The organism is Streptomyces sp. NPDC046900 (assembly GCF_040644975.1).
GTDB lineage: Bacteria > Actinomycetota > Actinomycetes > Streptomycetales > Streptomycetaceae > Streptomyces.
Window position 1 is genome coordinate 1 of record NZ_JBEYXD010000016.1, and the last position, 56877, is coordinate 56877.

General features: G+C 71.2%; 49 protein-coding genes (1 of these 49 only partly in view). 22 read left to right on the top strand and 27 right to left on the bottom strand.

All coding sequences use genetic code 11. The annotated features are described in order from the left end of the window. Nucleotides 1-110: 110 nt before the first annotated feature. From ABZ904_RS18195 to ABZ904_RS18255, 13 genes are all read right to left on the bottom strand, one after another. Complete coding sequence (locus tag ABZ904_RS18195; protein WP_360994412.1) at nucleotides 111-1145, bottom strand: SDR family oxidoreductase; 1035 nt, start codon at nucleotides 1143-1145, stop codon at nucleotides 111-113. A 3-nt stretch (nucleotides 1146-1148) separates the two neighbouring features. After that, a complete protein-coding gene (locus ABZ904_RS18200; RefSeq protein ID WP_360994415.1) occupies nucleotides 1149-1622 on the bottom strand; it encodes a phage holin family protein in 474 nt (157 codons plus the stop codon). A 208-nt stretch (nucleotides 1623-1830) separates the two neighbouring features. Next, entirely contained in the window at nucleotides 1831-3804 is a 1974-nt protein-coding gene (locus ABZ904_RS18205; protein ID WP_361824282.1) for a DUF5107 domain-containing protein, read from the bottom strand. Between the two features lie 231 nt (nucleotides 3805-4035). Further along, a complete protein-coding gene (locus ABZ904_RS18210) occupies nucleotides 4036-4581 on the bottom strand; it encodes a GNAT family protein (protein ID WP_361824285.1) in 546 nt (181 codons plus the stop codon). A gap of 274 nt (nucleotides 4582-4855) precedes the next feature. Further along, nucleotides 4856-5779, bottom strand: a complete 924-nt coding sequence (locus tag ABZ904_RS18215) for an LD-carboxypeptidase (RefSeq protein ID WP_361824288.1) — start codon at nucleotides 5777-5779, stop codon at nucleotides 4856-4858. Continuing rightward, entirely contained in the window at nucleotides 5776-7740 is a 1965-nt protein-coding gene (locus ABZ904_RS18220; RefSeq protein ID WP_360994427.1) for a prolyl oligopeptidase family serine peptidase, read from the bottom strand. Before ABZ904_RS18220 ends, ABZ904_RS18215 begins: the two co-directional genes overlap by 4 nt. A gap of 15 nt (nucleotides 7741-7755) precedes the next feature. Continuing rightward, nucleotides 7756-9060 (bottom strand): M20/M25/M40 family metallo-hydrolase, encoded by a 1305-nt coding sequence (locus ABZ904_RS18225; RefSeq protein ID WP_360994430.1) that lies wholly within the window; start codon nucleotides 9058-9060, stop codon nucleotides 7756-7758. Then, complete coding sequence (locus tag ABZ904_RS18230) at nucleotides 9053-9886, bottom strand: M55 family metallopeptidase (RefSeq protein ID WP_360994433.1); 834 nt, start codon at nucleotides 9884-9886, stop codon at nucleotides 9053-9055. The genes ABZ904_RS18225 and ABZ904_RS18230 overlap by 8 nt, the downstream gene beginning before the upstream one ends. Nucleotides 9887-10149: 263 nt before the next feature. Continuing rightward, the gene (locus tag ABZ904_RS18235) at nucleotides 10150-11169 is read right to left on the bottom strand and encodes a Gfo/Idh/MocA family oxidoreductase (RefSeq protein WP_359398123.1); all 1020 of its coding nucleotides are present in this window, start codon (nucleotides 11167-11169) and stop codon (nucleotides 10150-10152) included. Between the two features lie 25 nt (nucleotides 11170-11194). Next, nucleotides 11195-12097 carry a sugar phosphate isomerase/epimerase gene (locus ABZ904_RS18240; protein WP_359398125.1) on the bottom strand — a complete coding sequence of 301 codons (903 nt, stop codon included), beginning with the start codon at nucleotides 12095-12097 and terminating at the stop codon, nucleotides 11195-11197. Between the two features lies 1 nt (nucleotide 12098). Further along, nucleotides 12099-13001 carry an ATP-binding cassette domain-containing protein gene (locus ABZ904_RS18245; protein WP_359398127.1) on the bottom strand — a complete coding sequence of 301 codons (903 nt, stop codon included), beginning with the start codon at nucleotides 12999-13001 and terminating at the stop codon, nucleotides 12099-12101. Nucleotides 13002-13008: 7 nt separating this feature from the next. Further along, a complete protein-coding gene (locus tag ABZ904_RS18250) occupies nucleotides 13009-14085 on the bottom strand; it encodes an ABC transporter permease (protein ID WP_359398239.1) in 1077 nt (358 codons plus the stop codon). After that, entirely contained in the window at nucleotides 14085-15107 is a 1023-nt protein-coding gene (locus tag ABZ904_RS18255; RefSeq protein ID WP_361824294.1) for a sugar ABC transporter substrate-binding protein, read from the bottom strand. Before ABZ904_RS18255 ends, ABZ904_RS18250 begins: the two co-directional genes overlap by 1 nt. Before the next feature lie 320 nt (nucleotides 15108-15427). On the opposite strand from ABZ904_RS18255, the gene iolC reads away from it, so the two are divergent. The 3 genes from iolC to iolD all read left to right on the top strand — a co-directional run bounded on the left by iolC (nucleotide 15428) and on the right by iolD (nucleotide 19440). Next, complete coding sequence (iolC, locus tag ABZ904_RS18260; protein WP_360994441.1) at nucleotides 15428-16384, top strand: 5-dehydro-2-deoxygluconokinase; 957 nt, start codon at nucleotides 15428-15430, stop codon at nucleotides 16382-16384. A gap of 89 nt (nucleotides 16385-16473) precedes the next feature. Continuing rightward, nucleotides 16474-17352 (top strand): deoxyribose-phosphate aldolase, encoded by an 879-nt coding sequence (locus tag ABZ904_RS18265; protein ID WP_360994444.1) that lies wholly within the window; start codon nucleotides 16474-16476, stop codon nucleotides 17350-17352. Nucleotides 17353-17553: 201 nt separating this feature from the next. Beyond that, entirely contained in the window at nucleotides 17554-19440 is a 1887-nt protein-coding gene (iolD, locus tag ABZ904_RS18270; protein WP_361824297.1) for a 3D-(3,5/4)-trihydroxycyclohexane-1,2-dione acylhydrolase (decyclizing), read from the top strand. Between the two features lie 114 nt (nucleotides 19441-19554). Here the strand turns inward: iolD and ABZ904_RS18275 are convergent, their stop codons facing one another. Both ABZ904_RS18275 and ABZ904_RS18280 read right to left on the bottom strand, forming a co-directional pair. Then, nucleotides 19555-20046, bottom strand: a complete 492-nt coding sequence (locus ABZ904_RS18275; protein ID WP_359398140.1) for a GNAT family N-acetyltransferase — start codon at nucleotides 20044-20046, stop codon at nucleotides 19555-19557. Nucleotides 20047-20154: 108 nt separating this feature from the next. After that, on the bottom strand, nucleotides 20155-21309 hold the full coding sequence (locus tag ABZ904_RS18280) for a Gfo/Idh/MocA family oxidoreductase (protein WP_359398142.1): 1155 nt from the start codon (nucleotides 21307-21309) through the stop codon (nucleotides 20155-20157). A gap of 111 nt (nucleotides 21310-21420) precedes the next feature. Between ABZ904_RS18280 and ABZ904_RS18285 the strand changes: the two genes are divergently transcribed. Further along, nucleotides 21421-22434 carry a LacI family DNA-binding transcriptional regulator gene (locus ABZ904_RS18285; protein ID WP_360994459.1) on the top strand — a complete coding sequence of 338 codons (1014 nt, stop codon included), beginning with the start codon at nucleotides 21421-21423 and terminating at the stop codon, nucleotides 22432-22434. Nucleotides 22435-22515: 81 nt separating this feature from the next. Here the strand turns inward: ABZ904_RS18285 and ABZ904_RS18290 are convergent, their stop codons facing one another. From ABZ904_RS18290 to ABZ904_RS18315, 6 genes are all read right to left on the bottom strand, one after another. After that, complete coding sequence (locus ABZ904_RS18290) at nucleotides 22516-23241, bottom strand: class I SAM-dependent methyltransferase (protein WP_359398146.1); 726 nt, start codon at nucleotides 23239-23241, stop codon at nucleotides 22516-22518. A gap of 194 nt (nucleotides 23242-23435) precedes the next feature. After that, nucleotides 23436-25922: a SpoIIE family protein phosphatase gene (locus ABZ904_RS18295; protein WP_361824302.1), complete on the bottom strand. Its 2487-nt coding sequence runs from the start codon at nucleotides 25920-25922 to the stop codon at nucleotides 23436-23438. A 202-nt stretch (nucleotides 25923-26124) separates the two neighbouring features. Then, nucleotides 26125-28470: an MFS transporter gene (locus ABZ904_RS18300; protein ID WP_361824473.1), complete on the bottom strand. Its 2346-nt coding sequence runs from the start codon at nucleotides 28468-28470 to the stop codon at nucleotides 26125-26127. A gap of 364 nt (nucleotides 28471-28834) precedes the next feature. Next, a complete protein-coding gene (locus ABZ904_RS18305) occupies nucleotides 28835-29278 on the bottom strand; it encodes an SRPBCC family protein (RefSeq protein WP_359398150.1) in 444 nt (147 codons plus the stop codon). Between the two features lie 112 nt (nucleotides 29279-29390). Further along, a complete protein-coding gene (locus tag ABZ904_RS18310; protein ID WP_359398152.1) occupies nucleotides 29391-30296 on the bottom strand; it encodes an alpha/beta fold hydrolase in 906 nt (301 codons plus the stop codon). 157 nt (nucleotides 30297-30453) lie between these two features. Beyond that, nucleotides 30454-31362: a phosphotransferase gene (locus tag ABZ904_RS18315; RefSeq protein WP_361824306.1), complete on the bottom strand. Its 909-nt coding sequence runs from the start codon at nucleotides 31360-31362 to the stop codon at nucleotides 30454-30456. 190 nt (nucleotides 31363-31552) lie between these two features. Here ABZ904_RS18315 and ABZ904_RS18320 point away from each other — a divergent pair, with 190 nt between their 5' ends. The 5 genes from ABZ904_RS18320 to ABZ904_RS18340 all read left to right on the top strand — a co-directional run bounded on the left by ABZ904_RS18320 (nucleotide 31553) and on the right by ABZ904_RS18340 (nucleotide 36592). Further along, nucleotides 31553-32593 (top strand): Rv2578c family radical SAM protein, encoded by a 1041-nt coding sequence (locus ABZ904_RS18320; RefSeq protein WP_359398156.1) that lies wholly within the window; start codon nucleotides 31553-31555, stop codon nucleotides 32591-32593. A 157-nt stretch (nucleotides 32594-32750) separates the two neighbouring features. Beyond that, nucleotides 32751-33581, top strand: coding sequence for a tetratricopeptide repeat protein (locus ABZ904_RS18325; protein WP_361824308.1), 831 nt, complete (start codon nucleotides 32751-32753; stop codon nucleotides 33579-33581). 405 nt (nucleotides 33582-33986) lie between these two features. Continuing rightward, a complete protein-coding gene (locus ABZ904_RS18330; protein WP_360994475.1) occupies nucleotides 33987-35564 on the top strand; it encodes an alpha/beta hydrolase in 1578 nt (525 codons plus the stop codon). 55 nt (nucleotides 35565-35619) lie between these two features. Continuing rightward, on the top strand, nucleotides 35620-36015 hold the full coding sequence (locus ABZ904_RS18335) for a RidA family protein (protein WP_359398162.1): 396 nt from the start codon (nucleotides 35620-35622) through the stop codon (nucleotides 36013-36015). 46 nt (nucleotides 36016-36061) lie between these two features. After that, nucleotides 36062-36592 (top strand): GNAT family N-acetyltransferase, encoded by a 531-nt coding sequence (locus ABZ904_RS18340; RefSeq protein ID WP_361824312.1) that lies wholly within the window; start codon nucleotides 36062-36064, stop codon nucleotides 36590-36592. A 43-nt stretch (nucleotides 36593-36635) separates the two neighbouring features. On the opposite strand, the gene ABZ904_RS18345 is transcribed toward ABZ904_RS18340, so the two are convergent. Together ABZ904_RS18345 and ABZ904_RS18350 are read right to left on the bottom strand one after the other, a co-directional pair. Continuing rightward, on the bottom strand, nucleotides 36636-37856 hold the full coding sequence (locus ABZ904_RS18345) for a transposase (protein ID WP_361824315.1): 1221 nt from the start codon (nucleotides 37854-37856) through the stop codon (nucleotides 36636-36638). A 202-nt stretch (nucleotides 37857-38058) separates the two neighbouring features. Next, entirely contained in the window at nucleotides 38059-38634 is a 576-nt protein-coding gene (locus tag ABZ904_RS18350) for an adenylosuccinate lyase (RefSeq protein WP_359398166.1), read from the bottom strand. 356 nt (nucleotides 38635-38990) lie between these two features. Between ABZ904_RS18350 and ABZ904_RS18355 the strand changes: the two genes are divergently transcribed. The 9 genes from ABZ904_RS18355 to pssA all read left to right on the top strand — a co-directional run bounded on the left by ABZ904_RS18355 (nucleotide 38991) and on the right by pssA (nucleotide 49970). After that, nucleotides 38991-40796: a 3-hydroxybutyryl-CoA dehydrogenase gene (locus tag ABZ904_RS18355; RefSeq protein WP_361824318.1), complete on the top strand. Its 1806-nt coding sequence runs from the start codon at nucleotides 38991-38993 to the stop codon at nucleotides 40794-40796. Between the two features lie 118 nt (nucleotides 40797-40914). Then, nucleotides 40915-41745 (top strand): TetR family transcriptional regulator, encoded by an 831-nt coding sequence (locus ABZ904_RS18360; RefSeq protein WP_360994483.1) that lies wholly within the window; start codon nucleotides 40915-40917, stop codon nucleotides 41743-41745. A gap of 428 nt (nucleotides 41746-42173) precedes the next feature. After that, entirely contained in the window at nucleotides 42174-43511 is a 1338-nt protein-coding gene (gene ccrA, locus ABZ904_RS18365) for a crotonyl-CoA carboxylase/reductase (protein WP_360994485.1), read from the top strand. An 18-nt stretch (nucleotides 43512-43529) separates the two neighbouring features. Then, entirely contained in the window at nucleotides 43530-45614 is a 2085-nt protein-coding gene (locus ABZ904_RS18370) for a protein meaA (protein ID WP_360994487.1), read from the top strand. Next, entirely contained in the window at nucleotides 45611-46576 is a 966-nt protein-coding gene (locus tag ABZ904_RS18375) for a CoA ester lyase (protein ID WP_359398176.1), read from the top strand. The genes ABZ904_RS18370 and ABZ904_RS18375 overlap by 4 nt, the downstream gene beginning before the upstream one ends. A gap of 5 nt (nucleotides 46577-46581) precedes the next feature. Then, nucleotides 46582-47094 carry a MaoC family dehydratase gene (locus ABZ904_RS18380; RefSeq protein WP_359398178.1) on the top strand — a complete coding sequence of 171 codons (513 nt, stop codon included), beginning with the start codon at nucleotides 46582-46584 and terminating at the stop codon, nucleotides 47092-47094. Further along, a complete protein-coding gene (locus ABZ904_RS18385; protein ID WP_359398179.1) occupies nucleotides 47094-48299 on the top strand; it encodes an acyl-CoA dehydrogenase family protein in 1206 nt (401 codons plus the stop codon). The genes ABZ904_RS18380 and ABZ904_RS18385 overlap by 1 nt, the downstream gene beginning before the upstream one ends. 170 nt (nucleotides 48300-48469) lie before the next feature. Continuing rightward, nucleotides 48470-49126, top strand: a complete 657-nt coding sequence (locus ABZ904_RS18390) for a phosphatidylserine decarboxylase (protein WP_360994734.1) — start codon at nucleotides 48470-48472, stop codon at nucleotides 49124-49126. Between the two features lie 22 nt (nucleotides 49127-49148). Then, complete coding sequence (pssA, locus tag ABZ904_RS18395) at nucleotides 49149-49970, top strand: CDP-diacylglycerol--serine O-phosphatidyltransferase (RefSeq protein ID WP_359398245.1); 822 nt, start codon at nucleotides 49149-49151, stop codon at nucleotides 49968-49970. A gap of 117 nt (nucleotides 49971-50087) precedes the next feature. Here pssA and ABZ904_RS18400 read toward each other — a convergent pair whose 3' ends face one another. After that, nucleotides 50088-51248 carry a glycerate kinase gene (locus tag ABZ904_RS18400; protein ID WP_359398181.1) on the bottom strand — a complete coding sequence of 387 codons (1161 nt, stop codon included), beginning with the start codon at nucleotides 51246-51248 and terminating at the stop codon, nucleotides 50088-50090. A gap of 146 nt (nucleotides 51249-51394) precedes the next feature. On the opposite strand from ABZ904_RS18400, the gene ABZ904_RS18405 reads away from it, so the two are divergent. The 3 genes from ABZ904_RS18405 (at nucleotide 51395) to ABZ904_RS18415 (ending at nucleotide 53821) form a co-directional block, all read left to right on the top strand. Further along, nucleotides 51395-52465, top strand: a complete 1071-nt coding sequence (locus ABZ904_RS18405) for an ADP-ribosylglycohydrolase family protein (protein ID WP_360994492.1) — start codon at nucleotides 51395-51397, stop codon at nucleotides 52463-52465. A 58-nt stretch (nucleotides 52466-52523) separates the two neighbouring features. After that, nucleotides 52524-53015, top strand: a complete 492-nt coding sequence (locus ABZ904_RS18410) for an NUDIX hydrolase (RefSeq protein ID WP_361824326.1) — start codon at nucleotides 52524-52526, stop codon at nucleotides 53013-53015. Nucleotides 53016-53080: 65 nt separating this feature from the next. After that, nucleotides 53081-53821, top strand: coding sequence for a Sir2 family NAD-dependent protein deacetylase (locus tag ABZ904_RS18415; RefSeq protein ID WP_359398187.1), 741 nt, complete (start codon nucleotides 53081-53083; stop codon nucleotides 53819-53821). Between the two features lie 170 nt (nucleotides 53822-53991). Here ABZ904_RS18415 and ABZ904_RS18420 read toward each other — a convergent pair whose 3' ends face one another. After that, nucleotides 53992-54945 (bottom strand): AraC family transcriptional regulator, encoded by a 954-nt coding sequence (locus ABZ904_RS18420; protein ID WP_361824329.1) that lies wholly within the window; start codon nucleotides 54943-54945, stop codon nucleotides 53992-53994. Nucleotides 54946-55061: 116 nt separating this feature from the next. Here ABZ904_RS18420 and ABZ904_RS18425 point away from each other — a divergent pair, with 116 nt between their 5' ends. Then, nucleotides 55062-56024, top strand: coding sequence for an SDR family NAD(P)-dependent oxidoreductase (locus ABZ904_RS18425; protein ID WP_361824333.1), 963 nt, complete (start codon nucleotides 55062-55064; stop codon nucleotides 56022-56024). A 67-nt stretch (nucleotides 56025-56091) separates the two neighbouring features. On the opposite strand, the gene ABZ904_RS18430 is transcribed toward ABZ904_RS18425, so the two are convergent. Beyond that, nucleotides 56092-56574: a methylated-DNA--[protein]-cysteine S-methyltransferase gene (locus ABZ904_RS18430; RefSeq protein ID WP_359398193.1), complete on the bottom strand. Its 483-nt coding sequence runs from the start codon at nucleotides 56572-56574 to the stop codon at nucleotides 56092-56094. Between the two features lie 9 nt (nucleotides 56575-56583). After that, nucleotides 56584-56877, bottom strand: the end of a protein-coding gene (locus ABZ904_RS18435) for an AlkA N-terminal domain-containing protein (RefSeq protein ID WP_361824478.1). The gene runs 1173 nt beyond the window's last position; 294 of the gene's 1467 nt are visible here — the last part of the coding sequence; its start codon lies off the right edge, out of view; its stop codon occupies nucleotides 56584-56586.

A 56877-nucleotide genomic window follows, 5' to 3' on the forward strand; every position in this document is an offset into this window, starting at 1 on the left:
AGCCGGGGCCGACGGCGCCGTCGGCCCCGGCTGACACCGGTCGCCTGCCGTTTTCGGCCTCCGCGGCCCGACGGCCGATCTGCGGTGGTCAGCCCTCCGGGACCGATACGTCAGCCACGGCGGCGGAGACCAGCGGTCACCACGGTGGCCAGGCCGCCCACGAGCAGCCCCGCGCCGATCCTGGCCCGGTTCCGGGACAGCCATTCCTCCGGGCTGCCGTACAGGGCCTGGCCGTCGAACCGGCCGTGCGCCCCGAAGTCCCGGCCGTGCGGACCGTCGGCGGGCGACCAGAGGTTTCCCGTGCTCTCGTGCTCACCCTTGTCCTGCTGCGCGTCGTACCCCGTGCGGGCGAGATAGCGGTCCAGCAGCCCCGGGGCCATGGCGTTGGCGATCAGTGTGGCCGCCGTCGAGCCACCCACCCAGTACTCCCGGCGCCGCGGGTGCCCGGCCGCGTGGACGATCGCGCGTGCGGCGACCTCGGGCTGGTAGACCGGCGCGACCGGTCGCGCCCGGCCGGGCATCCGGTTCAGCACCCAGTCGAACTGCGGGGTGTTGAGGGCGGGCAGCTGCACCATCGTCGTCCGCACCCGGGACCCGTCGTGCAGCAGCTCGCACCGCAGCGACTCGTTGAAGCCCTGGATCGCGTGCTTGGCACCGCAGTACGCCGACTGCAGCGGGATCCCCCGGTACGCCAGCGCCGACCCGACCTGGACGATCGTGCCGTGGTCCGCGGGCAGCATGTGCCGCAGCGCGGCCCGCGTACCGAACACACAGCCGAGGTACGTCACTTCGGTGACCCGACGGAACTCGTCCGGCGCTACCTGTGTGAACGGTGCGAAGACACCGGCGAAGGCGTTGTTGACCCAGACGTCGATGCGCCCGAACGCGTCCACGATCTGCTGCGCCGCGTCCTCGACCGCCCGCGCGTCGGCGACGTCGACGGGGACGACGAGCGCCTCACCGCCGGCGCCCCTCACCTCGTCCGCGGCCGCGGCGAGGCCCTCGCGGCCCCGGGCCAGCAGGGCTACCCGGTCGCCACGGGCGGCGAAGGCCAGAGCCGTGGCCCGGCCCACGCCTCCGCTGGCCCCGGTCACCACGACCGTTTTGCGGTGCCTCGGCAGGGCTCCCGACCACGCCCCGGTCATCGCTCACCGGGCCCGGTGGTGCGGGGCTTCGGGCTGCGGACCCGGCCCAGCCGTCCCCGGAGCACCGGGTGCGGAGGGCGGAACCGGCGGGTAGGGCAGGCCGGCCCCGCTCGACGGTGCGCCGGGCGCCGTGGCGCCGAGGGTCCTGCCGTCGGCACCCGTCGTGGCGGGCCCGTGGTGGTGACCGCCGGCGCGGGCCGCACCGCGCAGCAGATATGCCGCCACGCCCAGCACCGCCGCCGTGATCAGCGCCGCGGCCCACGCGGGCAGACCGAGGGAGAGCGCGAGGCCCACGGCGAGCGCCACCGCGGCGCCCGCGTACAGGCCGACGGCACCGGAGGCGGCGTACAGCGCTGCCGTGCGGCGCTGCTTGCGCGTCTGCTCGCGCAGCTCGTCGCGCACGGCCTCACGGGCCACCTGTGCCAGCTCGTCGACCAGGTCCTTGTCCAGATGTTCCAGATGATCCAAGCGGTTCATGCCCGCCGGGTACCCGGGCCGGGACATGCCTAACGCCTCGGAGGCGGGCTCACCCCGCCCCTCGCAGCCCGGGACACATCCGCGGCGATCTCCTGCCCGGGCCGTTCCAACCAGACTCGTGTGCAGGGAGATTCCCGAGCCACGCCGGGGGTGCCCCCGTCCGAACGGGATCGGAGTATCCGTGCGGGCGACCTGGCGGCCGGCCCTGTCACACCGGCCGGTCCCCCTCCTCGGGCCGCATCCGGAAGTCGTACCGTGCCGGCAGCGGGTCGTCCGTGACCCGGGCCCACAGCTCGCTGATCGTCTCCGCGCCCTCCCGCAGATCCGCCACCTCGAACCCGGCGTCGAAGACGGCCCGCGCGCCTTCTGGATCGCCCTCGGCGAGCAGCAGCACCGCGCCGGTCAGCCGGAAGCGGCCGCGCTCGCGCGTCGCGGGATGCAGACGGTGCCACACGGCGCGCGCGTCGGCCACCCGCCCCACGGCCAGCAGCGCCTCGATCGTCTCGCGGCCGAGCGCCGCCGTGGCGGCCGTCCAGCTCTCCCCGTCGTCGCGTCGCTCCTGGCACAGGTCGTCGAAAGCCTCCGCCCAGCGGTCGGCGGCCCGCTGCCGGTCGTCGGCCTCCTTGTCCGCGACGGCGAGGCAGCGCAGCAACGGCCACAGGGACGGCGCGAGTTCGAGCGCGCGCTCCCAACTGCGCACGGCCTGCGCCCGATCGCCCGCATGCCACTGCGCGACCCCCAGGTGGTACTCCGTCAGCGGCCGGGCGGGCGCGGTCTCCAGCATGTCCCGCCAGTGCGGCGCCACCAGTGTCTCCCCGGGCGGACCGACCCGTCGCGGCTCGGGGAAGGAACCCGTCCGCAGCAGCTCCCGCCACGGAGCCTGCGCGTCGCCGAGGGTCTGCTCATCGAACGGTGTGCCCGGCAGTTTGTCGCCGGTGCGCAGCACTTCCAGCGCGCCCCAGCCGGACCCGACCGCGAGCACCTCGCCGGGTTCGGCGTCGGCGCAGGGCCGCCACTGCTCGTACGCCGCCTCGACCGCGGCACGCGGCAACGCGGCCTCGAGCCCGGCCTCGGCCCCCTCCAGAACGGCGGCCCACTCCCCCTCCCGCGCCGTGCTCAACGGCCCGTACGCCTCCAGCCACGACACCTCGCTCCCGGCGTCGAGCCGTACGTGCTCCAGTTGGGTGCGGGCGAGACCGGCCTGGATCTCGCAGTAACCGCCGGTGCCCGGTTCGGTGAGCCATTCCTGCCAGCGACGCCCGCCGGTGCCCGTGCCCCACACGAACAGCTTCCGCCCGCGCAGCACGTCGGTGGACGTCTGCACCAGTCCGCTGCCGTCCTCGCCGAGCGCGGCGATCCAGCGGCGCCGTCCGTCGGGCACCTCGTAGAAGTAGTCGGCGGGGTGGACGCTGTTCGTGGGGTAGGTGCGGTCCACACCGTCGTACACGGGCATCGGGACCCGACTCAGCCGGCGGGTGTACCCGAAGTGCCACGCCTCGTCCGCCGGGGCCAGGACCCGGCACTCCTCCGGGACCGCGATGTTGGACCACCAGTACACGGGCGCGGGTTTGTCGTGCGGATTGCGGATGCGGACGCCGATGTACAGGAAGTCGGACCCCTCCGGCAGCCACAGGTCGACCTGGAAGGGCAGGTCGCGCAGGCGTTCCCACTCCCACAGGCGCAGCATGGGGCCGCCGTCCGGCGCGGTGACCCGGGCCGCGTGCAGGGGTGAGCAGGAGAGGGCCGTGTGCCCCGTGGCACCGATGTTCCACTCGATGCCGCCGGAGAACCAGGCGCCGTTGAGCGCGAAGCACGCGGGCTGGAACACCGGGTTGCGGTAGAGGAGTTCACGGCCGGTCGGCTTGTGGAACAGCGACGCGATCCGCCCGCCGAGACCAGGGAGGACGGTGACGCGCAACCGGTCGTTCTCGATCACGAGGGTGTCCAGGTCCTGGGACTCCCGCGCTCTGCCGTAACCGTCCCTGACCCGCACGGGCAGCAGGCTGTGCAGCGGCGCGTAGCCGATCTGCCGGGCCATGTCGCCGGGCAGGTCCTCTCTGTCGCGGTCCTCGATGCGGTGCATCTCGTCGAGCGGCCGCAGCGGGGGCAGCGGATTGTCCGGCCCCAGCGCCGCGGCGGGCAGCGTCATTGCGTCCCGTCGGATGGTCGTCACCGTCACCATGGAACCCGCCCGCCGCCGAGCCGACCAGGGTGCGTGCCGGTCAGGATTCCGCAAAGGAGGACACAGCTCCCTGCACGAGGAGCGTCCCGTCCGCGCTCTCCAGGCGCGGATCGGGGTCCTGGACGATGTTCTGGAGGCCGGCGCGCCATGGGAAGGCAGGCGGTGCGGGGGCCGGTGGACGCAGGTCCGGGTCGGTGGGAACGTCCGGGGCGACGCGCGTACGCGTCCGGCTCACCTGCCGACCATCTCGACGGTGATGGCCCAGCGCTCGTGGTCCCGCCAGGCCCCGTCGACGTAGATCATGTCCGGGGAGAAGCCCTCGAGGCGGAAGCCGCAGCGCCGGGCGAGGGCGATCGAGGCCGCGTTGCCCGGCTGCACATTGATCTCGAGGCGGTGCAGCCTCATGGGTCCGAAGGCGTACCGCACCACCAGGCCGAGCCCCTCCGCCATCAGCCCGCGCCCGGCGGCATGTGCGAAGGCGCCGTAGCCGAGGGCACCGCACATGAAGCCGCCCTCGACGATGTTGTTGATGTTGATGAACCCGGCGATGCCCCCGCTCTCCTTCTCGCACACCAGGAACCCCGCCCGCGTGGGGTCCTGGATCAGCCGTCCGGCGTAGCCGACGTAGGCCTCCGCGCTGGTCGGCGGGTACAGCCACGGGTGATGCAGATCCTTGCTCTCCCGCGCCCGGGCGGTGAACTCGGCCTCGTCCTCGTAGGTGAAGTGGCGTATGCCCACGCGGGGGCCTTCGGCGAGGTATCCACGGGTCTTCGGCACCTCGCCACAGTACGTGCAGGGCGTCACCCGTGCCGACCCGTCAGCAGCCCCGACCACACCGGTGCCCGGCGGCATGGTCACCAGGGGCACGAGCGGCATGATCCCGGTCTGCGGCGTGATCCCGGTCTTACGGGTGCCTCCGAAACGCTTTCGGCCACGCGGACCGGCCCCAGCCTGATCAGGGCCGGACGACGCCTCTGCGAGGGACGGGTGACGGGTCTCGCGGGCCGGCCGCCGGCCGGGGAGAACCCCCGGCCGCACAGCCGCGCACCGGCTAGGCCAGCGCCGGTGCGTCCAGCGTCAGCGTTCCCGCCTCGGCGTCCAGTTCGGCGCCGACTCCCAGCGGCAGCGTCAGGGCGCACTCTCCGTGGCCGAATCCGAACTCCTCCACGATCGGCACCCCGAGCCCGCCGAGCCGGTCCATGAGGACGGTGCGTAGCAGTTCGTAGGGCCCGCATCGCTCCCAGGACCCGAGCGCGATCCCCGCGACGCCGTCGAGCCATCCGGAACGCAGCAGCTGGGTGAGGATGCGGTCGATCCGGTACGCCTCCTCGCCGACGTCCTCGATCAGCAGCAGGCCGCCGCGCGCTCCCGGCCGGGAGCGCGGAGCGCCCAGTTCGGAGGCGAGCATGCTCAGACAGCCACCCAGGGTGACGCCTCGGGCTCGGCCGGGGACGAGCGCGGTGCCGGACGACGCGATGGTCCGTACGGACTCCGGCTCGAACAGCGTCGCGCGCAGATGCTCCTGGGACCGCGTGTTCTTCAGGAAGTCGACGGCCGACACCATCGGGCCGTGCAGCGTGACGAGTCCGAGACGCGCCGCGAACACCTCGTGCAGCGCCGTGATGTCGCTGTAGCCGGCCAGCACCTTCGGCCCGGCGGCGCGCAGGGCGTCCCAGTCCAGGAGGTCCACCATGCGCTGTGCCCCGTACCCGCCGCGGGCACAGAGCACCGCGGACACCTCCGGGTCGCACCACGCGGCCTGGAAGTCGGCGGCCCGGTCGGCGTCCGTGCCCGCGAGGTAGGGGAAGTCGGGGTGCCGGTCGAGGACGTGCGGGGCGACGACGGGGTCGAGGTCCCAGGCTCGCAGGATGTCGAGCCCGGCGGCGAGCCGCTCCTCCCGCACGGGTCCGCTGGGCGCGACGACGGCGACACGGGCACCCCGGACGAGTCGGGGCGGTCGTACGAGGGGTGTCACTTGCTGAGCTCCAGGGTGGGGATGCCGGGCGGGTTCAGCCCGAAGACCTGCGCGTACAGCGACAGCTCGGCCTCCAGGGCGCGCACCATCGTCTCAGCCCGCCGGAAGCCGTGCCCCTCGCCCTCGAAGGCGATGTAGGCGTGCGGTATCCGGCGCCCTTCGAGCCGGGCCAGGAACCGCTCGCACTGCGCGGGCGGGCAGATGACGTCGTCCAGGCCCTGCAGCAGCAGGAAGGGCACGGTGATGCGGTCCGCGTGCTCGACGGGCGACCGCTCGGTGTACCGGCCGGGCACTTCGGCGTAGGACCCGACGAGGGACTCCAGATACCGCGACTCGAAGTCATGGGTCTCCCCGGAGCCCCAGCTCACCAGGTCCAGGACGGGGTACAGGATCGTGCCGCAGGCGTACACGTCGGTCGTCGTCAAGGACACGGCCGTCGTCCAGCCCCCGGCGCTGCCGCCGCGCACGGCGAGCCGGCCGCGGTCGGCCGTGCCCTCCTCCGCCAGGGCGAGCGCGACACCGGCGCAGTCCTCGACGTCGACGACACCCCACTGCTCGCGCAGCCGGTCGCGGTACTCACGCCCGTAGCCGGTCGAGCCGCCGTAGTTCACCACGGCGACTCCGATGCCGCGCGAGGTGAAGTAGGCGATCTCCAGATCGAGGACCAGTGAGGCGCGGCCGGTGGGCCCGCCGTGCGCCCACACCACATACGGCGGCAGCTCATGGGCGGGCGCGATGTGGCCGGGGTGGTGCGGAGGGTAGATGTGGGCGTGGATGTCACGGCCCCCGGGGCCGGTGAAGGTGCGGATCTGCGGCTCGGGGTAGTACGCGGGGTCCACCGGGTCCTCGTGCGCGGCCCCGATGACCCGGGTGCGCCCGGTCCGGGAGTCCAGCTCGACGACCTCGCCGGCGCTGCGCGGGCTGGCGCCGACGGCGACGACCCGGCTGCCGTGCGCGGCGAGCGTCGCGGCGAACTCGGTCCAGGGCCCGGCCGCGTCGACCACCTCTCCACTGTCCGGGTCGAGGATGCCGAGCGCTGCGGCGCCTCTGCCGTGGACGACGGCGATCAGCCCGCCGTCCAGGGGCGCGAACCAGCGCTGCCCGACCTTCCACAACGGCCCCGCGAACTCCTCCTCGCGGGAACACAGCGGCTCACCGTCCCGGTACAGGTTCCACCAGCCGGTGCGGTCACTGGCGTAGAGCAGGGATCCGTCGGACGCCCACTCGGCCTGGGCGATGGACTCGTCCGGTCCGCCGGCGAGGGTGCGCGGCTCCAGGAACGCGCCGTCTTCGGTCACGTCCGCGACGATCAGCTCGGTGCCGTCCCAGGGCATGCGCGGATGGTCCCAGACGAGCCAGGCGGCGCGCCGCCCGTCCGGCGAGAGGCGGGGCCCGGTGACGAACCGGTGGCGCCCGTCGGTCAGTTCGCGCACGGCGTCCCGGTCCCGTGCCGCCGAACCGTCCAGCGGCACGGCGGCGGCCACCCGCCGTACGTCCCCGGCTCCGTCGCCGGTGAACTCCTCGAGCACGCACCAGACTTCACCGCGCTCGACGTGCACTGTCGGGTCGACCCAGCGCAGTCCGCCGCCCACCGGGGACAGCGGGGTCAGCGGGCGCGGTCCGGCACCGGGCGCCGCGGGCTCGTACGCGTACAGCCTCTGGTCCGCGAAGTTCACGAACACCACCAGGGGCCCTTCGGAGCGCATCACCCCGGTCCAGGGCCGGCCGCCGTACTCCATGACCCGGCTGCGCACGTTCCACGGCGGGGGCAGCACCGACTCCTCGGTGCCGTCCGTCGTGCGGCGCACGAGCGTGCGGCGGCCGCCCTCGGCGGGGCGCGGTTCGGTCCACCACGCCTCCTCGCCGACGAAGTCCACCGACTCCGGATGCCCGTCGTGCGCGGCGGCGAGCGCCGCGTCGATGGGCGAGGACCATTCCCCATACGGAAGTGTCTGCACCATCTCCCCCTCTCTCCCCTACGCCGCGCGCAGGAAGCGGTCGAGTACCCGGACTCCGAAATGCAGCGCCTCCACCGGGACCCGCTCGTCGACACCGTGGAACAGCGCCTGGTAGTCGAAGCCCTCCGGGAGCTTCAGGGGCGCGAAGCCGTAGCCGGTGATGCCGAGCCGGGAGAACTGCTTGGCGTCCGTACCGCCCGACATGCAGTACGGCACCACGTGGCCCTCCGGCGCGAACTCCTCGACGGCGGCACGCATCCGGGCGTAGGTCGGCGAGTCCACCGGCGCCTGGAGAGCGACCTCGTGGTGGTCGAACTCCCACTCCACGTCCGACCCGGTGAGCTCGTCCAGGGTGGTGCGGAACTCCTCCTCGCCGCCCGGCAGATAGCGTCCGTCGATGTACGCGACGGCCTCGCCCGGGATCACATTGATCTTGTAACCGGCGCTCAGCATCGTGGGGTTGGCGCTGTTGCGCACGGTCGGCCGGACGAGCGAGGCGGCCGGGCCGAGCTTGTCCAGCAGGCCGTCCACATCGTCGAGGCCGCCGTCGATGCCGTAGACCGCGGCGAGTTCGGTGAGCGCCGCGCGCACCGTCGGGGTCAGTCTGAGCGGCCACTCATGGGCGCCGATACGGGCGACGGCGGCGGCGAGCCGGGTGACCGCGTTGTCGGGGTTGACCTTGGAGCCATGGCCCGCCCGGCCGCGCGCGGTGAGCTTGAGCCAGCCGGTACCGCGCTCGCCCGCCGCGATCGGGTAGAGCTGCCGGCCGTCGCCGTCGTGGAACGTGAACGCCCCGGACTCGCTGATGCCCTCTGTGCACCCCTCGAAGAGTCCGGCATGCCGGTCGGCGAGGAAGCCGGAGCCGTCCTCGGCGGTCGCCTCCTCGTCGGCGGTGAACGCGAGGACGAGGTCGCGTCGCGGTCGTACCCCCGAGCGTGCCCACTCCCGCACCACCGCGAGGATCATCGCGTCCATGTTCTTCATGTCGACGGCGCCCCGGCCCCAGACGACTCCGTCGCGCACCTCACCGGAGAACGGGTGCACGCTCCAGTCGGCGGCCTCGGCCGGCACCACGTCGAGATGGCCGTGGACGAGCAGCGCACCGGCGGAGGGATCGGTGCCCTCTATGCGGGCGACGACGTTCGTCCGGCCCTCGGTGCGCTCCAGCAGGGCGGGTTCCAGGCCCGCCTCGGAAAGCAGCTCCGCCGCGTACTCGGCGGCGGGCCGCTCCCGGCAGTCGCCGCCGCCGCGGTTCGTCGTGTCGATGCGGATGAGGTCCGAGGTGAACCGGACCACCTCGTCGAGTGCCTGCTGGTCAGCCATACTGCTCCTCCACCGCGGCCGAGACGATCGTGGTGACCGCCTTGAAGGTACGGATCGCCTCATACATGCGCTCGCTCGTGTACGCCACCTTCCGCTCCCCGACGCGGTCCACGCCCGGCACCACGGTGGCGGACATCGCCAGGTGCTCGGCGTCGAACTCCAACGCGATCGTGAACGGCCCCCCGCTCACCGGCTCGTGACGGACCGCCAGGGACACCGCGTCCTTGGCCGCCGCGCGGATGTCGGCCGCGGTCCTGGCGGGTGTGCGGCACACCGCGGCGTACCGGGAGACGTGGTCCTTCACGGCGACCTTGAGCGCCTCGGGCGCGTACCCGAGCGCGTCCTCGCAGGCCACGTCGTCCCCGGTGACAAGGATGACGGGCACGCCGTACTCCGCGACCACGTGTGCGTTCAGCAGGCCCTCACTGGCGCGCGTGTCATTCAGCCACACTCCGGTGATCGAGTTGGCGAGGTAGGTGTGCGCGAGGACGCCCTCCATACCGGCGCCGGCGTGATAGCCCACGAACGCGACGCCGTCCACGTCCCCGTGCTGCACGCCTTCGACCATGGAGAGGGACTTGTGCCGGCCGGTGAGCATCTGCGCCCGCTCGTCCAGACGCTCGAGGAGGAGGTTCCGCATGGACCAGTGGGCCTCGTTGATCAGCACCTCGTCGGCGCCGCCGTCGAGGAGACCGAGCACCGCGGCGTTCACGTCCGAGGTGAACATCCCACGGCACCGCTCCCACTCCGGCGTCCCGGGCAGCACGTCGGCCGGCCAGGTCACACCCGTGGCGCCTTCCATGTCGGCGCTGATGAGGATCTTCATGGCAGGAAACCTACGCGCTCGTGACGTTGCGTGACCAGCCCTGTGGAAAAGTGTCCCGCCGTGGTGGCCGCCTTCGACGGCACACCCCCTGACCGCGTGACCGGTCAGGAGCGGTCACGCGGTCAGGGCGCCTGCGAGCGGCCGGCCTGCCGGCCGTGGAGCGCGGGCCGGCCGGGCCGATCGGCCCCGGACCTGACGCCCCGGCACCCGACGCTCCGGCACCCGGCACCCGGCACCCGGCACCCGGCACCCGGCACCCGGCGTCAGCGATACAGCGCAGGCCGCTCGACCAGCTCGACCTCGACGCGGCGGCCCTCCGACTGGGCGCGCACGCCCGCCTCGCAGACCGCTGCCGCGGCATAGCCGTCCCAGACGCTCGGCCCGGTGACCTCACCGCGCCGAGTGGCGTCGACCCAGGCCTGCACCTCGCGGTCGTACGCCTCCGCGAAGCGCTCCACGAAGTCCTGGGCGATGCCGCCGCCCCAGCGGCCCGCCTCCTGGGTGACCATGGCGTGCCCGTCGCCGATCCTGGCGCTTCCCTGTTCGCACACCACCTCGGCCTGTACCTGGTAGCCGAAGCCGCAGTTGACGAAGATCTCGACGTCGACGAGGGCGCCCCCATCGGTCTCGAAGACGACGAGCTGCGGGTCCGAAAGGCCTGTCGGGGCGTTGCCCGACGGTGCCGGGCGCAGCACCGTCACCGCCGTGATCTCCTGGCCGAGCAGCCAGCGCGTCACGTCCATCTCGTGCACGACCGAGTCGTTGATGAGCATGGCGTCGGTGAAGCCGGGCGGGCTGGCCGCGTTGCGGTGCCGGTTGTGCAGCATCAGCGGGCGGCCCAGCCGGCCGCCGTCCAGCAGCTCCTTGAGCCTGAGGTACTCGGCGTCGTAGCGCCGCATGAAACCGACCTGGACGCGCCGGTGACCCAGTTTCTGCTCGGCCTGCAGGATCCGGAGCGCGGAGGCCGCGTCGGGCGTGAGGGGCTTCTCGCACAGCACCGGCAGGTCGCGCTCGAAGGCCGCGAGCAGCGCCGCTTCGTGGGCGGGGCCGGGAGAGGCGATCAGTACCGCGTCGACGTCCGCGGCGGCCATCGCGGCGGCCGGTTCGGTGTAGGCGGTGCAGCCCTCGACACCGGCCGCGACGCTCTTGGCCCGCTCGGCGTCGACGTCCACGACGGCGGACACCCGCGCCCCGCTGATCACCTCGTCGATACGGCGCACATGGTCGGCGCCCATCCGTCCCGTCCCGATGACGGCGACTCGGAGCGTTCCGCGCTGAGTCATGGTGGTCGGTCGTCCCTTCGGATGGTCAGGCGCCGCAGGAGCGGAGGAACTTGCGGGTGCGTACGGCGATGGGCAGCGGCCTGTCCGGCTCGCAGGGGTACATGTCCTGCTCGACGATGGCGAACAGCTCGACGCCGAGCTTCTGGGCGGCGACGAGGACCGGCTCCAGCTCGGGCACGCCCGCCGGGGGTTCGCACATCACACCGCGCTGCACGGCGGGCCCGAACGGAACGCCGTTCTCCACGACGTCGGCGAGGATCTCCGGGTCGACCTGCTTGAGATGCAGATAGCCGATGCGCTCGCCATAGGTCTCGATGAGCTTGACGCTGTCGCCGCCGCAGTAGGCGTAGTGCCCGGTGTCCAGGCAGAGGTTGACGAGGTCGGAGTCCGTCGAGTCCAGGAAGCGCTCGACGTGCGCCTCGGTGTCGATGTGCGTGTCGGCGTGCGGGTGGACGACGATGTCGAGGCCGTAGGTCTCCTTGACCTCGTGGCCGAGCCGCTCCATGCCCTTGGTCAGGTGCGCCCACTGCTCGGCGGTGAGCTCCGAGGGCTCGATGATCTCGGCCGTCTTGTCGTCCCGCCAGAAGGACGGGATGACCACGAGGTGCTTCGCGCCCATCGCCTGGGTGAGCGCGGCGACCTGGCCGACGTGCTCCCAGGTGGACTCCCACACGGCCGGTCCGCGGTGCAGCGAGGTGAAGACCGTGCCGGCCGACACCTTCAGGTCCCGCTTGTTCACCTCGTCGGTCAGGCGCGCCGGATCGGTCGGCAGATAGCCGTAGGGGCCGAGCTCGATCCAGGAGTAGCCGGCCTCGCTGACCTCGTCCAGGAACCGTTCCCAGGGCACCTGCCGCGGGTCGTCCGGGAACCAGACGCCCCAGGAGTCCGGGGCCGAGCCGACCCGGATGCGGTCCAGGGCAGTGGTCATGTCACAGGGTCCCTTCGGGAGATGCCGTCACAGGTGCCTGGAGGTCCTCCGCTTCGGGGAGCCCCTCGACGTCCACGCCGCCGACCTGTGCCAGCTCGTGCTTGAGGGCGGCGAGTTCGGCGCCGCCGGCCATGTGGTTGGTCAGTTCCTCGAGGCTGACCTGCGAACGGTCCGCGCTGAGCTCGAGGGTGCCCAGGCGCAGCACGCTGAAGTGGTCGCCGACCATATAGGCGTGGTGCGGATTGTGGGTGATGAAGATGACGCCGAGGCCGCGCTCGCGGGCGGCGGCGATGTACTTGAGGACCACACCGGACTGCTTGACGCCGAGCGCGGCGGTGGGCTCGTCCAGGATGAGGACGCGGGCGCCGAAGTAGACGGCGCGGGCGATGGCGACGCACTGGCGCTGGCCGCCGGACAGGGTGCCGATGGGCTGCTCGAGGTCGTCCAGGACGATGCCCATGTTCCGCAGTTCTTCGTCCGCGGTCCGCTTCATCCGGGCGATGTCGAGACGGCGGAACGGCCAGGGGCCCTTGGTCATCTCGGAGCCCAGGAAGAAGTTCCGCCACACCGGCATGAGCGGCACGGTGGCCAGGTCCTGGTAGACGGTGGCGATACCCCGGTCGAGTGCCTCGCGGGGGGTGGTGAAGCGCACGGGCTCGCCGTCGACGAGGACCTCGCCCTCGGTGTGCTGGTGCAGCCCCGAAATGATTTTGATCAGTGTGGACTTGCCGGCGCCGTTGTCGCCCAGGACGCAGGTGACCTTGCCGGGGTGGACGGCGAGGTCGACGCCGTGCAGGGCGCGGATGTTGCCGTACGACTTGCCTGTGCCGCGCAGTTCGACGACGGGGGCCTGGTCGTCCGGGGCGGCCTTGGCGGTGTTCTTGCCGATGTCAGCGGTCGTCATGGGGTGGTCACCTCCGGGTCGCGGACTTCTGGACCCACAGATTGATGAGGGTGGCGCCGAGGAGCATCACGCCGAGGAATGCCTTGAACCAGTCGGGGTTCCAGCCCGCGTAGACGATGCCCTGGCTCACCATGCCGAACATGAAGGCACCGAAGACCGGGCCGATCGCCGAGCCGTAGCCGCCGGTCAGCAGACAGCCGCCGATCACGGCGGCGGCGATGTAGATCAGCTCCTGGCCGACGCCCTCGCCGGACTGCACGGTGTTGAAGGAGAACAGCTGGTGCATGCCGACGAACCAGGCCCCGAAGCCGACCAGCATGAACAGCGAGATCTTGGTGAACTTCACCGGCACACCGACGGCTCGCGCGCTGTCCTTGTTGCCGCCGACGGCAAAGATCCAGTTGCCGTACTTGGTGCGCAGCAGCACCCAGGTCGCCAGGGCCGCGAAGAGCAGCCACCACAGCACGGTGATCTTGAGCTGGACGCCGCCGACGGAGAACGACGACGAGAAGACCGCCTTGGCCTGGTCGAAACCGTCCATGTTGCTGATGTCGTCGGTCGCGACATTACCGGTGATCAGCTTGGTGACCGCGAGGTTGATGCCCTGCAGTCCGAGGAAGGTGCCGAGGGTGACCAGGAAGCTGGGCAGTCCCGTGCGGACCATCATCCAGCCGTTGAACGCCCCGATGGCGAGCGAGACCACGAGCGCGACGATCACGCCCACCCAGACGTTCATGGTCAGTTGGAAACTGACCATGCTGGCGGTCAGCGCCGAGGTGATCACCGCGACACCGGCCGACAGGTCGAACTCTCCGCCGATCATCAGCAGGGCCACGGGCAGTGCCATGATCCCGATGGTGGACGACTGGTAGAGGACGGTGGCCATCGCGCTGCCCGTGCGGAACGTCGGCGCCGCGGCGAAGAAGAAGACGAACACCGCGACGGCGCCGAGGAAGACGCCGACCTCCGGCCGGGCGAGCAGCCGGAGGACGAAGGAGCGCTGCGCCGTCCGCCCGTCGCTCTGCCGGGGGCCGGAGGCCGGCGGTGAGGTCACCGCCGGCACAGCCTGCTGGCTCATAGGGATCACCTCGTGCCCATCGCGGCGAAGGTGGCGATGGTGTCGACGTTGGACTTGTCGACGAAGGCCGGGCCGGTCAGCACCGGCTGCTCACCGCCGCCGCTGTAGTTGCCGTTGTTCTTGTAGAGCCACAGGGAGTCGACCGCGAGGTAGCCCTGCAGGTAGGGCTGCTGGTCGACGGCGAACTGGATGTCGCCCTTCTTGATGGCGCTGGTCAGGTCCTTGTTGAGGTCGAAGGTGGCGACCTTCGCCTTGCTGCCCGCGTCGGACAGCGACTGCACCGCCGTCAGCGCGAACGGCGCACCGAGGGTGACGACGTAGTCGATCGAGCTGTCCTGCTTGAGCTTGGCGGTGATCGTCGACTTCACCGACGGCATGTCGGTGCCGTTGACATAGAGGACCTGCGTCTTGCCGCTGAACGTCTTCTTCACACCGTCGCAGCGCTGGGTGAGCCCGATGTTGCCCTGCTCCTGGATCACGCAGACGGCGTTCTTGGCGCCCTCCTCGTTCAGCCGCTTGCCGAGCGCCTCTCCCGCCACGCCCTCGTCCTGCCCGAAGAACTCCATCAGGCCGAGCTTCTGCCAGTCGCTCACGCCGGAGTTGAGGCCCACCACCGGGATACCCGCGGACTTTGCCTTGCCGACGACGTCCTTCATGGCGTCCGGCTTGGCCAGGGTGATCGCTATGCCGTCGACCTTCTGGTCGATCGCGTTCTGGACCAGGTTCGCCTGGTTGCCGGCGTTGGGGTCGGCGGAGTAGACGAGCTTGATGTTGTCCTTGGCCGCGGCCGCCTCGGCCCCCTTGCGGACGATGTCCCAGAAGGTGTCACCGGGCGCCTGGTGGGTGACCAGCGCGACGGTCATTCGGGGAGTGGTGGCCTTGCCCGCGGCGGCGCCGGAGCTGCTCTCCTCCGCCTTCTTGCCGCCTGAGCTGCTGGAGCAGCCGGCGACGAGCAGCGCCGAGGCCGCGGCCAGCGCGACGAGCGGGACGACCCTGCGGGAGCGGCGGGAGCGAATCGTGCGATCCATCTTTCCTGCACCTCACTGTGCGACCGGGGGGAAAGGGAACGAGGAGGGACGGCGCCGGGCGGGATGCCCGTGCGGCCCGGGCGGGTGCCCGGGTCGATGTGCCGGTGAAGCGGCGGTTTCGTTGGGACGGGATACAAACCCCTGCAACACCCGCCTGTCAATACTTTGTTAAGACATCATTTCAGAAGCAGGTCCGAATGTAAGAACAAAGTCTTGACAGAGGATCGCCGGGCAGCCTACACCTGTGAGGCATCCGGGCCCGGACGTCGAGCCTTCCGGGCGTCCGGCTCCCCGCACATCCCGCACGAGGAGCGACACGCATGTCCGAGCCCGCCGGCTGTTTCGATCTCATCACCATGGGACGCATCGGGGTCGATCTCTACCCGCTCCAGACCGGTGTGCCCCTTCCCGAGGTCAAGTCGTTCGGAAAATTCCTCGGCGGCTCGGCGGCCAACGTCGCGGTGGCCGCGGCGCGGCTCGGCCGCACCACCGCGGTCATCACCCGCACCGGCGACGACCCCTTCGGCACCTATCTGCACCAGCAGCTCAAGGAGTTCGGCGTCGACGACCGGTTCGTCACACCCGTGGCCGCATATCCGACCCCGATCACGTTCTGCGAGATCTTCCCGCCGGACGACTTCCCGCTCTACTTCTACCGCCGGCCCAAGGCGCCCGACCTCGAGATCCGCACCGACGAGCTGGACTTCCGGGCCATCCGCTCGGCCCGCATCTTCTGGATCACCGGCACCGGTCTGAGCGAGGAGCCCAGCCGCTCGGCCACGCTCGCCGCACTCGAGGCCCGGAACAAGGCCGGCACCACGGTCTTCGACCTCGACTGGCGCCCCATGTTCTGGAGCGACCCCGAAGCGGCGCGGCCGTACTACGCCGAGGCACTGCGCCATGCCACCGTGGCCGTCGGCAACCTCGACGAGTGCGAGATCGCCACCGGCGTACGCGAACCGCAGGCCTGCGCCGAGGCGCTGCTGGACGCGGGCGTGGAGCTCGCGGTCGTCAAGCAGGGCCCCAAGGGCGTCCTCGCCGTGCACCGGGACGGGACGACGGCCGAGGTGCCCCCCGTGCCGGTAGAGGTCGTCAACGGGCTCGGCGCCGGGGACGCGTTCGGCGGCTCGCTCTGCCACGGACTGCTCTCCGGCCGGCCGCTGGAGGAGACCATGCGGTACGCGAACGCGGCCGGAGCGCTCGTCGCCTCCCGGCTCGCCTGCTCCTCCGCGATGCCGACCGAGCAGGAGGTCGCCGACCTCCTCGCCGGCGCCTGACCCTCGCGTCACGACCCCGCGCACCCGGCCGACCGCCACCACCCCGCCGCGCACCCGGCCGACCGCCGCCACCCTGAACGGAGCCTTTGTTGAGCATCAGCATCCCCGACCTCGCCACGGTGCGCGCCCGCCACCCGGAGGCCATCGCCGAAGCCGCCGCCCGCCGGGTCCGCCGCCCCCTGATCGGCGACAACGGCCGGCTCATGATCGTGGCCGCCGACCACCCGGCCCGCGGCGCCCTCGGCGTCGGCGACCACCGTCTGGCCATGGCCAACCGCGCCGATCTGCTGGAGCGCCTGTGCGTGGCGCTGTCCCGGCCCGGCGTGGACGGGGTGCTGGCCACCGCGGACATCCTGGAGGATCTGCTGCTCCTCGGTGTCCTGGACGACAAGGTTGTCATGGGGTCGATGAACCGGGGCGGGCTCGCGGGTGCCAGCTTCGAGATGGACGACCGCTTCACCGGCCACCGCCCCGAGGACATCGAACGGCTCCGCTTCGACGCCGGGAAACTGCTGCTGCGGATCGACTACGACGACCCCGGCTCCCTGCGGACCCTGGAGTCCGCGGCCAGGACCGTGGACGAGATGGCCGCGCGCGAACTGCCGCTGTTCGTCGAACCGTTCATATCGCGCCGCGTCGACGGCAGGGTGCGCAACGACCTGAGCGCCGAGGCCGTCACCCGGTCCATCGCCATCGCCTCGGGCCTCGGCGGCACATCCGCCTACACCTGGCTCAAGCTCCCGGTCACCGACGACCCCGACGCCATGGCCGAGGCGCTGGAGGCGTCCACGCTGCCCGCCGTGCTGCTCGGCGGCGAGGTCGGCAAGGACCAGGAGGGCGCGTACGAGAAGTGGCGCAAGGCCCTGCGCCTGCCGACCGTGCAGGGCATGGTGGTCGGCCGGTCCCTGCTCTACCCCGCCGAAGGCAGCGTCGAGACCGCGGTGGACACGGCGGTGAGCCTGCTGTGAACCCGTCCGCCCCGCTGAGAAGTGCCCCATGAGCGCCCACCGCAGTCCCGCGCGCAACGCCACCACCGCCGCCTGCACCGTCGATGTCACCCCGGAGGCGGAGTATGGGACTGCTCCAGCCTGCGCGTGGATCCGCGACATCCGGCCCGCGCAGCCGGCCAGCGCCCGCCTTCCGCTCCACACCGCCCCCGTGAGGTCCTGATGAGCAGTCAGTCAAGTCCGTCAACACGTCGTCTGACCGTCGCCCAGGCTCTGGTGCGGTTCCTGTCCGTGCAGTACAGCGAGCGCGACGGCGTACGGCACCGGCTCATCGCCGGCACCTGGGGCATCTTCGGCCACGGCAATGTCGCCGGGATCGGCCAGGCGCTGCTCGAGGCCGGCGAGGACACCATGCCCTTCCACCAGGGCCGCAACGAGCAGGCCATGGTGCACGCCGCCGTCGGCTACGCCCGCCAGTCGAATCGCCTGTCCACCCAGGCGGTCACCACCTCCATCGGCCCCGGTGCCACCAACCTCGTCACCGGCGCCGCACTCGCCACGATCAACCGCCTCCCGGTGCTGCTGCTGCCCGGTGACTACTTCGCCACCCGCCCCGCCGACCCGCTGCTGCAGCAACTGGAACACCCCGTCGAGGCCGACGTGTCCGTCAACGACACCCTCCGCCCGGTCTCCCGCTCCTTCGACCGGATCACCCGGCCCGAGATGCTGATCCCGTCCGCGCTCAACGCCATGCGGGTCCTGACCGACCCCGTCGAGACGGGCGCGGTCACTCTCGCGCTGCCGCAGGACGTGCAGGCGGAGGCGTACGACTGGCCCGAGGAGTTCTTCGCCGAGCGGGTCTGGCGGGTACGCCGTCCCGCGCCCGACCCGGTCGAGTTCGCGGAGGCGGTGCGCGCGATCCGGGCCGCCGAGCGGCCCTTGATCGTGGCGGGAGGCGGGGTCCACCACAGCGAGGCCGAGGAGGCGCTGAAGGCGCTGGCCGATGCCACCGGGATCCCGGTCGCCTCCACCCAGGCGGGCAAGGGCTCGCTGCGCCACGACCACCCCGCGGATCTCGGAGGCATCGGCCACACCGGCACCGCCGTCTGCGACGACATCGCCCGCACAGCCGACCTGGTCATCGGCGTCGGCACCCGCTACAGCGACTTCACCACCGCCTCCAGCACCCTGTTCCAGAACCCCGGCGTGCGGTTCGTCAACCTCAACATCACCGCCTTCGACGCCCACAAGCTCGCGGCCCGCACCCTGGTGGCCGACGCACGGACAGGCCTCGCGGCACTCACCGAGGGCCTGGACGGTCACCGGGTGAGCGAGGCGTACGAGGCCGAGTACCGTGCGGGCAAGGAGCGTTGGGAGCAGGTGGTCGAGGCCGCCTACCGCGCGGACGACGAGAACTCCGCGCCGACCCAGACCCAGGTTCTGGGCGCCCTCGACTCCGTCGTCGGCGACGACGACGTGGTGATCAACGCGGCCGGCTCGCTCCCCGGCGATCTGCACAAGCTGTGGCGGGCCCGCTCTCCGCGCCAGTACCACCTGGAGTACGGCTACTCCTGCATGGGCTACGAGATCCCGGCCGGCATCGGCGTCCAGCAGGCAGCCCCCGGCACACCGGTGTGGTCGCTGGTCGGTGACGGCACCTACCTGATGATGCCCACCGAGATCGTCACGGCGGTGCAGGAGGGTCTGCCGGTCAATCTGGTCCTGATCCAGAACCACGGCTACGCCTCCATCGGCGGCCTGTCCGAGGAGATCGGCGGCGAGCGCTACGGCACCGCCTATCGTCACCGGGCCGCCGACGGCACCTTCACCGGTGCCCCGCTCCCGGTGGACCTGGCCGCCAACGCCGCGAGCCTCGGCATGGAGGTCATCAGCGCCAAGACCGTACGGGAACTGCGCGACGCCCTGGCCGCCGCGCGCGCCTCGGACCGGCCCACCTGCGTGTACGTCGAGACCGACCCGGCACCGACCGCCCCGCCCGCCGAGGCCTGGTGGGACGTGCCCGTGGCCGAGGTCGCCTCGCGTGAGGCCGCCGTGGCCGCCCGCGAGAGGTACGACCGGAACGTCGTCGGCCGCCGTCGCCACCTCTGACTCCCACCGCCGGCGAAGGGCCCCTCGCCCGCGCCGGCCCACGGCGGCCGGGTCGGCGCAGAACGGCTGCCGGTCCGTGCGGCGCTGCCCGCGGACCGGCAGCCGTCTCGGCGTCTAGTGCCCGGCCGTCAGCCGGCGCCGGTAGCGCACCGCGGGTCGCCCCTGGACCCTGGTGTCGGACACGGCGGTGAACTCGTTGTGCATGAGCACGGCCTTGGACGCCGGGTTGTCGAGCGCGACCACGGCGGTGAGTTCCAGGAGGGCGTAGTCGGCCCCGGCACGACGGCAGACTTCCCGGACCGCGGCCGTCGCGACCCCACGTCCCGTGGCGCGCTCTCCGATCCGGTAGCCGAGTTCGGCGCCCCCTGCCAGGACGTCCACGAGGTTGACGCGCCCTATCACCGCACCACTGTCGTCCAGGACGACGTGGAAGTGGCACAGACCGGCCTCCTGCTCGGCGAGCAGGGCACGGTGCCGGGAGGCGAACTCGGCGAAGTACGCGTCCCCGCGGTCCGACACCGACCGCGCGAAGTACTCCCGGTTCTCCCGCTCGAAGTCCAGCAGGGCGGGCGCGTGGTCGGCCCGGAGCAGCTCCAGCCTCGTCATGACGGACGAGCGTACCCACCGGCGGGCGCGCCACCGCCCGCCGGAGCAGCGGGCGGCGGGGCTGCGTCGCCGAGACCGGTCACGACTGCGTACCGGGCCGCCGTCCGCTCAGGCCGGGCTCACCCACGCGCGCCGCTCGGCCGAGCGGCTCATGGCGTCCAGCGCCGCCGCGCTGTGCACGGCGTCGTCGAGCGTCGGGCCGTACGCGGTTCCCTCCGCGACCGAGCGCAGGAAGTGGTACGCCTCGATGACCTTCAGATCGTCGTAGCCCATGGCATTGGCGGCGCCCGGCTGGAAGGCGGCGAACTCGCCATGGCCCGGGCCGACGTACAGGGTGCTGACGGGCTGGTCCTGGTAGACCGTGCCGCGGCTGACGCGGAGTTCGCCCATGCGCCGGAAGTCCCACAGGACCGCGCCCTTGGTGCCGTGGACCTCGAAGCCGTAGTTGTTCTGCTCGCCGACGGAGACCCGGCAGGCCTCGAGGACGCCGCGGGCGCCCGAGGTGAAGCGCAGCAGGCAGTTCACGTAGTCCTCGTTCTCCACGGCGCCGGGCTCTCCGCCCGTGGCCCGGGCGTGTCCGGCGGTGGCACCGCTGGGGCGGGCCCGCTCGGGGATGAAGACGGCGGTGTCGGCGACCAGCGACTCGATCTCGCCGAGCAGGAAACGGGCCAGGTCCACCCCGTGCGAGGCCAGGTCCCCAAGGACGCCGCTGCCGCCGCGCTCGCGCTCGTACCGCCAGGTCAGGGCGCCCTCGGGGTGGGCGGCATAGTCACTGAAGAGGCGGATGCGGACATGGGTGACGGTGCCGATGTCGCCGGAGGCGATCAGGTCGCGGGCGGCCGCGACGGCCGGTGCGTTGCGGTAGTTGAAGCCGACCGTGCCCTGGACACCGGCCTTGGCAACGGCGTCCGCGACCGCGCGGGCGTCGTCGGCGGTCAGGCCCACGGGCTTCTCGATCCAGATGTGCTTGCCCGCCTCCGCCATGGCGACACCGATCTCCCGGTGCAGGAAGTTGGGGGCCGCGATGCTCACCGCCCCCACCCGGGGGTCGGCGGCGATCTCGCGCCAGTCCCGGACCGCGGTGGCGAAGCCGTACCGGTCGGCGGCCTCCTCGGCACGGCCGGGCACGTCGTCGGCCACGGCGATCAGTTCGGGCCGCACGGACAGCTGCGGGAAGTGGTGCGGCACCCGGACGTAGGCCTGGGTGTGCACCCGCCCCATCCAGCCGAATCCGACGACGGCGACGCCGAGTGTGCTCACCATGACCGCCCTTCTTTGGACCGTTCCATAGCTTACGGAGGCCCACACTGCGGGCCGTTTCCCCATGTGTCAATCCCTTTGACAGGCGTGCTCGCCCTGTGGAACGGTCCAGACATGAGACCGCCGACCATACGCGATGTGGCCGAGCGGGCCGGTGTCTCCAAGTCGCTGGTCTCCTTGGTGCTGCGCGGCTCCGACCAGGTGCGCCCCGAGAAACGGCAGGCCGTGCTGGCCGCCGTCGAGGAGCTGGGCTACCGGCCCAACGCCGCCGCGCGCAGCCTGAGCGAGCGGCGCACCCGTACGGTCGGCGTTCTGCTGAACGACCTGCGCAACCCCTGGTTCGTGGAGCTCCTCGACGGCCTCAACTCCCGGCTGCACGAGGCGGATCTGCACATGCTGCTGGCCGACGGCCGGCTCAACCGGCGGCTCGGCGAGGACCTCACCCGCACCTTCACGGACCTGCGGGTCGACGGGCTGATCGCCGTGGGCACACTGCCGCCCTCAAAGGCGCTGCGCACGGCGGCCGTCAGGATCCCCACCGTCGTCGCGGGGGCCCGCGAGCCGGAGCTGCCGTCGGTCGACATCGTCGCGGGCGACGACGAGCGCGGTGCCCGCCTCGCCACCGAGCATCTCATCGGCCTCGGGCACCGCCGGATCGCCCACATCGCCGGGCAGGGGGTCGTCGGCGCACTGCGGCGGCGCGGCTTCGAGTCCGTCATGCGCGAACACGGTCTCGCTGACTCGGCGAGCGTGGAACAGGGCGACCTGACGGAGGAGGGTGGTTACCGCGCCACGGTGCGCCTGCTGAGCGCCCGCGAACGCCCGACCGCCGTCTTCGCGTTCAACGACATGACCTGCGTCGGGGCCCTCTCGGCGGCCGAGGAGAGCGGGTTGCGCGTGCCACGCGACCTCTCCCTCGTGGGCTACGACAACACGTACCTCTCCCGGCTGCGGCATCTGTGGCTCACCACGGTGGACAACGGCAGCCACGATGTCGGGCGGCGCGCCGCCCAGCGCCTCCTCGACCGCATCGGCGACCCCGGCCGCCCGGCGGAACTCGTGCTCACGACACCGTCGTTGGAGGTCCGGGGGACGACGGGGCCCCCAGGGGGAGAGGCCGTGGCCTGATCCGCCGCGGCGAGTCGACGCACCGCGTGCGGAGCCCGGCCGCGTCCGGAGCCGGTCGCGGCCGGTCACGGGTTCCCTCGCTCAGGCCTGACGCCCGGCCACGATCCACTTCGACGGCAGCTCGATCCGCGTCCCGTCCGCCGTACGCTCCGTGGTGACCAGCGGCAGCTCCCCGGCCGCCAGGACCGTCAGTCCCGCCGCGCTCAGGTACTCCGGCACCGCGGCGTCCGCCACCTCGCCGGGGGCGATGCCGTGCCGGAAGACCGGGGCGAGCTTGGCCGGCGGACCCTCTGCGCTCTGGGCGAGCCCCTTGAGGACGAGTCCCGCCGCCTCGGCGAGTTCGACGAGGAAGACCCGTCCGCGCTCCCCCGCCAGCGTGGCGATGCCGTCGACGAGCGACTGCCGGTCGCCGGGCTCGCACTGGTGGAGCACGCCCCGCATATAGACGTTGGCGTCGCCCAGATCGGCGTGCAGCGCTTCGGCCTCGCTCTTGTCGGCGGCGTCCAGCGGACGGTATCCGGCCCGGCCCGTGGAGTCGGCCCGGCGGGCGTGCTCGAGCGCCGCGAAGGACAGGTCGGCGCCGACGACGTGACGGAAGTGGCCGGCCAGGAAGCGGGTCTGGGTGCCGTTGCCGCAGCCGAGGTCGACCACGGGCAGGTCCGGAACCGTCAACAGCGGTTCGAACAGGGGGAGGTGGACGCCGACGGTCAAGGCCGGCTCCGCGTCCCAGAAGACGGTTCCCGGTTCGTCGGGGGCCTCTCGCCAGAAGCCCTCCCAGGCCTCTCTGTACCGATCGGTCACGCTCATGCCCAACTCCTCGGGGTGCGACGGCAGCCCGCCGGAGGGGACGGGCGGCTTCGGTCTATCGCGCCCGGGGCAGGGCGACAAGCGCCTCGCCCATTCCTTCATGGCTCATTCGAGACGCGTAGCACGGCACCGGCTTGTCCGGCCCTCGCACGCCTTCGGTGTGCCCGTCGCGTCACCAGCGCCCGCCAAGGGGATCAACCTCGTGGCAATGTCAGTTCGAACCACACCGTCTTGCCCGCGCTCGTACGACTGGTCCCCCACTCGCGGGCCAGCGTGCTCACCACGCGCAGCCCGCGGCCGAACTCGTCACCGCGGCCCGCGTTGAGCAGCGTGGGCAGAGTGGGATCGTCGTCGTCCACCTCGCACAGCAGGGTGTCGCCGCGGACCAGGCGCAGTTCGATCCGTCGGCTGCGGGCGTGCCGTACGGCGTTGGCGACCAGCTCACCCGCCATCAGTTCCGCGTTGTCGGCGAGCACCCCGAGCCCCCACCGGTGGAGCTGTTCACGCACCGCCGCACGGCTCCGGCCGGCCTCGGCCGGATCGGGGGCGAGCCGCCATACGGCGACGTCCTCGGGTGCTATGCCGGACAGCCGGGCCATCAGCAGCGCCACGTCGTCCTTGCGGCCGCCCCGGGTGTTGAGGGCGCGGATGATCGTGTCGCAGGCGTCGTCCATGGAGGCCGCGGGGTGCGCCGCGGACTCGCACAGGGTGGCGAGCCCGACACCGATGTCCTCGCCGCGCACCTCGACCAGGCCGTCGGTGCACATCACCAGGCGGTCGCCGGGCTCCACCCGTACGCGTACCGACTCGAACGGCACCCCACCGACGCCGATCGGCGCTCCCGTGGGCAGCTCCAGCAGCTCGCTGCGTCCGTCGGCGGCGCGCACGACCACCGGTGGGATGTGACCGGCGTTGGCGATGTGCAGTTCGCCCGCGATCGGGTCGTAGACGGCGTACAGACAGGTCGCGAGGTAGACGTCGCCCAGCCGCTGGGCGAGGTCGTCGAGATTGCGCAGCAGCTGGGCCGGCGGCAGGTCGAGGGCGGCCATGGTCTGTACGGCCGTGCGCAGCTGGCCCATCATCGCCGCGGAGTTCAGACCGTGGCCCATGACATCGCCCACGACCAGCCCGGTGCGGGCGCCGGGGAGTTTGACGGAGTCGAACCAGTCGCCGCCGACCCGTCCGAGCAGGGTGCCCGGCAGATAGCGGGTGGCGATGTCGCAGCCCGCCATCCGGGGCGCGATGTGCGGCAGCATGCTGTCCTGGAGCGTCTCCGCGACGGCCTCCTGGTACGTGTACATGCGCGCGTTGTCGAGCACCAGAGCCGCACGGGCGGCCAGTTCGGCGCCGGTGACCCGGTCCATGTCGTTGAACTCGGTGCGCTCCGGATGGCGGAGCAGGATCATGAACCCGAGCACCACGTGGCGTGCCTTCAGGGGCACGACCAGCATGGAGCGGTGGGTGATGAGGGGCCGGATGTCGCGCTTGTCGAACTGGGAGGCGATCGCGTGCCCCAACTCCTCGCTGATGCGCGGCACGAGGACGGGCTCGCCGGTGGTCATGCACTGGAAGAAGGGCGTGTGCGCCGGGAACGGCATGGCCTCGCCGACCGGCACCACGTCGTCCCAGCGGCCCGGCTCGTCGGTGTGCTCGAGGGCGACCCGGTGCCACATGGTCGTCGTGTCGGGGACGCCTTCGGCAAATCCCTCACCGGCCAGGACCTGTTCCCGCAGGTACGTGCCCGCCACGTCCGTGAAGCGCGGCACGACGGCCTTGCTGACCTCGATGATCGTCTGCGCCAGGTCGAGCGAGGTGCCGATCCTGCCGCTGACCTCGTTGAGGAACTCCAGGCGCTCGCGCACCGCGACGTACTCGAGATCCTCGCCCTCGTCCCGGAGGCCCTCCGGCACCGGCAGCCCGGTCACCACGGCGCGCGCCGCGAGCCGTCGGCGCGCCTTGCGCTCCGCACGCCGGGGCACGCCCCAGTCCGGGGTCACGGGCACCCGGTCGTTCTGGCTGTACTCCATGACGGGGTAGCCCAGTTCGAGAACCTGCGCCACGATCCGGGCGCTCTCGCCGACGCTCATGCTGGGCAGGATCTCGGGCAGCCGCTGGGCGAGTTCCTCGGCTCCGGGGAAGTCGGTGTGCAGCGCGAAACCGGGCGCGATGCGCTCGACGGCCGTCCCGTCGCCCCGGTGCAGCGCGTCCGCGTCGGCGGCGAGCACCAGCAGCCGCTCCGGGCCCGGTCCCACCAGCGGGTACGCCCACCACAGCACATCGGTCCTGCCCGGTTCTCCGAGCGGAAGGACCTCCGTCCCGCGTGGCTCGCGGTCCGGTACCGTCAGGCGGGCGCGGCCCGCGGCCGGGTAGGAGAGCCGTCCGTCGAGGGAGGACTCCAGGTCGGGGCCGAGTCCGCCGAAGGGCGCGTACGCCCCGTACGGGCCGGCCTCGTCGGTCTCGGGCAGGGCACCGGAGACCGGCAGCAGATCGACGGCGGACTGCCCGACCGCCTTCTCCCTGGGGATGCCGAACAACCGCCGGGCGCCGCGGCTCCAGTGCGAGACGAGGCCGTCGCGGTCCACCACGATCACGGCCAGGGGGACACGGCCGGACGCGGTGTGCTCCGCCGCCTTCCCGGCCGGGGGGCCGGGAAGCGCGCCCGTCCCGGTGCCTTGGTCCATGGCCGAGGCCCTCTTTCCCGAGTTCGCAAGATCTGTACCGCACAACCACGGTACGGCGGGGCCCCGTTGCGGTGTGCGGCATTGCCTGAATTGAACTCAGGGGCGCCTCCGGCGCGCGCGAGGGGGCGCGGAACCGCCACATGCGCGGTTCCACGGCGGGCCGCGAGCGGCCACCGGACGGGCGTGAGCCTGGCCCCGCCCCTCAGTCCTCGTGCCCCAGCTGCAGGTCCCGCTCGGTCCTGCCGCCTCCGGCGACCTGGAGCACCGTGGCCACCGGCGGGTACCCCGCGGCGATCACGGTGTACTCACCGGACGACAGATCGACGAACCGGAATGTTCCGTCGGGCCCGGTCGTCAGGGTGTCGACGACGTTGCCCGCGGCATCGAGCAGTGTCACCCGTGCGTCCTCGACCGGCCGGCCGTCCCCCGCGCGCACGGTGCCGCGCAGTACCGCGCCGCCCGCGAGTTCGACGTCCTGCCGGGTCTCGCGCGACGCCTGCACGGTGACGGGCAGGGCCGCCGGGCGGAACGCGGGCGCGCTGGCGGCGAGGGTGTACTCGCCGGCCACCAACTCCGCGATGACATAGCCCCCTTCGCGTCCGCTGCGGGTGCCGGCCACCACCTCTCCGTGCACATTCGTCAGCGTGACGGCGGCGTCGCGCACCGGCGTGCCGTCCGCCGTCAGCACGCTGCCGGCCAGCCGTCCGGCACCGCCGAGGACGACGTCCAGTTCGACGGGCCGCTCCCCGACGGTGACGGAGACGGCCTGCGGCTGGTGCCCGCCGGCGGCGGCGATCAGGACGTACGAACCCGCTCCCGGCGTGGACAGCGCGTAGCGTCCGTCCTCTCCGCTCGCACCGCGTCCGATCTGCACTCCCCCGACATCGATGAGGGTGAGCGCGGCGCGTGGCACGACGGTGCCGTCGGGGTGCTGGACCGTGCCGCAGACGGGCACTCCCGCGACGTAGGGGGAACGTGCCTGCGGTACCTGGGCCGCCGGCGGGTGCTCGGCGGAAGCGTTGTGGGACACCAGTGGTTTCTCCTTGAGGAAGAAGGCGATGAGCAGGCCGAGAACGATGACCGGCACGAGGTAGAGGAAGATCCTCGGCATGGCGTCGGCGTACGCGGCGACATAGGCGTCGCGCAGGGCCGGCGGCAGTGCGTGCACGAGCTGCGGGGTGATCGACTCGGGATCGGGCAGCCCGGCACCGGCACGTGGGGGGAGGCGCTCCTGGAGGGCGTCGGAGAGCCGGTTCGCGAACAGGGTGCCGAAGACGGCGGCGCCGACGCTGCCGCCGATCTGCCGGAAGTAGTTGTTGGCGCTGGTCGCGGTGCCGAGGTCGGCCGGGCGCACGGAGTTCTGCACGGCGAGGACCAGGACCGGCATCACCATGCCGATGCCGGCGCCGAGGACGGCCATCCAGACGCTGTACTGCAACCGCGATGTGTCCATGTCCAGCCCGGACAGCAGCCACATGCCGACGGCGGCCAGGGCGCTGCCGAGGACGGGGAAAATCCTGTAGCGGCCGGTGTGGCTGATGAGCTGTCCGCCGACGATCGAGGCGCCGACGATCCCGGCCATCATCGGCAGCATCAGCAGTCCGGACTCGGTGGCGCTCGCCCCGTCGACCATCTGCAGGAAGGTGGGCAGATAGCTGGCGGCGCCGAACAGCGCGACGCCGACGACCAGCCCCACGAGGGCGCTGACGTTGAAGACGGAGTCGCGGAACAGCCGCAGCGGGATGAGGGGTTCGACGGCGAACCGCTCGACGACCAGGAAGAGGACGCTCGCGAGCACCGCGCCGGCGCCCAGCCCCAGGATGACCCGGGAGCTCCAGGCGTACTCGGTGCCGCCCCAACTGGTCAGCAGCACCAGGCAGGTCGACGCGGCGGCCAGCAGCAGGGTGCCGAGCACATCGAGCCGGGCCTTCACGGTGGGCCGGGGCAGTCTGAGCACCGCGGTGACGACGGCCAGGGTGACCAGTCCGAAGGGCACGTTGACGTAGAAGCACCAGCGCCAGGAGAGGTGGTCCGTGAAGTAGCCGCCGAGGAGCGGTCCTGCGACGGAAGCGAGACCGAAGGCGGCGCCGATGATGCCCATGTAGCGGCCGCGTTCGCGGGGCGGGACGATGTCGGCCATGATGGCCTGCACACCGATCATCAGCCCGCCGGCGCCGACGCCCTGGACGGCCCGGAAGGCGATCAACTGGTCCATGGTCTGCGCCCGTCCGGCGAGCGCGGAGCCGATGACGAAGACGGCGATCGCGAACTGGAAGACGCGCTTGCGGCCGAAGAGGTCGCCGCCCTTGCCGTAGACCGGCAGTCCCACGGTGGAGGTCAGCAGATACGCGGTGATCGCCCAGGACATCCGGTCCAGGCCGTGCAACTCGCCGACGATCTTCGGGAGCGCGGTGGCCACGATCATCTGGTCGAGGGCGGCGAGCAGCAGTGCGAGCATGAGCCCGACGAAGACCAGACGCACCCGGCTCGGGCTGAGCGCCGTGGAGGGCGCGGCGCCGGCCGGCTCACGGGGAGCGTCCGGGACCACGGGCCGTACGGCCTGCTCGCCCGGCAGGTCCAGCTCCAGGTCCACCGCAGTCGTCCCGCCCACGTACCGCTCCCCTCGTCGCGTCTGCGCCGCCCATTTCTCGCATTCCACGACAACTGGGATCAAGCGCGACGAGTCGCCCGTGAGACGTACCGTGTGAAGGTATCCGCCGGTCGGAAGCCCTACGGCGTACAACCGCGCCGAGACGAAAACCACCCGAATCGGTGAGCGCGGGAATCAGCGGGTCGACCGGCGGCACGCGCTCCGGGGGCTCGGGACGTGGGATCCGCGCCCCCGGACCGCGCCGGGACCGCTGACGGCGCACACGGGGTTCCGCCGTGCGCGCCCGGTGGCGTACGGGGTGTCACTTCTCCACTTCGGAGGCCAGCCTGGCGAGCACCGCGTCGTAGATACGGCCGAGACCCTTGGGCGCGAAGGTCCTCTCGAAGAAGCCGCCGATGCCGCCCGCGCCCTGCCAGGTGCTGCTCACGACGACCCGGGACCTGCCCTCGCCCGCCGGGGTGACCCGCCAGGTGGTGACCATGGAGGAGTTGCGGTCCTTCTCGACGAGTTCGCCGTCGGTCGGCTCGGTCACCTCCAGGAGGCAGTCACGCACGCGCTTGCTGGTGGCCTGGAGCTTCCAGTGCACGAGGGTGCCTTCGCCGTCGCCGCCCTCGCGGACCTCGTATTCGCTGAAGTGCTCGGGCAGCAGTTTCGGGCGGGTGCCGCTGTAGTCGGCGAGGGCGTCGAACACCGTCTCCGCGTCCGCCGCGATGGTCCGCTCCGTCGTGGCCTCGACCTGCGCCATGACTTCCTCTTCCTGTACGTGTGAGTGGGGGGCGTGCGCCATCCCATCACACTCGGGGGACGGCGCCTGACGGCACATCGGTTCGGGACCGTCGCGCCGACGCCGCGTGCCGCTACCGCCTGCGGAGATCCGGCGGTCCGGCGAGGCATTCCTCGAAGAAGGCGAGGGCGCGCAGATGGTACGCACGCGCCGCCCAGCCCAGGCTGATGTTGTGGCCCGCGTCCGGCTGGTGCTCGACGCGGACGAGGGGTGCCGCGGCCAGTCTGGCGCAGAGGTCGGCGATGTCGCGTTCGCCGTGCAGCCACCACGTCTCGTGCTCGGCGAAGGTCAGCCGCACGGGGATGCGGATGCGCGGGGCCAGTTCCTCGAACATTGCGGACCAGCGGGCGACTTCGTCCGCCTCGCGGTCCGGCATGGGAGCCACCAGGGCTCCGAGGGAACGGAAGGTGTCCGGTGGATACAGTCGCAGCGGGCCCCAGGTGCGCCGTCTGTCGACGCGACGCCCGACCCAGGCGAGGTCGGCCGGCTCGAGATCGTAGCGGTGGCCGCAGCCCGACACGTCCAGGGCGAGCAGAGCGGCGGCACGCGCGGCCGTCATCAGGGCGAGTTTGCCGCCGTAGGAATGGGCGAGCAGGAAGAATCCGGCTCCCGTGGCGTGCCGGGAGGCGAATCGCTCCAGGACCGCCTCGAGCACCTCGGCCTGCTCGGCGAGGGTCTGTCCGCGGGGCAGCTGCTCGGCCGACAGGCCGTAGCCGGGGCGGTCCACGGCCAGCACCGTGAAACCGAGACGCGCGCCGAGCGTGAGCAGGGACAGGTCGGGATGGGCCTGCCCGTCGAAGTAGCCCGCTGTCATGCCGCCGCCGTGCACGGCGACGACGGTGGCCTTCGGCTGCCCGTCCGGCGGCTCGGACAGCAGACACGACAGGGTCACGCCCGCGGCCTGCAGGGTCAGCCGGCGGACACCCGCTGACAGGGTCGGCGACGGTGCCATCTGCGGCACCACTCCAGTGCGTTGCATACATCCGTTATGTCGCATTCACCGACGAGATGACGGCGGACGCGCCGACCTCCGGCCGCGTGAGCACGCCGCTCGGAGCAGAGGGGGCGCGGCTGTCCTGCGGCAGCGGACCTCGACCGCGTGCCCTCGAAGTTCGCGCGGGCCGGGTCGCTCGCTCTCAGCGGCGCGCCGTTGCGACAAGGCGTCTCAGCGCGGCGTGGGCGGGTGGGCCCCAGGTGGGCTTGCCGCCGGGGCGCCCGCGGAGACCGGCCTCTCCGATGAGGATGCCGCCGAGGGCTCGCAGCACCGCCCAGCCACGGGCGCGGCGCAGCGTCGCGGCGTCCGCCGCCGGCTGATAGGCGTTGTGGAAGAGGTCGCCGGCGTCGTCCGGCAGCAGGATCCAAGGGGCGGCGAGGTCGCAGGCCGGATCGCCCGCACAGAGGTCGCCGAAGTCGATCACACCGCAGAAGGTGCCGTCCGCGGTGAGGATGTTGGCCGGATGCAGGTCACCGTGGAGCCAGAGCGCCGGACCCGCCCAGTCGGGCGCGGCGGCGGCGTCATCCCAGACCGAGCGGACGGCGTCCGGATCAGGGATGAGACCCGTCTCCGTGGCCGAGGCGAACTGCTCGGCACGGTCGGCCAGCGGCCCCCCACGGCCGTGGCCACCGGTGGGAGCGTCGTCGGGGGCAGGTCGGTGAAGAGCCGTCAGGAAAGCGGCCAGGGCCTCGGCTGCCTCTGCGGCGCGTGTGGCGGGGGCGCGGTCGGCGGGCGCGCCGGGCACCCAGGTGGTGACGATCCAGGGGCGGGGAAACCGCTCGGAGGGCTCGCCGAGGCGCTGCGGGACAGGGACCGGCAGGGGAAGGTGCGGGGCGAGGGAGGGCAGCCACGCGTGCTCCTTGCGCAGCAGCAGGTCCGCAGCCTGCGTCGCCCAGGGGAGCCGGACGGCCAGGTCGTCGCCGAGCCGCCACAGCTGGTTGTCCCACCCGCGCGCGCCGAGTCTCACGGGACGATCGGCCAGGTCGGGGTGCTGGCTGTGCAGCAGATCCCGGACGAGCTCAGCGGTGATCTCGGTCTCGACGTGAGTCATGCAGAGCCACGGTAGCGGACGGTGACCAGCCCACCCCTGACGCCCTCACCGCACGCCGCTCGGAGCAGACGCAGCGCGAGACCGCAGGTCAGGGGCAAGCATTCACTAATTCGAACGATCACTCGAATCCCCATCGCGATCAAGGGAACATCTGTTCTATTCTGTGGTCAGTGCTACCGAGGAGGCGCCCATGCGCTGGGACCATCTGGCCGAGAACCCCGCCCCGGCCCGCAACGCCGCACTGTTCGACGCGGACGCGGTGACCACCCGCACCTTCGACACCCCGGAGTTCCGGGGCATCACGTTCCACGAGGTCCGCGCCCGCTCGATCGTGAACCGGGTACCGGGCGCCTCCCGGATGCCGTTCGAGTGGACGGTCAACCCCTATCGGGGCTGCACACACGCGTGCGTCTACTGCTTCGCGCGCAAGACGCACAGCTATCTGGACCTCGACACAGGGCTCGGCTTCGACAGCCAGATCGTGGTGAAGGTCAACGCACCGGAGTTGCTGCGGTCCCACCTCGGGTCCCGGCGCTGGCACGGCGAGCACATCGCGATGGGCACCAACGTCGACTGCTACCAGCGCGCCGAGGGCCGCTACCGGCTCATGCCGGGCATCCTCGCGGCCCTGCGCGACCGCGCGAACCCGTTCTCGATCCTGACCAAGGGCACCCTGATCCTGCGGGACCTCGAACTGCTGAAGCAGGCCTCACAGGTCACCGACGTCGGCATCTCCGTCTCCGTCGGTTTCGTCGACCAGGAGCTGTGGCGCACCGTCGAACCGGGCACCCCCGCCCCGGAGCGCCGGCTGGACGTGGTGCGCACCCTGAGCGAGCACGGCATCGGCTGCGGTGTGCTGATGGCGCCGGTGATCCCGTTCCTGGGCGACCACCCGGCCCAACTGCGTGCCACCGTAAGGGCGATCGCGGCCGCCGGGGCCACCTCCGTGACACCGCTCGTCCTGCATCTGCGACCGGGCGCCCGCGAGTGGTTCATGGCATGGCTGGAGCAACGGCATCCCTACCTCGTGCGCCGTTACGAGCGGCTGTACGCGGAGGGCGCCTACGCACCGAAGTGGTACCAGCGACGGATCACCCGTCAGGTGCACGAACTGGCCGAGGAGTACGGCATCGGTCCCACACGTCCGGGGATGCCGCGCCGGATCCTTCAGCCCGAACCCCTGACACCGGAACCGGCGGCGGCCGGCGCGACCCAACTGTCGCTCCTCTGAAGGCCTTACGGGCGCCCTCTGACGGCGCTTCAGTGGGCCGCCTCGCGGTGTCGGTGAGAGTTCACGCTGTCCGCCTGTCCCCTCGGATCGGTGGGCCCGTCGACCGGCACTCACCTCTTCCTCGAACTGGCGTGCGCAGCATCCGTGTGCTCCGGGCATGAGACTCTTCCGGCCTCGCGGCCGAGACGACGCCGAGCAGAACACGAGATCCCCGTTGGCCCAGGCCACGGCCCTGTACAAGGCCGGGCGCCATGCCGAGGCGGAGGCCGAGGCCCGCGCCGTGGCCGCGGCCAGGTCCCGGCCGCGCGACGACGTGTTCGCGCCCCTGGCGCTGGGCATGGCCGCGCTCGCGACGGGCGCGCAGGGACGCCACGCTGAGGCCTGTGCCGGATACGACGCACTGCTCCCGGTCTTCGGCAGGATCTACGGCGCCGAACACCCGCTGACCCTGAAGCTGCGCTCGGACCGCGCCCAGACGCTGAGCGCGCTCAGCCGGCACGCCGAATGCGAGGCGGAGTGCGCTGCCGTCGCCCGTGCCGCGACCCGCGGCACGGCGCCGGAGATGCCGCTCATAGCGGCAGCCGCCCGCAACGGACAGGTCTACGCCCTCACCGCACAAGGCCGTCACACGGAGGGCGAGGCGCTCGCCCGCGAGGCCCTCGCCGCCCATCGCATACCGGACCAGCTCACCCTGGTCCTCCGGCTCGGCCTGGCCCGCAGCCTCAACGGCCAGGCCCGCCACGACGAGGCTCTCGCCGAGGCGGAGCGCGCCGACGAGCTTCGCCGCGGCCTGCCCGACGAGGAGTGCCGCCCTGAGACCGGCGCCGTCGAACTGGCCGTGGCCACCGCCCTCCTGGGGCTGGGCCGCGGTACCGAGGCCCACACCCGGGCCGCGGCCGCCCATGATGCCTGTCGGGCCGCCTTCGGTCCGGACCACCGCCGCACCGTCGAGGCCCGGACGCTGCTCGACCGCATCGACGGCGCTTGACCGGGCGCACCGCGCCGGCGGCCGTGACGCTCAGCTGTGATTGAGCGCACCCGGCGATGGGCGACGCCGACGGGGCTCGAACCAACAATCTCGACCGCTTATATGAGCAATGCTCCATCAACTGGGCCACGTGACTTCGCGGTTGAGTTGCGCGGTACGCGCCCCGCTGGGCAGGTGGGCGAAGTGCAGGGCGCGGCACTCGGGCGGCGACCTGGCCGGGGGGATCGTCCTCCAGGCGCCCTCCCGGCGCATCCCTGACGCCACTTCAGGAGCATCCGAGCGCTTCCCGCGGCCCAATCGGGTCAACCACGGCCCCAACACGCCTTTCCCGGCGGGCTCTCCCGGGACCATGCGGCGAGGACCAGACACTCGTGGTCCGAACCCCTCCGCCCTGGGAGGCCTGACATGAGAACACGCGCAGCCGTGCTGTGCGGCGCCGCCGTCATGGTGGCCGGGACGCTCGCCGCCGTCCCGGCCGACGCGAGCGCACCCCGCGCACTGGACGCGCCGCAAGCGGCGCAGCCCACCTGGAAGAACTGCGGCATCACCAGCTATCCGGCGCTCCAGTGCGCGTCGGTGACGGTCCCGCTCGACTACGCGCGCCCGAGGGGACAGCAGATCACCCTGGCCCTGTCCCGGGTCCCGCACACCGCGAAGGACTACCAGGGACCGCTCCTGGTCAACCCCGGCGGCCCCGGCGGCAGCGGTCTGAAGCTCGCCGGATACGTGGCGTCCGCGTTGCCCAAGGCGGTGGCCGCGCAGTACGACGTGATCGGCTTCGACCCCCGGGGCGTGGGCAACAGCAAGCCCGCGCTGAACTGCAAGCCCGGCTACTTCAACCCGGTCCGCCCGGACTCGGTGCCCCGCCTGCCGTCCCTGGAGAGGGCCAACCTCTCCCGGGTCGCCTCCTTCGCCGAGGCGTGCGCCACCAAGTACGCGGGGCTGCTGCCGTACCTCGACACGGTCAGCGCGGTGCGCGACATGGACGCGATCCGGCAGGCGCTCGGCGCGCCGAAGCTCAACTACTTCGGCTACTCGTACGGCACCTACCTGGGAGCCGTCTACGCGAAGCTGTTCCCGCAGCGGGTGCGCCGGTTCGCACTCGACTCCATCGTGGACCCCACGGGCGTCTGGTACGAGGACAACATCCAGCAGGACTACGCGTTCAACGACCGCCACCTGGCGTTCCTTGCATGGGTCGCCAAGCACGACGCGAGGTACCGGCTCGGCACCGATCCGGCCCAGGTCGAGGCCAAGTGGTACGCGATGCGGGCAGCGCTGGCCAAGAACCCCGCCAAGAACACGGTGGGCGCCTCCGAACTGGAGGACACCTTCATGCCCGGCGGCTACTACAACGGCTACTGGCCCCGTCTGGCCACGGCGTTCGCGGCGTACATGAACGACGAGAACCCCGATCCGCTGGTGAAGATCTACAAGAGCATCGGCGCCATCGACGCCGCGGGCGAAAACGGCTACAGCATCTACACCTCCGTGCAGTGCCGTGACGCCTCCTGGCCGCGTGACTGGGCGCAGTGGCGCAAGGACACCTGGGCGGTGTACGCCAAGGCGCCCTTCATGGCCTGGAACAACGCCTGGTACAACGCGCCGTGCGCCTTCTGGAGGACGTCCTCGCTGCGGCCGGTGGACGTGGCCAACGACGCGCTGCCGCCGACGCTGCTGTTCCAGGCGACCAACGACGCGGCGACGCCCTTCCAGGGTGGTATGACGGTTCATCATCTGCTGCGCGGTTCCAGCCTGGTGGTCGAGCAGGGCGGCGGGAACCACGGCATCGCGCTGAGCGGGAACGCGTGCCTGGACCAGTACCTGGCGGACTACCTCACGGACGGCACGGTGCCGCGCGGCTCCGGGGACATCGACGCGGTCTGCCAGAAGCTGCCCGATCCGGAGCCGACGAGCACGAAGGCGGCCTCCGCCCTCGAACACGGCTCGACGCTGCACGGCCTGCTCGGTTTCCGCGGCTGAGCCGCCCGACCGACCCGTCGGGGGCGTTGTCGGACCCTTGGTCCACCATGGACCCATGAGTGAGCCGACCAGGATTCCCGCCCCCGACGGGGTCGCCCCCGCCGCCGCGTACACGCACGTCGTGATCGGCACCGGACGATTCGTCGCGATCTCCGGCCAGCTTCCGCTCGACGAGCACGGCGAACTCGTCGGCGAGGGCGACCCGGCGGCCCAGGCACGGCAGGTCTTCGAGAACCTGCGGCGCTGCCTGGCCGCCGCCGGGGCCACCTTCGACGACGTGGTCAAACTGACCTTCTTCGTCACGGACATGGCCCATATGCCGGCGATCCGCGCGGCCCGCGCCGCGTACATACCGGACGACCGGCTGCCCGCCGCGTCGGCGGTGCAGGTGGCGGCGCTGGTGCGACCGGAGTTCCTCATGGAGATCGAGGCGTACGCGGTGGCGGGCTGACGGTACGGACGTCTTTCCCCGCCGCCCCTGTCCATAGGGTGTGGCCATGGACCACCAGCCGCCACGCATCCGACCGATGACCCTCGCCGACTGCGATCGCGTCTCCGAGATACGCGTCCGCGGCTGGCGCTCCGCCTACCGGGGGCTCATGCCGCAGCCGTATCTCGACGCGCTGAGCGTGACCGCGGACGCCGAGAAGAGGCGCGCCCGCTTCCGCGACGACGGTCACGACGGTGTGGTGAACCTGGTCGCCGAGCGGGACGGCGAGATCGTCGGCTGGGCGGTGCACGGCCCGTACCGGGACGGCGACATACGCACCGCCGATGCCGAGCTGTACGCGATCTATGTCGACCCCGCCCATCTCGGGAACGGCATCGGGCGGGCGCTGCTGGAGACGTCGGTACGGCAGTGCGCGCCCTCGTATGCCCGTATGTTCCTGTGGGTCCTGAGGGAGAACGCGCGCGCCCGGCGTTTCTACGAGCGGGCCGGGTTCCACGCCGACGGCGCCGAGGAGCCCTACGAGGCGGGCGGCGTCGCCGTGCCCGAGGTGCGGTATTTGAAGGCTCCCCTTCCTTAAGGGAGGGGATTGTCCGCCCTCCAGGGCTGCGGGGATTTACGGCTCAGGCGGCCTCTGGGTCCACCGGACCAGGAGGTCTTACGCCCTCAACACCGTCCGGGCTCCAACCTGCCCGGACCAGCATCACGCGGGCGGAGTTCTTGTCCCTGGGGGACACGGCTGCGCACACGGTGCAGGCATACGTTCTCATCGAGAGAGGTAGTGCGTGCTTGGTTCTCGCTCCGCACTGCGCACAGTCCATCGTGGTGTGCGCCGGGTGCACCAGACGGACGTCTCGTGCGTGCTTAGTGCCCATCTCAATCAGGGCGCGCTTCGTCGCGGCGATCGCGGCATCGGCCGCCTTGCGGGCCATGGTGGTCTTCGCGAGGAACTTCGGCCGGAAGTCCTCCACCGCAACCCCGTCATGACCGCGCATCACGGACTTGGCCCACTTGCGGCCGGTGTCCTCACGCTGCCTCGCGATCTTCTTGTGCAACTTCGCCGCCTGCACCTGCGCCTGCCGATAGCCCGCGGATGCGGGCTGTCCCTTCGGACGCCGACGCCGGGCCATCATCCGCTGGTACTTCGCGAGCCGCTGCGCGGCCCGCTTGCCGTGCTCGCCATGCGGGAGGTCGTAGGCGTCGTCAGTGGTGGTAGCGGTCTCCTTCACACCCCAGTCCACCCCGAGCACGCGCCCCGTGGGGGCGAGCGGTTCGCTCGGCGCGGGGGCGACGAAGGACACGTACCAATGTCCGAGCGTGTCCTGGTACACGCGCACGCTCGACGGGTCGACCGGAAGCTCCCGCGACCACACCACGCTCACCACGATCCCGCCCGCAAGGTGCAGACGACCGTCTTTGATGCGAAAGCCGCGCCGGGTGTAGTTCAGGCTCGGCCGCGCCTCCCGCTTCTTCTTCCACCTGGGCATCCCGGCCCGGCGGTGCATCGCAACCCGGTCCTTGATGTCCTTCAGCGCCTTGGCGCGGGACGCGGCGAAGTCGCGAATCACCTGCTGCTGCGGCACGCTCGCGCCCTCAACCAGCCACGGCATCCCCCTGCGGGCCTCGGTCAGCATCTTGTCGAGCTGAGCCGGACCACACGTCAGCTTCTCACCGCCCGCTTTGCTCCGCACGTGGACCTGCTTGGACTTGGCCACGCATTCGTTCCAGATCCAGCGGCAGCGATCCCACTCGGCTTCGAGCCGGCGCCTGGCCGTGTTCGACAGGCGCACACGAAAGGTGTACCGGGCATGCCCAGTGTCCTTCGTGGTCGCTTCTGCCGTCATGCATCCGAACCTACCTGGGAGGACTGACAGTTGGGAACTCTTGATCATTGCGGGCGACATCACCGCCATACGGGGTGGACACCGGACCGCCCCGACGACGATCCGGCCATCCCTGCCCTGCTCCACACGAGTCCAATACCTCCCTGGCCTGAAGGCCGGCGCATCCTCGGAGGAACCCGATAAGGACTGACTGGCTGAGCGCTCATCCGGGCCGGGGAATGCGCGCCAGCGCGTGCACCGCGGCCTCCGCGAGCGCCGGGTGCGCGAGGGCTTCGTTCAGCACCGGCCTGGCCCGGTCGTCGCCGAGCGCGCCGAGTCCCTCCACGCAGGCCAGTGCCACCCTCCGGTAGGGATCGTGCGGCCCCAGCCTGCGCCGCAGGGTGGTGATCAACGTGGGCACGGCCTCGGGGGCGCGCAGCTCGACCAGCAGCCGTACGGGGTGCAAGGCGTAGGCGACGCGCAGTTCGTTCGTGGCGAGGGCGGCCGCGGCACGGGCGGTGCGCGGATCGCCGAGGCGGGCCAGGGCATGGGCGGCCGAGGCGCAGCGCGCCGGATCACGGTGGTTGAGCAACAGGACGAGCGCCTCGAACGCCCGCCGGTCCCCCGCCATGCCCAGCCGGAAGGCGGCCACCTCCCGGGCCCACAGCGGCCGGCCGGGCTCGGTCAGCACGGCGGCCAGCTCGTCGGGGTCGTCGGTCGCCATCAGCCGCTCGTACACCGCGGACCCGCCGGCCTCGGTCCGGACACGCTCGGTGAGGGATCGCGACGCTTCGTCCATGACGCCGAGCCTAGGGGCCCTCGCAGGAGCCGGGGACCTGCATCACAAACTCGGGGCTGGCGCGCTCGTTACTCGCGGGTTAAGCTCAATCGAGCGAGTTACCCACTCGCGCGACTCGCAGCGGCCTGGTGACGCAGCCGCTGTGAGGCTGGTCGGTTCGGTACTTCGTGTACTTCGTACGACCCGGCTCCGGGACAGAGCCGGTCGGATCACTTCTACGGGCGTGTGCACGCCCGTGTACGGCACCGGGCGTGTGCGCTCGTCAGCCCGGCAGACACCCGCAACCACCGCACTGTGTGCGCCCGTAGACAGATCCAGGCGCACTCCTCAGTCGTCACCTTCTTTTGGAGTCCGCGATGGCCACTCCCCTGTCCGACACCCCTCTGTCCCCGTTCAAGACCATTGCCGTCGTCGGCCTCGGCACCATGGGCACCGGCATCGCCGAGGTGCTGGCCCGGGCCGGCCGCGAGGTCATCGGCATCGACATCAGTGAGATCGCGGCCGGCAAGGCCGTCGCCGCCCTGGAGGCCGCCACCGCCCGCGCGGTCGGCCGAGGTCGCCTGACCGAGCAGGAACGCGACGACGCCCTCGCCCGTTTCCGGACGTTCACCGACCTGCGGGCCGCGGCCGACGCCGATCTGGTCATCGAAGTGGTGCCCGAGTCGTACGAGACCAAGCAGCAGGTCCTGCGCGCCCTCGACGGCATCGTGCGCCCGGACGCCGTCCTCGCCACCGGCACCAACGCCCTGTCCGTCACCCGTCTCGCGGCCGACTCGGCCCATCCGGAGCGGGTCCTCGGACTCCACTTCTTCAACCCCGCGCCGGCGATGCGGCTGGTCGAGGTCGTCTCCTCCGTGCTCACCGCGCCCGCCGCCGTCACCGCCGTCACCAACCTCGCCCTCGACCTGGGCAAGGAGCCCGTGGCGGTGGGCGACCGGCCCGGATTCGTCGCCGACGGGCTGCTGTTCGGCTACCTCAACCAGGCCGCCGCGATGTACGAGGCCAAGTACGCCTCGCGGGAGGACATCGACGCCGCGATGAAGCTGGGCTGCGGGCTTCCCATGGGCCCGCTCGCCCTGCTCGACCTGATCGGCGTCGACACGGCCCGCACCGTCCTGGAGGCCATGTACGCCGCCTCCCGCGACCGTCTGCACGCTCCCGCGCCGATCCTCCGGCAGCTCAGTGATGCGGGTCTGACGGGCCGTAAGTCGGGGCGCGGCTTCTACACGTACGAGGCTCCCGGCAGCCCGGTCGTCGTCCGCGACGCGCTGACCCCGCTGGACGGTGCCTCCCTGATGCAGGGCCGTCCCGTCGCCTCGGTCGGTGTCGCCGGTTCGGGCACCATGGCCTCCGGCATCGCCGAGGTCTTCGCCAAGGCCGGGTACGAGGTCGTCCTCGCCGCCCGGACCGAGGAGAAGGCCCAGGCCGCGCGGGCCCGGATCGGCAAGTCGCTGGCTCGCTCGGTCGACAAGGGCCGGATGACCTCCGAGGCGGCCGCCCAGACGCTCGACCGGATCCGGCCGACGGGCTCCTACGACGACTTCGCGGACGTCGACCTGGCCCTGGAGGCGGTCGCCGAGGACCTGGAGATCAAGAGGCAGCTGTTCGCCACGTTCGACAAGGTCTGCAAGCCTGGCGCGATCCTCGCCACCACCACCTCCTCGCTGCCGGTCGTCGCCTGCGCCCGGGCCACCTCGCGCCCGCAGGACGTGATCGGCATGCACTTCTTCAACCCGGCCCCGGCCATGAAGCTGGTCGAGGTGGTCAGCACCGTGCTGACCGCGGACGATGTGCAGGCGACGGTGCGCGAGCTGTGCACCTCGATCAAGAAGCACCCGGTCGACTGCGGCGACCGCGCCGGGTTCATCGTGAACGCCCTGCTGTTCCCGTACCTCAACAACGCGATCAAGATGGTGCAGGAGCACTACGCGTCCCTCGACGACATCGACGCGGCGATGAAGCTGGGCGGCGGCTACCCGATGGGCCCGTTCGAACTGCTCGACGTCGTCGGCCTCGATGTCTCGCTGGCCATCGAGAAGGTGCTGCACCGGGAGTTCCGGGACCCGGGCCTCGCCCCGGCTCCGCTCCTGGAACACCTGGTGGCCGCGGGCTGCCTCGGCCGCAAGACCGGCCGTGGCTTCCGTGAATATGCCAAGCGCTGACCGGCCCGGCGACTGGTTCCGAGGCGGCGCCGACTGGGGCGGACTGCTCGATCCGAACGGCGACCCCCCGCCCGCACAGGGCGGGGGTGACCCCGGACGTGCGCATCATCCTGCACACATGCAGTACGTTCGGGTCATGTCCCAGCCCGCCAAGTCCTCACGTACACCAGCTGCTCCCGACGTGCCGGAGAGTGCCGCAGGCAGTCGCGCCGCCGCCCAGCGGCTCAAGATGCGCCGGGAGCTGGCGGCCGCGGCGATGGAACTGTTCGCCACGAAAGGGTACGAAGCGACCACCGTCGACGAGATCGCGGCGGCCGCCGGGGTCGCCCGGCGCACCTTCTTCCGCCACTTCCGCTCCAAGGAAGAGGCGATCTTCCCGGACCACGACGACACCCTGGTGCGGGCCGAGGCGGTACTCAATGCCGCTCCGGCGCACGAGCACCCGCTGGACACCGTGTGCCGCGGCATCAAGGAAGTCATGAAGATGTACGCGGCCCGGCCGGAGATCTCCGTGCAGCGCTACAAGCTGACACGGGAGGTGCCGACGCTGCGCGAGGCCGAGATCGCCTCGGTCGCCCGCTACGAGCGGCTCTTCACCCGCTATCTGCTCGGCCACTTCGACGAGCACGCGCACGACGACGACGCGAACGACGATCCGCTGCTGGCGGAGGTCGCCGCGTCGGCGGTGGTCACCGCACACAACCACGTCCTGCGGCGCTGGCTGCGGGCCGGCGGCCAGGGGGACGTGGAGACCCAGCTCGACCACGCCTTCGCCATTGTGCGCAGGACCTTCGGCACCGGGATCGGGGCCGGGCGCGGGACTGCGCCGCGCACCGCGCCGGCCGCCGTGGCGACACAGGGCGAGGTGCTGGTGACGGTGGCCAGGACCGACGCGCCGCTCGACGAGGTCATGCGGACCATCGAACAGGCACTCAAGGAACACTCCTAGCAGTACCCGGCCCTCACAAAGCCCTTCGGCGCCCACCACGGACCGGCGGCGGCATCCGATGCCACCACCGGTCCGTTCCTTTTGCCCCTACTCGTCAGTAACTTTGATCGATCATCGCTCATTTGTCACGTAAAGATTTCATCTGAGAGCAATATCTGGCACCCAGTGCCTTGCGAGGTGACACGCCGTGCCATACGTTGGTCTTGTCCGGGCGGCCGGCGTGCAGAGACCTTTCGTACGCCGGCTGTCCCCGCAAGCCTCCCTCGGCGAGCGCGCCCGGACGCCTGCGTCACAGGCAACTTCTCGCGCCACAAAGCGCTGCCACAGCACCACTGAGCCGAACCGACGGCACACCGCTCACACCAGCAGCAGCACCGACGTATCCCTCAGCGTCTCCCCTCAAGACGCCATTCGCCGGAGGCAACATCGTGAAGGACATCCTGGACGCGATTCAGTCGGGGACGGCCACGTCCGCCGACTTCGCCGCACTCCCGCTCCCCGAGTCGTACCGCGCGGTGACCGTGCACAAGGACGAGACGGAGATGTTCGCCGGGCTCACCACCCGCGACAAGGACCCCCGCAAGTCCATACACGTGGACGATGTCCCGCTGCCCGAGCTCGGCCCGGGCGAGGCCCTGGTGGCCGTCATGGCCTCCTCGGTCAACTACAACTCGGTGTGGACCTCGATCTTCGAGCCACTGCCGACCTTCGGCTTCCTGGAGCGCTACGGCAAGCTCTCCGAGCTCACCAAGCGCCACGACCTGCCGTACCACATCATCGGCTCCGACCTCGCGGGCGTGGTCCTGCGCACCGGCCCCGGCGTCAACGCCTGGCAGCCGGGCGACGAGGTCGTCGCGCACTGCCTCTCGGTGGAACTGGAGTCCTCCGACGGCCACAACGACACGATGCTCGACCCCGAGCAGCGGATCTGGGGCTTCGAGACCAACTTCGGCGGCCTCGCCGAGATCGCGCTCGTCAAGTCCAACCAGCTGATGCCGAAGCCCGGCCACCTCAGCTGGGAGGAGGCCGCCGCCCCGGGCCTGGTCAACTCCACCGCCTACCGGCAGCTCGTCTCCCGCAACGGCGCCCAGATGAAGCAGGGCGACAACGTGCTGATCTGGGGCGCGAGCGGCGGCCTCGGCTCGTACGCGACCCAGTTCGCGCTCGCGGGCGGCGCCAACCCCATCTGTGTCGTCTCCTCGCCGGCCAAGGCGGAGATCTGCCGCTCGATGGGCGCCGAGGCGATCATCGACCGCACCGCCGAGGACTACAAGTTCTGGAAGGACGAGCACACCCAGGACCCGAAGGAGTGGAAGCGCTTCGGCAAGCGCATCCGCGAACTGACCGGCGGCGAGGACGTCGACATCGTCTTCGAGCACCCCGGCCGCGAGACCTTCGGCGCCTCGGTCTACGTCACCCGCAAGGGCGGCACGATCGTCACCTGCGCCTCGACTTCGGGCTACAACCACGAGTACGACAACCGCTACCTGTGGATGTCCCTGAAGCGGATCATCGGCTCGCACTTCGCCAACTACCGCGAGGCCTGGGAGGCCAACCGGCTCATCGCGAAGGGCAAGATCCACCCGACGCTGTCGAAGGTGTACTCGCTGGACGAGACCGGTCAGGCCGCGTTCGATGTGCACCGCAACCTCCACCAGGGCAAGGTCGGCGTGCTGTGCCTCGCCCCCGAGGAGGGCCTGGGCGTGCGCGACGGGGAGATGCGCGCCAAGCACCTCGACGCCATCAACCGCTTCCGGAACATCTGAGGACACCGGAGGTCATAGATGACTGAGCGTCAGAAAGCGCCCGCGGCCGAGGACACGCCGGCGTCGAAAGAGCCGCAGGCCCAGAAGAGCAAGGACCGCCCGTGGCTGATGCGCACGTACGCCGGTCACTCCACGGCCGAGGCGTCCAACGAGCTGTACCGGCGCAACCTCGCCAAGGGCCAGACCGGCCTGTCGGTGGCGTTCGACCTGCCGACGCAGACCGGCTACGACTCCGACCACATCCTCGCCCGCGGCGAGGTCGGCCGGGTCGGCGTGCCGATCGCGCACCTCGGTGACATGCGCCGGCTGTTCCAGGACATACCCCTGGAGCAGATGAACACCTCGATGACCATCAACGCCACGGCCATGTGGCTGCTGGCGCTCTACCAGGTCGTCGCGGAGGAGCAGGGCGCGGACATCACCAAGCTCCAGGGCACGACCCAGAACGACATCGTCAAGGAGTACCTGTCGCGCGGGACGCATGTCTTCCCGCCGGGGCCCTCGCTCCGGCTGACGACGGACATGATCGCGTACACGGTCTCCCACATCCCGAAGTGGAACCCGATCAACATCTGCAGCTACCACCTGCAGGAGGCGGGCGCCACGCCGGTGCAGGAGATCGCGTACGCGATGTCCACCGCGATCGCCGTCCTCGACGCGGTGCGCGACAGCGGCCAGGTGCCCCAGGAGCGCATGGGCGATGTCGTCGGCCGTATCTCCTTCTTCGTGAACGCGGGCGTCCGCTTCATCGAGGAGATGTGCAAGATGCGGGCGTTCGGCCGCATCTGGGACCGGATCACGCGTGAGCGGTACGGCATCCAGGACCCCAAGCACCGCCGCTTCCGCTACGGCGTCCAGGTCAACTCCCTGGGCCTGACGGAGGCGCAGCCGGAGAACAACGTCCAGCGGATCGTGCTGGAGATGCTGGCGGTGACCCTCTCCAAGGACGCACGCGCGCGCGCCGTGCAGCTGCCGGCCTGGAACGAGGCGCTGGGCCTGCCCCGGCCCTGGGACCAGCAGTGGTCGCTGCGCATCCAGCAAGTACTCGCGCACGAGAGCGACCTGCTGGAGTACGAGGACATCTTCGAGGGCTCGAAGGTCATCGAGGCCAAGGTCGGCGAACTGGTCGAGGAGTCGTTCGCCGAGATCGAGCGGATCCAGGAGATGGGCGGCGCGATGGCCGCCGTCGAGTCGGGCTACCTCAAGTCGCAGCTCGTCGCCTCGCACGCCGAGCGCAGGGGTCGTATCGAGGGCGGCCAGGAGAAGATCATCGGCGTCAACATCTTCGAGACGACCGAGCCCAACCCGCTGACGGCCGACCTGGACACGGCGATCCAGACGGTCGACCCGGCGGTCGAGGCACGCGTCATCGCCTCCCTCCAGCACTGGCGCGACACCCGCTACCAGCCGCCGTTCAACCACCCCCGCCCCTGCAAGGCGCTGGAGCGGCTGAAGGAGGCGGCCAAGGGCAGCGAGAACCTGATGGAGGCCACCCTGGAGTGTGCCCGCGCCGGGGTCACGACCGGGGAGTGGGCCGGCGCCCTGCGCGAGGTGTTCGGCGAGTTCCGCGCACCGACCGGCGTGTCGTCCGCCCCGGTCGCGGTGGCCGCCGAGGAGGGCACGGCGCTGGCCCAGGTGCGCCGCAAGGTGGATCTGACGGCCCAGGACCTCGGCGTCGGCAAGCTCCGCTTCCTGGTGGGCAAGCCGGGCCTGGACGGGCACTCCAACGGCGCCGAGCAGATCGCCGTACGGGCCCGCGACGCCGGGTTCGAGGTGGTCTACCAGGGCATCAGGCTGACGCCCGAACAGATAGTGGACGCCGCCCTCGCGGAGGACGTGCACGCGGTGGGCCTGTCCATCCTCTCCGGCTCCCACGCGCAGTTGGTGCCGGACGTGCTGGACCGGCTGCGCGAGGCCGGCGCCACCGACATTCCGGTGATCGCGGGCGGAATCATTCCCAGCGCCGACGCCGAGCAGCTCAGGGCCGCTGGAGTGGCCGCGGTCTTCACCCCGAAGGACTTCGACATCACCGGAATCATCGGCCGTATCGTCGACGAGATCCGGAAAGCGAACAAGCTCGACCCCCTGGAGGTCCCCGCATGACAACCCCTGTCAACCGCCTTCGTCCGCGGCGCTCCTGCCTGGCGGTACCGGGCTCGAACCCCCGCTTCCTGGAGAAGGCGCAGGGCCTCCCCGCCGACCAGGTCTTCCTCGACCTGGAGGACGCGTGCGCGCCGCTGGCCAAGCCCGAGGCGCGGCACACCATCGTCAAGTTCCTCAACGAGGGCGACTGGACGGGCAAGACGCGGGTCGTGCGGGTCAACGACTGGACGACCGAGTGGACGTACCGCGACGTCGTGACGGTGGTCGAGGGCGCGGGGCCGAACCTGGACTGCATCATGCTGCCGAAGGTGCAGGACGCCCAGCAGATCGTGGCGCTCGACCTGCTGCTGACCCAGATCGAGAAGACCATGGGCTTCGAGGTCGGCCGGATCGGCATCGAGGCGCAGATCGAGAACGCCCAGGGCCTCAACAACGTCAATGAGATCGCCCAGGCCTCCTCGCGTATCGAGACGATCATCTTCGGCCCGGCCGACTTCATGGCGTCGATCAACATGAAGTCGCTGGTCGTGGGCGAGCAGCCGCCCGGCTACCCGGCGGACGCCTACCACTACATCCTGATGAAGATCCTGATGGCCGCCCGCGCCAACAACCTCCAGGCGATCGACGGTCCCTACCTGCAGATCCGCAACGTGGACGGCTTCCGCGAGGTGGCGGGTCGTGCCGCCGCGCTGGGCTTCGACGGCAAGTGGGTGCTCCACCCGGGTCAGGTGGACGCCGCCAACGAGGTGTTCTCGCCGGCCCAGGAGGACTACGACCACGCCGAGCTGATCCTGGACGCGTACGACTACTACACGTCCGAGGCGGGCGGCAAGAAGGGTTCGGCGATGCTCGGCGACGAGATGATCGACGAGGCCAGCCGCAAGATGGCCCTGGTCATCGCGGGCAAGGGACGCGCCGCCGGCATGCGGCGCACCAGCACGTTCGAGATCCCGGAGGCCTGAGCGCCATGCAGTTCGGACGCACCTACGAGGAGTTCGAGGTCGGGGCGACGTACAAGCACTGGCCGGGCAAGACGGTCACGGAGTACGACGACCACCTGTTCTGTCTCCTCACCATGAACCACCACCCGCTCCACATGGACACGAACTATGCGGAGAAGACGACGGACTTCGGTCAGAACGTCGTCGTCGGCAACTACATCTACTCGCTGCTGCTCGGTATGTCCGTCCCGGACATCTCCGGCAAGGCGATCGCCAACCTGGAGATCGAGTCGCTCAAGCACGTGGCGCCGACGTTCCACGGCGACACGATCTACGGCGAGACCACCGTGCTGGACAAGTGGCCGTCGAAGTCGAAGAACGACCGCGGCATCGTGCACGTCGAGACCAAGGGCTACAAGCAGGACGGCACGCTCGTGTGCGTGTTCCGCCGCAAGGTGATGGTCCCCACCGAGACGTACATCAAGGAGCGCGGCGGCGAGCAGCCCGGCCGCCCGGAGCTCAAGTCCCAGGAGAAGTGATGAGCCGCCTCGCCCAGACCCACGGTCTGACAGACGTCCAGCAGGAGATCCTCTCCACCGTCCGCGACTTCGTGGACAAGGAGATCATCCCGGTCGCGACCGAGCTGGAGCACCGCGACGAGTACCCGCAGCAGATCGTCGACGGCCTCAAGGAGCTGGGCCTGTTCGGTCTGATGATCCCCGAGGAGTACGGGGGCCTGGGCGAGTCGCTGCTGACCTACGCACTGTGCGTGGAGGAGATCGCCCGCGGCTGGATGTCGGTCTCCGGCATCATCAACACGCACTTCATCGTGGCGTACATGCTCAAGCAGCACGGCACCGAGGAACAGAAGGCCCACTTCCTTCCGAAGATGGCCCTCGGCGAGATCCGCGGCGCCTTCTCGATGTCCGAGCCGGGCCTCGGTTCCGATGTGTCGGCGATCACGTCCAAGGCGGTGAAGGACGGTGACGAGTACGTTCTGAACGGCCAGAAGATGTGGCTGACGAACGGCGGCACGTCCACGCTCGTCGCCGTACTCGTCCGGAGTGACGAAGGACACCCCGAGGGCACCGCGCCCCACAAGTCGATGACGACCTTCCTGGTCGAGAAGGAGCCCGGCTTCGGCGAGGTCCGCCCCGGCCTCACCATCCCCGGCAAGATCGACAAGATGGGTTACAAGGGTGTCGACACCACGGAACTGATCATGGACGGACTGCGCATTCCGGCCGACCGGGTGCTCGGCGGGGTCACCGGCCGCGGGTTTTACCAGATGATGGACGGCGTCGAGGTCGGCCGGGTGAACGTCGCGGCCCGTGGTTGCGGCGTCGCTCAGCGTGCCTTCGAGCTCGGCGTCGCGTACGCCCAGCAGCGGCACACCTTCGGCAAGCCGATCGCCCAGCACCAGGCCATTCAGTTCAAACTGGCGGAAATGGCCACCAAGGTCGAGGCCGCGCATGCCATGATGGTGAACGCGGCACGCAAAAAGGACTCCGGGGAGCGAAACGACCTCGAGGCGGGCATGGCGAAGTACCTGGCCTCCGAGTACTGTAAGGAGGTCGTGGAGGACGCCTTCCGGATCCACGGCGGCTACGGCTTCTCGAAGGAGTACGAGATCGAGAGGCTCTACCGCGAGGCCCCGATGCTACTGATCGGCGAGGGTACCGCCGAGATCCAGAAAATGATCATCGGCCGCCGACTGCTCGAAGAGTATCGACTCCAGGGCTAGATATCCTGATACGGGGTGTTTTCTTCGCGAAGAAGATCACACCCCGTCAACCTCCTTCGGCCGCCGACTCGGCTTCCTGGCTTGCTCAGTTGCGGTCCGCGACCGGTACGATCGCCGGAAAGCCGCCGTCCCCCGTTGAAGCGCGGCATCATCCGCTACGAAGGTCATCCATGCCCCACAGCCAAACCTCTGCACCACGCGACAGCCTTGTCAGCGTACGCCTCGCGCGCGGAGCATCGCCGTGGCTTCTCCCGACCGTTGCCACCGCAGCGCTCAGCCTGGCCCGTGCACGCCGCTCCGGCGCTGCCAGGGCCGTGGCCGTGCCCGCCACCGCCCTCGCGGCGGGCATGCTGTGGTTCTTCCGCGACCCCGAGCGCGAGATCACTCAGGGCCGGGTCATCTCGCCCGCCGACGGTGTGGTGCAGAGCATCATGCCGTGGAAGGACGGACGCACCCGCGTCGCGATCTTCATGAGCCCGCTCAACGTCCACGTGAACCGCGCGCCGCTGGCCGGCACCGTCACGTCGGTCAAGCATGTCCCCGGCGGCTTTGTTCCCGCTTTCAACAAGGAGAGCGAGAACAACGAGCGCGTAGTCTGGCACTTCGACACCGAACTCGGCGACATCGAGATGATCCAGATCGCCGGCGCGGTGGCCCGCCGTATCGTCCCTTACATCCCGCAGGGCACGAAAGTCGAGCAGGGCGACCGCATCGGTCTGATCCGCTTCGGCTCGCGCGTCGACCTCTACCTGCCCGAGGGCGTGGAGGTCGCGGTCGAGGTCGGGCAGAAGACCGTGGCTGGGGTGACTCGTCTTGACCGTGATTGATCCCGATACCAAGTCCGACTGGGTGCCGGAGGCCGACGAGGTGTCCGACGAGGAGGAGATGCCGCTCTCACTCCGCCTCTCGATAGCGGACACCCTCACCCTGGGCAACGCCACCTGCGGGTTCATGGCGGTGTACTTCACCACCACCGGCATCCTGATCCCGCACCTGACGGGTGACGACCAGTCGGTGGGCATGGCCCGGCACAGCGCTGCCACGGCCGTGATCCTCATGCTCTGCGCCGCGGTCTTCGACCTGTTCGACGGCCTGGTGGCAAGGAAGCTGCGCTCCTCCCCCATGGGCGCCGAACTCGACAACCTCTCCGATCTGATCAGCTTCGGTCTGGCTCCGGCCTACTTCGTCCTGGTCTACGGCATGGTCGCCGACGACGCGCACCAGAGAGTGGCCGCGGTCGGGGCGATCGTGGTGCTGCTCGCGGTGGTGCTTCGACTCGCGCGCTTCTCGTGCGTGACACCGACGAACGGCATGTTCCAGGGCATGCCCTCACCGTTCGGTGCGCTCACGGTGGTCTCCATCGTCCTGCTGGAGCTGCCCTTCTTCGCCACGCTCCTGGCGATCCTGGGCACGGCATGGCTGATGGTGAGCCGGGTGGAGTACCCGAAGCCGCGCGGCCGTCTCGCGGTGGCCATGCTGTCCTGGATCGTGCTGTCGATGGGCCTTCTGGTGGCCTGGGCCTTCGACGCACCGAGCGGCCAGCTCCTGCTCCAGACGGGCTGCGCGCTGCAGCTGGTCATGGGGGCGGTCATCCCGCTCTTCGCGACCGCTCGCCGCGTGAACAACTTCCGCGGCAACCGCCGAGAGGCGCGTGCGGCGCAGCTCCCGTAACACTGCGCTCGTCGTGTGCGAGGGCCCCGGACCCGGATGGGTTCGGGGCCCTTCGCTTTGTGGCCGCGCCCGGAAGCGGTCGCCCCCAGCGAGGGCCGGGGCCCGTCCGGGCTGGGCTCAGCTCAGGAAGTCGCGTGCGATCCGCTCCGCCACCCGCTCCAGGATCGGTCCCGCATCCGCGATGCACCTCGCGACATCCGGTTCGACCTCGGTCAGCGGGTACGCGCGCCGGATCCCGGCCCCTGCCAGCGCCTCCCTGGGCAGGGCCAGCCGGCCGCACACCGCGACCACCTCCTTGCCGGCCGCCCGGGCGGCCGCCGCGACCCCCGCCGGCGCCTTGCCGTGCAGTGTCTGCCGGTCCAGCGATCCCTCGCCCGTGATCACCAGCGAGGCCCGCTCGAGCGCCGGAGCGAAGCCCAGGACGTCCAGCATGACCTCGATACCGGGCCGGAAACGCGCGCCCAGCACCAGCGCCCCGTACCCGATACCGCCCGCGGCCCCGGCCCCCGGCGAGGCGGCGTACTCCGCCGTCCCGGGACCCGTCGCCTCGCCGAGGACCTTGGCGTAGTGCGCGAGCGCAGCGTCCAGCACCGCCACGTCGTCCGCTGAGGCACCCTTCTGTGGCCCGTAGACCGCCGCCGCGCCCTTCGGCCCGGTCAGCGGATTGTCGACATCGCTCGCCAGCACCAGGTCCACCGAGGACAGCCGCGGGTCAAGCCCGGACAGATCGGCTCGGGCGAGTGCGGCCAGTCCGCCGCCGCCCGGCGTCACCGGCTCCCCGTCCGCGTCCAGGAACCGCGCCCCGAGCGCGGACAGCATCCCCGCGCCTCCATCCGTCGTCGCGCTGCCGCCGACCCCGAACACGACCGTGCGCGCGCCGGCGTCGAGCGCGGCGCGCAGCAGTTCCCCGGAGCCGTACGTGGACGCGGTCAGCGGCGCGTAGACCCCGGCCGGCAGCCGCTGCAGCCCGCTGGCCTCGGCCATCTCCACGACCGCGGTGTCGCCGCGCAGTGCGAACGCGGCCGTCACCTCATGGCCGAGCGGGCCCGCGACTCTTACCTCACGCCGCTCGAACCCGGCCGCGACGGCCGCGTCCACGGTGCCGTCGCCCCCGTCGGCCACGGGCAGCGCCTCGATCTCCAGCCCCGGCACCACTCCGCGCAGCCCCGTCGCGACCCGCTCCGCGACCTGTACGGCCGTCAGCGAGCCCTTGAACTTGTCAGCGGCGATGAGCACCCGATGTGCCGTTCGAGTGCCCTTCACAGCAGCGTCCGCCACCCGCATTCCCCTTACTCTTCGAGCCTTGCGCATGTCAAGACAGTCGCGCCGATGCGACCCTAACCAACGGACGCGCCGACCGCCACGCCGCGTCCGGCCCTCGGGACCCCGCGCAAGGACCTGTGGAAATGGGTAGACCTTCAGCCATGACCCCTGAGGGCATCGAGCTCGCCGACCGCATCCTCGGAGGCTGGCTCGGCCGGATCGCGGGCAACATGCTCGGCAAACCGGTCGAGCAGGGCGACCTGTGGACGCGGGAGCGCATCGACCGCTATCTGCGGCAGGCCTCCGCCCTGCCGCTCACCGACTACCTGCCGGAGCCCGCCACCGAGAGCGACGGCTTCGAGTTACGGCCGGAGTGGCGCCAGTGCGTACGCGGCCGCATCCACGGGAGCTGCCGCGACGACGACGTCGACTACGCGATCCTCGGCCTCGACCTGCTCGAGACGCACGGCTTCGGCTTCAGCACCGAGCAGGTGGGCGACCTGTGGCTGCTGCGGCTGCCGTATCTGCAGACGTTCACGGCCGAGCGGGCCGCCTACCGCAACCTCGCCAACGGACTGAAACCCCCGCTCACGGCCACGTACGACAACCCCTACCAGGAGTGGATCGGCGCCCTGATCCGCGCCGACGTCTACGGCTGGACCCGCCCCGGCGTCCCGTACCAGGCCGCCTCGCTGGCGCGCCGGGACGCCGTCCTGTCCCACACCGGCAACGGCGTGTACGGCGCGATGTGGGCGGCCGCGCTGATCTCGGCGGCGTTCACCGCGCCCACGGTCCGGCACGCGTTGGACTCCGCGCTGACCGTGATCCCGGCCGGCAGCCGCCTCGCCCGCACCGTGCGCCGGGTCGTCTCGCTCCACGAGACCCGGCTGAGCTGGGAGGAGACGCTCGACACGGTCGCCGAGGAGACGGCCGGGCTCGGCTGGATCCACACCGTCCCCAACGCCGCCGTGCTCACGGCCGGGCTTCTGTACGGCGACGGCGACTTCACCCGCACGATCGCGCTGACCGTCCGGGGCGGCCTGGACACCGACTCCAACGGCGCCACCGCCGGCTCGGTCGCCGGAGTCCTCACCGGGGCGCAGGCGATCCCCGCGCAATGGAAGGATCCCCTGGAGGACACGGTGCGCAGTGCGGTCTTCGGCTTCGGCTGCGTGAGTATCAGCGAACTGGCGGACCGGACGCTGCGCGTCGCGCACGCGGAATCGCGGTGAGCCGCCGGCCGTCGGGGGACCGGGTGGGACGCCCCCAACGACTCGATACGCTTCATGAATGAGCACTCCAGACTTCGCCACATACATCGCGGGCCTCCCCCGCGTCCTCGCCGGGGCCGCCGTACTGTTCCAGGACGGCGCGGGGCGGGTGCTGCTCGTCGAGCCCAACTACCGCGAGGGCTGGGCGCTGCCGGGCGGCACTGTCGAGTCGGACGACGGCGAGACCCCGCGCCAGGGCGCGCACCGCGAGACGCTGGAGGAGATCGGTCTCGACGTCGAGCTCGGCCGGCTGCTCGCTGTGGACTGGGTGCACTTCACGGGACACCCGCCGCTGGTGGCGTACCTCTACGACGGCGGAGTCCTCGACGAGGAGGCTCTCAAGGCGATCCGCCTGCAGGAAGAGGAGCTGCTGTCCTGGCGCCTCGTGCCGCGCGAGGAACTGACCGAGTATCTGTCCGGCACCCTGGGCCGCCGTGTCCTGGTCGCACTGGACGTCCTCGCCGCCGGCTCGGGCACGGCGGAACTGGAGAACGGCCACCGGGTCGGCTGACCCTCATCCGCCGAGCGCCGATATCCGTTCGCCGCCCCGCGGCGGTCCGCCCTACGCTCGGTCCCATGGCCAAGCCCCTCGTCGCGATCCTCAGTGGTGCCGGTATCTCGACGGACTCCGGGATCCCCGACTACCGCGGGCCCAACGGCCTGTGGCGGAAGAACCCCGAAGCCGAGAAGCTCGTGACGTACGAGTACTACATGGGCGATCCCGAGATCCGGCGGCGCTCCTGGCAGATGCGGCGCAAGAACCGCACGCTCAAGGCCGAGCCCAACGCCGCGCACCGCGCCGTGGCCGAGCTGGAGCGCTCCGGGGTGCCCGTGCGGGTCATCACGCAGAACGTCGACGGGCTCCACCAGCTCGCCGGGATGCCCGCCCGCAAGGTCCTGGAACTGCATGGCAGCGCCCGCAGCTTCGTGTGCACGAACTGTCATGCCCGCGGCCCCATGGAGGACGCCCTCGCGCGCGTCGAGGCCGGCGAGGAGGACCCGCCCTGCCTGAACTGCGGCGGCATCCTCAAATCGGCCACCGTGATGTTCGGTGAACGACTCGACCCGGTCGTGCTCGGTGAGGCCGTCGCCATCACCAAGGCGTGCCAGGTGTTCATCGCCGTCGGCAGCAGCCTGCAGGTGCAGCCCGCCGCCGGGCTCGCGGGCGTGGCCGCCGACCACGGAGCCCGCCTGGTCATCGTCAACGCCGAGCCGACACCGTACGACGACCGCGCCGAGGAGATCGTCCGCGAGCCGATCGGCACCGCGCTGCCCGAGCTACTGCGCGGCCTGACCGCCGCGAGCGGCCAGAGCTGACCGCGGCCCCGAGCCGTCCGTGGTCGCCGAGCGCCTCCACCGTGCCCCGTCGCCGCTGCCCAGGGGGCGGGGTCTCTCCTGTGCGGAGCCCCGGGGTGGGCCGGAGACGTCGCAGGCCGGCATGGGGTGGCTCGCGCTGGGGCGCGCCCGGTCACCCCGTGTCAGTCCGCTCATGCGCCGTCCGCGCCGACCAGCACGGCGCCGGGGTCCGAGAACGCGCCCGCCTGCTTGCGGTACGCGCCGGGCGACATTCCCGTGACGCGCTTGAAGGCCACGCTGAGTGCGCTCTCCGACCCGTATCCGACCGAGTGCGCGATGAGGGCGACCGTGTCGGTGCTCGCTCGCAGCTGCCGGGAGGCGAGTTCGATCCGCCAGCGGGTCAGGTACTCCAGCGGTCCCTGCCCGACGGTCTCCTTGAAGCGCGCCGCCAGCGTGGACCGCGACACGGCGCTCGCTTGCGCCAGTTCGGCCACGGTCCAGGAACGCGCGGGGTCTTCGTGCATCGACGCCAGGGCCGTGGCCACCACGGGGTCGGCGAGGCCGGACAGCCACCCCGACACCGCGTGCGGCTGACGGGCGAGGTGCAGCCGCACAACGTGGATGAGCATGATGACGGCGAGGTGCTCGGCGACCAGCGTCGAGGCCGGCGGCCTGTGGTGCAGTTCCTGCTCGATGGCGGTCAGCGCCCACTCCACGGCATCCGCCTGCTCTGTCCCCGCGGGCACGTGGACGACCGGGGGCAGCCCGTCCAGCAGCAGCTCCTGCGCCCGCTCGCCGAAGGAGAAGCGCCCGCCGATCAGGTACACATCGTCACCGGTACCGACCCGCGCGACGCCGCCCGTCGCCCTCGCGAAGACGGGGCCCGCGTCCACCGCGGTGGCCTCGGGGTCACTGCTCAGGGTGAAGCGCAGCGGGCGAGTGAGCAGGTAGCAGTCGCCGGCCGCCAGCTCGACCGGTTCCGGGAGCCCGTCGACCTCCAGCCGGCACCGTCCGCGTCTGACGGCGTTGAACTTGACGCCGGAGGGTGGGGCGAACCGCACGGCCCAGCGCCCTCCCGCCGCCAGGGCGGTCGACAGATGGCTGCGCGTCTCCAGTAGGGCCAGCACGTCCTCCAGTGGATCCATGAGCACCTCCTCTGGACGATGGCTGAAGAAGTCCGGACTACAAGTTATACATCGTCCAGCGGTGCGGCCCTACGGTGAGTGGCGTACGTGACGTCGCACCTCAGGAAAGACTGCCCGTGAACGCCGAATCCCCACTCACCACCCCCTTCCACTCCCACGCCACGGCCGCCGAGGTGATCGACGGCGTGGACCTCACCGGACGCCGCGCCGTGGTCACCGGCGGCGCCTCCGGTATCGGCACCGAGACGGTCCGTGCCCTCGCCCTCGCCGGCGCGGAGGTCACCGTGGCCACCCGTCGTCCGGAGACCGCCGAACCGCTGGTCCGTGAACTCGCCGCAGCCCCTGGTGCCGGATCCGTGCGGGCCGAGGCGCTCGACCTGGCGGACATCGACTCCGCCCTGGCCTTCGCGCGGGCGTGGCGCGGCCCGCTGGACATCCTCGTGGCCAACGCCGGGATCATGGCGCTTCCCACGCGACAGCTCAGCGCAGAGGGCTGGGAGCTGCAGCTCGCCACCAACTTCCTCGGTCACTTCGCCCTGGCCGACGCCCTGCACCCCGCGCTGCGCGCGTCGGGCTCGGCGCGCGTCGTGGTCGTCAGTTCCGGGGCCCATCTGAACTCGCCCTTCGACTTCGACGACCCGCACTTCGAGCGGCGTCCGTACGACCCCTGGGTGGCCTACGGGCAGTCCAAGACGGCCGATGTGCTCCTCGCCGTGGGTGCCCGCCGGTGGGCGGACGACGGCATCACGGCCAATGCGGTCGCCCCCGGCTACATCCTCACCAACCTCCAGCGCCACCTGGACGACGACACCATGCGCTCGTTCGGCGTGATGGACGACGAGGGGAACCTGACTCCGCTGCCGTACTACAAGACCCCGGCCCAAGGCGCCGCGACATCCGTGCTGCTGGCCGCATCGCCGCTGGTCAAGGGTGTGACCGGCCGCTACTTCGAGGACAACCAGGAGGCACCGGTCGTATCGGACGGCGACAACCGGGCCGGCCGGGTGGCCGCTCACGCCCTCGATCAGCAGGCGGCGGACCGGCTGTGGGAGCAGGCCGCCGACGCTGTACGCCGCTGACGTCCGCCCGCGGGGAGCGGAGCCGGTGAGGCGGCGGTGCGGGACGCGTGCGCCCGCACCGCCGCCTTCAGAACAGGCCCGCTCCCTGTTCGAAGTCCAGCAGGCGCCTCTTGCGGTCGAGGCCGCCGCCGTAGCCCGTCAGACCGCCGCCCGCGCCGATCACACGGTGACAGGGGACGACGATGCCGACGGGGTTCTTGCCGTTGGCGAGGCCGACGGCGCGTGAGGCGCCGGGATTGCCCAGGACGTCGGCCAGTTGGCCGTACGAGCGGGTCTCGCCGTAGGGGATCCGGGACAGCTGCTTCCAGACGCTGCGCTGGAACGGCGTGCCGTGCAGGCGCAGTTCGAGGGTGAACTCCTTCAACTCGCCCGCGAAGTAGGCCCGCAGCTGATCGATCGCCTCCCCGAATGGGGCGTCGTCCGGCTCGCCGAAGCTCTCCTCGGGTGGGCGGTGGCGCTGACCGACCATGTACAGGCCGCACAGGACGCCGTCGTCGGCGACGAGGGTGAGCGGACCGTAGGGGCTGTCGATGACCGTGTACTGCTTCATGGAACGTCCTTACACAGGCAGGAAATTGATGGGGTGGCCGTCGGTCGCCCAGAGGTACTGGACCGCGTACGCCCGCCAGGGCCGCCAGGCCGCCGCCCGGGCCGTGAGCGCGGCCGGGGTGGACGGCAGGCCCAGCCCCTGGGCCGCGCGCCGGATGCCGAGGTCGGTGGGGAGGAAGGCGTCGGGGTCGCCGAGGGCGCGCATCGCGATCACATCGACGGTCCAGGGGCCGAAGCCGGGCAGCGCGAGCAGGCGGGCCCGGGTCTCCTCCCAGTCGCTCTCCACGCCCAAGTGGATCTCCTT

What these genes read in the sequence shown, in the direction of transcription:
- ABZ904_RS18295 (WP_361824302.1), bottom strand. Translation starts at nt 25,922, where the DNA reads ATGGACCAAGGCACCGGGACGGGCGCGCTTCCCGGCCCCCCGGCCGGG.
- ABZ904_RS18410 (WP_361824326.1), top strand. Translation starts at nt 52,524, where the DNA reads ATGAGCACTCCAGACTTCGCCACATACATCGCGGGCCTCCCCCGCGTC.
- ABZ904_RS18380 (WP_359398178.1), top strand. Translation starts at nt 46,582, where the DNA reads ATGCAGTTCGGACGCACCTACGAGGAGTTCGAGGTCGGGGCGACGTAC.
- iolD (WP_361824297.1), top strand. Translation starts at nt 17,554, where the DNA reads ATGAGCAGTCAGTCAAGTCCGTCAACACGTCGTCTGACCGTCGCCCAG.
- ABZ904_RS18405 (WP_360994492.1), top strand. Translation starts at nt 51,395, where the DNA reads ATGACCCCTGAGGGCATCGAGCTCGCCGACCGCATCCTCGGAGGCTGG.
- iolC (WP_360994441.1), top strand. Translation starts at nt 15,428, where the DNA reads ATGTCCGAGCCCGCCGGCTGTTTCGATCTCATCACCATGGGACGCATC.
- ABZ904_RS18330 (WP_360994475.1), top strand. Translation starts at nt 33,987, where the DNA reads ATGAGAACACGCGCAGCCGTGCTGTGCGGCGCCGCCGTCATGGTGGCC.
- ABZ904_RS18240 (WP_359398125.1), bottom strand. Translation starts at nt 12,097, where the DNA reads ATGACCACTGCCCTGGACCGCATCCGGGTCGGCTCGGCCCCGGACTCC.
- ABZ904_RS18350 (WP_359398166.1), bottom strand. Translation starts at nt 38,634, where the DNA reads ATGGACGAAGCGTCGCGATCCCTCACCGAGCGTGTCCGGACCGAGGCC.
- ABZ904_RS18315 (WP_361824306.1), bottom strand. Translation starts at nt 31,362, where the DNA reads ATGACTCACGTCGAGACCGAGATCACCGCTGAGCTCGTCCGGGATCTG.
- ABZ904_RS18370 (WP_360994487.1), top strand. Translation starts at nt 43,530, where the DNA reads ATGACTGAGCGTCAGAAAGCGCCCGCGGCCGAGGACACGCCGGCGTCG.
- ABZ904_RS18285 (WP_360994459.1), top strand. Translation starts at nt 21,421, where the DNA reads ATGAGACCGCCGACCATACGCGATGTGGCCGAGCGGGCCGGTGTCTCC.
- ABZ904_RS18325 (WP_361824308.1), top strand. Translation starts at nt 32,751, where the DNA reads ATGAGACTCTTCCGGCCTCGCGGCCGAGACGACGCCGAGCAGAACACG.
- ABZ904_RS18255 (WP_361824294.1), bottom strand. Translation starts at nt 15,107, where the DNA reads ATGGATCGCACGATTCGCTCCCGCCGCTCCCGCAGGGTCGTCCCGCTC.
- ABZ904_RS18345 (WP_361824315.1), bottom strand. Translation starts at nt 37,856, where the DNA reads ATGACGGCAGAAGCGACCACGAAGGACACTGGGCATGCCCGGTACACC.
- ABZ904_RS18225 (WP_360994430.1), bottom strand. Translation starts at nt 9,060, where the DNA reads ATGGCTGACCAGCAGGCACTCGACGAGGTGGTCCGGTTCACCTCGGAC.
- ABZ904_RS18235 (WP_359398123.1), bottom strand. Translation starts at nt 11,169, where the DNA reads ATGACTCAGCGCGGAACGCTCCGAGTCGCCGTCATCGGGACGGGACGG.
- ABZ904_RS18390 (WP_360994734.1), top strand. Translation starts at nt 48,470, where the DNA reads ATGCCCCACAGCCAAACCTCTGCACCACGCGACAGCCTTGTCAGCGTA.
- ABZ904_RS18200 (WP_360994415.1), bottom strand. Translation starts at nt 1,622, where the DNA reads ATGAACCGCTTGGATCATCTGGAACATCTGGACAAGGACCTGGTCGAC.
- ABZ904_RS18220 (WP_360994427.1), bottom strand. Translation starts at nt 7,740, where the DNA reads ATGGTGCAGACACTTCCGTATGGGGAATGGTCCTCGCCCATCGACGCG.
- ABZ904_RS18415 (WP_359398187.1), top strand. Translation starts at nt 53,081, where the DNA reads ATGGCCAAGCCCCTCGTCGCGATCCTCAGTGGTGCCGGTATCTCGACG.
- ABZ904_RS18230 (WP_360994433.1), bottom strand. Translation starts at nt 9,886, where the DNA reads ATGAAGATCCTCATCAGCGCCGACATGGAAGGCGCCACGGGTGTGACC.
- ABZ904_RS18420 (WP_361824329.1), bottom strand. Translation starts at nt 54,945, where the DNA reads ATGGATCCACTGGAGGACGTGCTGGCCCTACTGGAGACGCGCAGCCAT.
- ABZ904_RS18195 (WP_360994412.1), bottom strand. Translation starts at nt 1,145, where the DNA reads ATGACCGGGGCGTGGTCGGGAGCCCTGCCGAGGCACCGCAAAACGGTC.
- ABZ904_RS18320 (WP_359398156.1), top strand. Translation starts at nt 31,553, where the DNA reads ATGCGCTGGGACCATCTGGCCGAGAACCCCGCCCCGGCCCGCAACGCC.
- ABZ904_RS18275 (WP_359398140.1), bottom strand. Translation starts at nt 20,046, where the DNA reads ATGACGAGGCTGGAGCTGCTCCGGGCCGACCACGCGCCCGCCCTGCTG.
- ABZ904_RS18430 (WP_359398193.1), bottom strand. Translation starts at nt 56,574, where the DNA reads ATGAAGCAGTACACGGTCATCGACAGCCCCTACGGTCCGCTCACCCTC.
- ABZ904_RS18245 (WP_359398127.1), bottom strand. Translation starts at nt 13,001, where the DNA reads ATGACGACCGCTGACATCGGCAAGAACACCGCCAAGGCCGCCCCGGAC.
- ABZ904_RS18205 (WP_361824282.1), bottom strand. Translation starts at nt 3,804, where the DNA reads ATGGTGACGGTGACGACCATCCGACGGGACGCAATGACGCTGCCCGCC.
- ABZ904_RS18290 (WP_359398146.1), bottom strand. Translation starts at nt 23,241, where the DNA reads ATGAGCGTGACCGATCGGTACAGAGAGGCCTGGGAGGGCTTCTGGCGA.
- ABZ904_RS18335 (WP_359398162.1), top strand. Translation starts at nt 35,620, where the DNA reads ATGAGTGAGCCGACCAGGATTCCCGCCCCCGACGGGGTCGCCCCCGCC.
- ABZ904_RS18355 (WP_361824318.1), top strand. Translation starts at nt 38,991, where the DNA reads ATGGCCACTCCCCTGTCCGACACCCCTCTGTCCCCGTTCAAGACCATT.
- ABZ904_RS18375 (WP_359398176.1), top strand. Translation starts at nt 45,611, where the DNA reads ATGACAACCCCTGTCAACCGCCTTCGTCCGCGGCGCTCCTGCCTGGCG.
- ABZ904_RS18340 (WP_361824312.1), top strand. Translation starts at nt 36,062, where the DNA reads ATGGACCACCAGCCGCCACGCATCCGACCGATGACCCTCGCCGACTGC.
- ABZ904_RS18385 (WP_359398179.1), top strand. Translation starts at nt 47,094, where the DNA reads ATGAGCCGCCTCGCCCAGACCCACGGTCTGACAGACGTCCAGCAGGAG.
- ABZ904_RS18305 (WP_359398150.1), bottom strand. Translation starts at nt 29,278, where the DNA reads ATGGCGCAGGTCGAGGCCACGACGGAGCGGACCATCGCGGCGGACGCG.
- ABZ904_RS18280 (WP_359398142.1), bottom strand. Translation starts at nt 21,309, where the DNA reads ATGGTGAGCACACTCGGCGTCGCCGTCGTCGGATTCGGCTGGATGGGG.
- ABZ904_RS18360 (WP_360994483.1), top strand. Translation starts at nt 40,915, where the DNA reads ATGCAGTACGTTCGGGTCATGTCCCAGCCCGCCAAGTCCTCACGTACA.
- ABZ904_RS18310 (WP_359398152.1), bottom strand. Translation starts at nt 30,296, where the DNA reads ATGCAACGCACTGGAGTGGTGCCGCAGATGGCACCGTCGCCGACCCTG.